The organism is Coleofasciculaceae cyanobacterium (assembly GCA_036703275.1).
GTDB lineage: Bacteria > Cyanobacteriota > Cyanobacteriia > Cyanobacteriales > Xenococcaceae > Waterburya.
The window spans coordinates 115,343-160,858 of sequence record DATNPK010000108.1; the positions used below are offsets into that span (position 1 = coordinate 115,343).

Sequence of the window (45,516 nt, forward strand, 5' to 3'; positions counted from 1 at the left end):
TAGTTATTATTAAATAGGCATTCGCCCTGGCTCGATAATCATAAATAAACTACATTCGGTTTAATTACCTAACTGTGAATCTGTAATTAAAATATGTCTGGGTTGAGATTTAACTTTTTTAAACCAAGAATTAATAGCCAAAAAGTCACTTAAATCAAATCCGCCTTCTTCTGCAACATGGGTATAAGCATAAAGACCAATATCGGCAATAGTGTATTTATTTGCTACAAAAAAATCATGTTTTTTTAAATGCTGTTCCATAACATTTAAAGCTTTGTAACCCAATTTTCGCTTTTGTTCGATCTGTTCTCGATATTTATCGGCGTGCTTGAGTTCGGTAATCCAAAAACGAGGAGTAGCAATATTTGGTTCGTGACTATATTGCTCGAAAAATAGCCACTGCATTATTTGAGTTTGTTGATATTTATCTTTGGGGAAGTACTTCGTTCCTTGACTAAGATGATATAAAATTGCGTTCGATTCAGAAATAAATGTATCCGAGGCAATTTCTAGCAAGGGAATTTTACCATTAGGATTTTTAGCCAAAAATTCAGGGGTACGAGTTTCTTGCTTGAGAATATTGAGTTGAATTAACTCAAAAGGAATTTGTAATTGTGTTAATAACAAGCGAACTTTATAGCCATTGCCAGAAGGGAGAAAGTCATATAGTTTATACATAATTAGTACTTATAGTTATTAAGCGCGAATTAAAATAAACTAAACTTTGCCCATCGCGGTATTTATCGTATAGTTTGTATAGTTGACCGATAAATTGCTCCTTTGGTTTTCTTTTGGGTATGTATGATGTACTCATGGCACGCCCGACTAAACCAAGACGATCTAAGACTTGTCGAGCGGGAAAAGTTAGCAAAGTAACGGTTGAAAATAGAAAAGTTTCGCGGAGAAATCTTTTCGCGTAACGCAACTCGGACTGATTATTAGAAACTGTTTTGGTAAAATGACTATACTCGGCGGTAAATTCATCTTGACGAGCGCGATTATTGCAGACTGCTGCTAGTCTTCCCTTTGGCTTCAAAATACGAGCAAATTCTTTAAGTGTCGGTTCGCGATTAAACCAATGAAAAGCTTGAAAGCAGGTGACTAGGTCGACTGAATTATTTTCTAGTTTAGTATTCTCAGCATTACCATCTTGAAATTTTACTAATGAATCAGGTTTTGCTGCTTGTCTCATAGCTGCATTTGGCTCGATCGCAATTACTTTAATTCCCCTATCTGCTAATAAACGGGAAGAAATACCAGTTCTTGCCCCGATATCAGCAACTATTAACTGCGATGGTGCGCTTAATCCCTTTAAAATCGCGTCAATAGCTTCTGATGGATAACTAGGTCGATATAAAGCGTAATCTATTGCGCGATCGCTAAATCGCTCTTGGGGATTCATATGATATAGATTGTCAGTCATTTGTCTTATGCTTTATTAATCAAACTGCCTCTATTAGCTTCCTCTGCTTGATTAACTCCAAGGTTCATCTACTACCTGGGCTTCATCGTGAATATAGGCGGGCTTTTCGGTGCGGGGTAACTGTCCCGATAAAACTAAATGTGCCATCGTGTCGCAAATGACGCGGGTTGCCATTAGTGCTGTCATATCACTTACGTCATAGGGTGGAGAAACTTCAACCACTTCTATACCGCAAACCGTAGTGTTCTGCACTATTTTTTTGAGCAAATATAAAACTTCGCGGGGTAATAAACCACCAGGTTCGGGCCAACCAGTACCAGGAACGAATCCTGCATCAATGCAGTCAATATCAAAGCTAATCCAAACGCAATCTGTACCGTCTGTAGCTTTCTCGATCGCAAAGTCGGCTGCTGCATCTAGACCCATTTCCATAATGTCGGTAACGGTTAAAATGTTAGTCGCTCTTTCCCGACAGACTTTTACTCCAGGACGGGGTACTTGCCAGCCACCAATGCCCATCTGAACTAAGTTTTTGGCTGGGGCATTTGCCATATTGGTAGCATGAAACCAAGGACAGGTGTGCATCCTTTCATCTAAGTCTGTTTCTTGAGTATCCGCATGGCGATCGAAGTGAATAATTCCCACTTTTTTATCTCCCAAATGACGACAAACAGCCCTTACTGTGGGAAATCCAATGGAGTGATCGCCACCTAAGATAATTGGAAATGCACCAGAACTAAAAACATGAGCTACGCCTTTAGAAATCTGGTCGAAAGACTTTTCATTGTTGGCAGGAATAGTAAAAATATCTCCCACATCACAAAGCGTAATCTGTTCCCGCAAATCTACCCCAAACTCAAAGTTATATGGCGTATATAGAGCAGAAATTTTACGAATACCTTGAGGCCCAAAACGAGTACCAGGGCGATAGGTAGTGCCAGAATCGTGGGGAACGCCGATAATTGCTACATCATAATTGCCTACTTGGTTAACATTCTCTAAATAAGGAGCTTTTAAGAAAGTATTAATCCCCGCATAGTGGGGCAATTCTCCCCGCGAAAACGTAGAAATAGTTCGATCTTTAATACTTCCTGCTGCTTCTAAACCATATTCGAGACCCTGTTCTACTTCTTGTTGCCAACCTGTCAAAGGTAGCTGGCGTTCTTTGTCTAACGCTTTTTGTGCTTCGCTTTTGGATTCGTTCTCATTATTACTCGGTGGTTGGAATGGGGATTGCTCGCTCATAAAATTATTCCTCTGCAATTTATCTTAAAAGGTAAAACTCAGTCCGCTATTATATTCGTTTCTGTTATCATTTGCTGACTAAAAAGGTAAGATGTTCGCTCATAAAATTATTCTTTGGCAATTTATCTCAAACGCAAAAAACCCAGGAAGAACGACACTATATTTCAAGCATCGAATCCTCCCGGGCTTTTTTCCCGCCGTGGAGCTACCTAGTAATTAGCAATTGCTTTCTTAAGTAGCCTGCTTCTCTCGGACCAGTCATTAATTAGCACTGCTATAAATCGGAACCCTAGAAGCCTTCTAAAATTTTTTTCTACTTTCAACTTATCTGCTTATTACGAGGAAAAATGTATCTATTGTTACTTAATCTTGTAGAGAAATGTTATTTGATATTATTGTTTATTAACAAAAAATAAGCTGGAAAAAATGGCGATCGCCATTCTGGTTAAAAAAAGTGAAAATAAACTTCAACTTTTGAGCGGTAAATTATTTACTGCTGACGGTTAATTCGCTACTAGATTCTTTAGCCCGAGTTAAGCCGAAGAACTGGCTCATACTTTTAATCAAGCTATCGATATAGGTAAACAGAACTGGGACAATCACTAAAGTCAAAAGAGTAGAGGTAGTAAAACCGCCAATAACGGCGATCGCCATCGGACTGCGCACTTCGCCATCCGCACCAAACTCTAGCGCAATGGGCAACATCCCCGCAATAGTTGAGATCGAGGTCATCAAAATCGGACGCAAGCGAGATACTCCCGCAGCAATTACGGCATTACGCCGAGTTTTTCCTTCTTTTAACCCTGCCAGAGCAAAATCTACCAGCAAAATTGCATTTTTAGTTACCAATCCCATCAGTAAGACAATACCGATCAGAGCAAATAGCCCGAGTTCTTTTTGAGTAATTAATAAACCTAATAATGCGCCACCGACAGATAAAGGCAAAGCGGCTAAGATTGCCACAGGATAGAAAAAGTTGTTATAGAGCAGCACCAAAATAGCGTAGATGCAAAGAATCGCTAAACCCAACGCCCCCGCAAAACGAGAAAAGACATCTCGCATAATTTCCGCATCCCCTGATGGCTCTTCTTTTACTTCTGGCGGTAAAGACTGCATCGCAGGCAAAGCCCTGATTTTGGCGATCGCATCTCCTAAAGCCAACCCCTGCAAGTTACCTTCAACCGTTACCTGACGGTTGCGGTTGAATCTTTCAATCGTGGCTGGGCTACTGCCTAAACGAATTGTCGCCACGGCTTCGATCGGCACTAATGAGCCATTACGCGCGGGAATACGCAGGTTTTTAAGAGTTTCGAGATCTAGGCGTTTTTTGGGGTCAATTTGGATGCGGATCGGGATCTGACGATCTGGCAGATTAAACTTAGCCAGGTTGAATTCGCTATTACCAATAGATGCTAAAGAAGCGGTATTGGCGATCGCCTGGACGGAAACTCCCAAATCCGCTGCCCTTTGGGGGTCTGGTTCAATGATCACTTCTGGCTTGATTAAGCTGGCACTGGTGTTTACATCAACTAATCCAGGGATTTCGCGGATTTGTTTTTCGAGGTTATTTGCCGTCTGGGCTAATATTTGCGGATTATTGCTGCGCAGAATCAAAGAAACATCTTTATCGCTACCCCCTGCGCCACGGCTTTGAAAGCTAATTCTGGCTCCAGGAATTTCATTAAATACCTGACGCATCCGATCTTGAAACTCTTGCTGAGATATGTCCCGTTCGTTTTTAGGCAATAGATTTATAGATAGCGAGCCAGTGTTAATGTTTTCTTCTGCCCCTACCTGAGCAAGTATGCTGGCAACTGCGGGCTGTTGGCGGATTGTTTTGTCTAACTGTTTGATTACCGCCTCAGTCTCATCAAGCTGTGAACCAGGGGGCAACTCGACCTGAACTATGCTTAATCCAGTATCTCCAGCGTCAAATAAGCCTTTGGGAATGTAGGGAATTAGCTGTAAACTACCAAAGAAAAAACTTGCTGCCAGAATTAAAACGGCAACACGATTTTTTAAAGCAAAAGTTAGTAAGAAACGGTAGGGTTGGCGTTTTGCCCCAGCATTAGGATCGAAGTTTTGAGAAGAAAAGGAATCGGCAGAATAGGTTCGGATCTCGCTTGCTTCTTTTCTCTGTGGGGTAAGATCATAATTTACAGCATTGAAGGCGCGAAAGCGAGGATACTGAAAAGCCTGCTTTTTGGGCTTGAGTAAATAGGCACTCAGCATTGGCGTAACGGTACAGGCTACTAGAGTAGAGAACATAGTTGATACTGCCACTGTTACCCCGAAAGGCTGAAAGTACTGACCAGGAATACCTCCCATAAACGCTACAGGAATAAATACCGCCACAATCGTTGCCGTGGTTGCCACAACCGCTAAGCCAATTTCTCGCGCTGCATCTAAAGCTGCCTGAAACGGCTTTTTTTTCATTTGCAAATGGCGATCGATGTTTTCGATCATACAAATCGCATCATCTACCAAGTTACCTACTGCCAAGGCTAGGGCTAACAGGCTCATGCTGTTGAGGGTATAGTCTAAAGTTTTCATTACCCAAAAGGTAGGAATAATAGACAGGGGCAGGGCAGTAGCGGTAATGAAGGTAACGCGCCAGTCACGCAGAAACAGGCCCACAGTCAGCACAGTCAGTAAACAACCTAAAATTAAAGAATCGATTGTTCCCTGATAGGAATCGCGAATTTCATCAGCCAGGGTAAAGATCAGCTCGACATTGACATCTTCAGGAAGAATAGTTTTTAATTGGGCAATCGCCTCGGTTACAGCTTCTTCAACAGATACCGAACTACTGCCCAAGCTACGTTTTATGGCAAAGCTAACTACTGGCTGCCCATCTAAAAAGGCTTTTTGTCGTGATTCTTCAAAGTCATCGGCTACTTCGCCAAAGTTCGATAGGGGAACAGTCGTCCCGTTTTCTAGTCCAATCGGATAAGCCTGTAAATCCCTAACGGTTTTAGCACTACCCAAGGTACGTACGCTTTGTTCTCTGCCTCCAACTTCGGAACGTCCTCCTGACAAATTAAGATTAAACTGAGCAATTTGATTGTCAATTTCGCTGGCGGTAATGCCGTAAGCCTGTAGACGTTCTGGATCTAAATTTACCCTCACCTCGCGGTCTAATCCCCCTAGCCGCTCAACCTGACCCACTCCCTTGATATTCAACAGTTCGGGGATAATCGTGCGATCTACTAAGTCACTCAATTCTTCTACAGATCGTCGCTCGGAAACAACTGCATAAGTAACCACCGTCCCACCGGTAAACTCTAGCTTGGTTACGCTGGGTTCATCGATATCTTGAGGCAGTTCGGGGCGAATTTGAGCAATAGCGTTGCGGACTTCATTGAGCGCGCGATCGCTGTCTACTCCTAAGTCAAAGTTAATTACTGTATTAGAATTACCATCAGTAACTGTAGAACTGAGTTCATCGATTCCATCTAAATTAGCTACCGCATCCTCAATCTTCTTGGTTACTTGGGTTTCTAATTCCGTCGGACTAACCCCTCTTTGAGTCGCACGCACAATCACAATCGGCACGTCGATATTAGGCGACTCATCGATTCCTAAGCTTAAAAATGAGCCAATACCAATAATTCCCAAAATAAGAAAAGTGACAATGGTGGGAACGGGATTTTTAATCGACCAGGAGGAAAAATGGAAAGACATACTTGGAGAGGAATTAGGGATAAAAGATGAGGTATCGAGAAAAATAGTTCACTCTATTTTAATCTCGCAAAAGTTTTAGTGTTCTGGCCGTATTTGCTTCGGCCTCTATTGACAAAGGCTCTGCAAGTTTTGGTGAAATAAACTACAATGTATTTATAGTAAAAACTACTATAATTGCCGCTCAAACTAAATTTTTAAACTAAAGGCTATTTATTACCATGTTTACCGCAGTTAAACCCAAAGCTAATCTTGACGAAATTCCCAGCGATCTGTTTGGAGCAATAAACAAGCTAAAAAAAGAGCTTAACGCCGTAGTTTTGGCTCATTACTACCAAGAGGCGGATATTCAAGATATTGCTGATTATTTAGGCGATTCATTGGGTTTATCTCAACAGGCTGCCAGCACTGATGCGGAAGTTATTGTCTTTGCAGGAGTGCATTTTATGGCAGAGACGGCGAAGATTCTTAATCCTAAAAAGCTAGTCCTCTTACCAGATTTGGAGGCTGGCTGTTCCCTAGCCGATAGTTGTCCTCCTGAAGATTTTCGGGCTTTCAAGGCTGCTCATCCCGATCACCTAGTTATTTCTTACATCAACTGTACAGCCGAAATCAAGGCACTCAGCGATATTATTTGTACAAGTTCTAATGCAGTTAAAATAGTTAATCAGATTCCTGCCGAACAGCCGATTATTTTTGCTCCAGATCGCAATTTAGGTCGTTATGTTAGTGAGCAAACAGGTAGAGATTTGGTTTTATGGCAAGGGAGCTGTATTGTTCACGAAACTTTCTCAGAAAAAAGCCTGATCGAACTCAAAGTTGAAAATCCATCTGCCGAAATTATTGCTCACCCTGAATGTGAGCCTCCTGTGTTGCGTCATGCAGACTATATTGGTTCAACCACCGCTTTGTTGAACTATTGCCAGCAAAGCCAGAGTGATAAATTTATTGTTGCTACCGAACCTGGTATCATTCATCAGATGGAAAAAGCTGCACCCAACAAACAGTTTATTCCCGCACCAGCCACGAACAATTGTGCCTGTAATGAATGCCCTTATATGCGCTTAAATACTCTCGAAAAGTTGTATCTGGCAATGAAAAACAAAACTCCAGAAATTACCTTACCTGAAGATATTCGCCTGAATGCGTTAAAACCAATTCAAAGAATGTTAGCAATGTCATAAACAACAGCGCAGTTTTCATGCTTGATAGACTGCGCTGTTGATTAATTAGCTATTAGCTATTAGCTATTAGCTATTAGATTAAACTGGTGTGTTCTACTCAACCAAAAAGCGCAGCAACTTGCCTATTTAGCAAAATTAGCCGCAGGACAACCTACTGCACCCTGTTTAGTAAGTTCCTGAAGATAAAATTTAGTTTCTTTCCCCCAGCCAGCCGAGCTGTACCAACGTTCCAGCCAAATTTGAGCATCAATATACATTTCAGAATCAGCAGGTATTTTACAAAGATGTCTGATTGCTTCGAGAACTCTGCTTTGTTTACCCAATTGCGGAGTCGCTAAAACTCTTAGCTGATTCAAAGCAGCTTCGCAATTATCGGGAAAGTATATTGGTAGCTCTTGCTTATTTTTTTCTAATTGAGATATGAGATTTAATGAAGAACCCGCGTTGGCAACACTTAGTTCATCACAAAACTGTCTGAGTTCACCTGTTTCTACTAAAGAGCCAGAAGATGACTGTTGTTCTTGTTTTGATAGCGATGAATAATAATTATTAATCGTTAAAAATAGAGGTATTAATAAAGCGATCGCAGCTAAAGTTATTATTGAACTTATCTTAGTTAATGGTTCAGGAGTATTGGTATTTTGTTCGCTCTTAAAGTCATTGGTGCTATTACTGGGGTTAAATTCTATCTTCAAACTATCAGGACTTAAAGCTAATTTTTGAGCTGAAGTACCAGACTCATACTCAGTGATTGTAGATATTTTATACTCAGGATTTACATTAGTTATGATAGTGTTGTTTGTCTCAAGTTTACTTATTTCTTGAGAGATAAATTTATGATTGAAAATTTGCTGATAAATTAAATTAGCAACTTTTAGATGGTTATTTTTTTTGACGACTAAACCCAAACTCAACAGTTCGTTTTGCTCTTTAGTTTGTTGATATTGTTTATTACCTGCAAGTAATATTTTGCGATATTCTTTTAATAACCAAATAGAGTCGCATCTTGAATTTTTGAGAAAATTCCCTTTGACTACTCTAATATATGCTGCTGCTTTGCTAATTTGCCAGTTCTTAATCAACGATTCTTTAATAAAGCGATCGACTGTATTAATTTCTAATCCAGTAGGAATATTAAAATTAGAGTTGGCAAATACATAAGAAATAGTTTTAGTCAGCCCAAAATTTCCCCCAGTCCAGGCTAAAATTCTACTTAAAATTAAAGAATAATTAGCGTATTTTTCTTCCAAATGTAGAGTATCTTGATTATATTGCTCCAGGGACATGAAGGACATTAGCTGAGGTGCTTGAGAGAAACTAGCTAAAAAAAAATTAATTGTATTTTGCTGAATCCAGCCTTTTTTTACGGCTAAAACTCCAAATTTTTGTTGATTATTTTTCTGCTCTTCAAGTATGGTTTTAATTTGCTGTTCATTTAGCAAACAGGCTTGGTTTAAATAATATCCTATGGGAAACTGTTGACCTTGAGCAAGAAATATATGCCATTTATTGACAAAAAACTCAATAGTTTTAGCTGTTATTCCCTCTTGTAAAACCAGAATTTCTCCTAGCTTCATTTGAGAGTATTTTACTTGAATATCTAAGGCATTTTGCAACTGTTCTTGAGAAATTAAACCAGCATTTTGTAACAATATTCCCAAAAGCGGTTTGTGATTCTGATTCGACATTTTGGATAATACTTTGAAAAAACAAATAATTTTATCGATTAATTAATCGTTAACTGTTAACTGCCTAAATCTTGTTAACATATTGAGTTATTTAACAGCTACTCCTTGATACATATAGCCGATAACCTTAGGCAATTTAGGAGCATAAAACTGTTCAGTAATTACATTAGGAAATTTTTTTTGCACTATGTCATTGATTTTGCGATTAAGATGACAACCATCAGCAAGAACCTTTTGAATTGGCGTTAGCCGATTTTGCCAAACTTGAATCTGAGTTTCACTACTCAAGCCATGTTCAATAAAGTAAAACTTACCTCCTGGCTTTAATACACGATGAATTTCAACGATCGCCCGATCGACTAGAGGAATACTACATAGCGTCCAGGTACAGACCACTGAATCAAATGTACTATCTGTCATTGGTAAGCTTTCGCTATTTAAAACTTTGTAGTCTACGGTAATCTGGGACTGGTTAATGCGCGATCGCGCCAGCTTCTGCATCCCAGGATTAGGATCGATGGTAGTAATTTTGTTTACCTCCTCGGGATAATGAGGTAAATTTAAGCCTGTACCAAAGCCAATCTCTAAGATCTCTCCCGATACATTTGCCAGCAGTTTTTGACGATATTCCCGCAGATTTGCGCCAGACATGGAAAAATCGATGCAGTAAGGAACAATTAAATTAGAATAAAAACCCATTGTTAAAACTTGTTAATAAATTGATTTAATTAGAATGCTGTAAATTTTTACCTGCAACTGACAACTGTTTTTAACTTAAAATAAATCTTGCCTGTGTTAGTAAATTACCTTCGGCTATGCAGTTTCAAGAAATCATTACCCAGCTCGGCAAGACAGCTAAATTAAATAGTCTGAGCCAAAATCAAAGTTTAAATCCTCAAATTGAGGGAGTTGCAGCCATAGACAAAGCAGACCGTAACTCATTAAGCTATGTAGAAGGAGGAAAGTTTGCCGCTGCGATCGCCACAACCCAAGCTGGTGCTTTAATATTACCTCCAGATGAAACTTTGCAAGCACAGGCTTTAGCTAGAGATATTGCTTGGATTGCTACCTCCAACCCCAGGCTGTTGTTTGCCAGTGTAATTAGCTTATTTTATCAACCCTTTAAACCCTCACCAAGTATCCATGCCAGCGCAATTATTCATTCTAATACTAGTTTAGGAAAAGATATTTATCTTGGTGCAAATGTAGTAATTCAGCAGGGTGTAACTATTGGCGATCGCGTGCAGATTCATCCTAATGTGGTAATTTATCCTGATGTTACTATCGGTAGCGATACTGTTCTTCATGCTAACTGTACGATCCACGAACGAACCCAAATTGGCTCTGAGTGCGTAATTCATAGTGGTGCTGCTATTGGCTCAGAAGGCTTTGGCTTTGTGCCGACGGCAACAGGCTGGTACAAAATGGAACAGTCTGGCTATACCGTCTTGGAAGATGGGGTAGAAGTTGGCTGTAATAGTGCCGTAGATCGCCCTGCGGTAGGAGAAACTAGAATTGGACGCAACACCAAACTAGATAACTTAGTCCAAATCGGCCATGGCTGTCAGATTGGACGCAACTGCGCTATGGCAGCTCAAGTAGGCTTAGCTGGAGGCGCAATAATTGGTAATGGGGTAATGTTGGGGGGACAAGTCGGGGTGGCGAATCAGGTAACGGTTGGCGATCGCGTAATTGCTACAGGACAAACTGGCATTACTGGCAACGTGGCATCAGGAGAGATGGTTTCGGGAATGCCTCATATCCCCAGCCAGCTATATCGTAAATTATTTGTGATCTATAAGCGATTACCCGAAATATATCAGATGTATAAAGAATTGAAGAAACAAAAATAGCACCATAATATGCTAAGTATTGCTAATTATTTTGTTCATAACGTAGGTGAGTGCGATACTCTTGAAAAATGCTATGAAGGTAAACGGGTTGTGTTGCAAAAACTTTGTTAAAACAGAGCTTTCCCATCCAACCAGCTCTCGTTAAGCCACCACTCCAAAAATTTAGATACACGAATCCTACTTGAGCCTGGATATCTACTTTGGCTACTCCCTGAATTTGACCTTTGCGGATCATGTTCATCACTTCATAACCTTTCAAAGTTCGTCGGACTGTATTGAATGAGCCAAACGCCATCCCTGGGTTGACCAGTCGTTTGATGAACCGGTGATCCTGTTCCACGATATTATTGAGGTACTTAACTCTTCGTAGTTCAGTAGTTTTAGCAAAAGTTTTGTTTTCCGTAAGTTCGTCAATCGCTAAGGGATAAGCCGCATTCTTATCCACATTTATCACCCGCGGCTCCTGGTTATGATCTGCCTTCAGAGCTTTAAAAAAGAAGCGTTTTGCTGCCGGCGCATCTCTTTTGGCGCTCAACATAAAGTCCAGAGTGTTACCCTCTGAATCCACTGCCCGATACAGATACTTCCATTCACCCTTAACTTTTATATAGGTTTCATCCACTCGCCATGAGTCATTGGTTGGTTTCAAGTGTGATCTGCATCGCTTATCCAGTTCTGAAGCATAAACCTGCACCCAGCGGTACACCGTCGAATGATCCATTGTGAGTCCCCTCTCGATCATCATCTCTTCTAGATTGCGGTACGAAAGCGGATATCGTAAGTACAACCGAACACACAGCAAGATGATTTGTGATTGAAAGTGACGCCACTTAAAGGGGTAGTTAGGGTTCATGAACGAGGTGGATTGGGCAAGCAACAGTAAGTACAATTGCTCTTTTACCAGACTTTCACTAGTTTTTGCAACACAACCCGATTAAACGTTTCATATTGGCTACGCCTATAAATTATTTTGTTAAGGGAGAAAAGGAGGAGGCTAAACAAAACTTCTCCCAGTCTCCCAGTGATGCGAAGCCCTAAAAGATTCGCTTCGCATCACGGTATCCTTTAGGACTCCTAGTCTTCTAGTTATTTCCTGGTAGCTGCTGTGGTTGTGCGGGCGGAATGCGATTACCCTCTGGGCGAAGGGGGACGCCTTCGCGAACCATAGTTGCTGTCATAGGTGTAAAACGACTGGGTTGAACGCAGGGGGCATTATCTAGTTCGTCTCTTAGCTTGCCTGCAAAAGTTTCAAACATATCCGATAAAGTTTGGCGATCGCTCAAGCATCCCTGTAACGCAGTCAGTTGTTCTAGCGTCCAGTTGTAAAGCTGAGTGTCTCCCTGTTCGATGCGTAAATATAGCTGAGTTTCAAACTGTCCCAAGCGAGAGTAGAAGTTGTTTACCTCTGCCTTAATAGTCTGCATATCCATAAAGAACTGTTGTTTCTTGATATCGGATAGGACAGTGGTTTTAATCGAGTCGGTGTAGTTTTGGTTTAACTCATTTTTAACGATAGAAGTGACATCATCGCGGAAGTTGAGGATTTTGTTTTCCAGTTTGACATCAATGCGATCGTCTACGTTATTTATGACGTTATTGACGACTACTTGGACGCTATTGTCAGTTTTGTTTTCTACTGCTGTATTAATACGTCTGTCGATGTCAGTTTGTAATTGATTGACCACCAGGTTTTTGATGTTCTGGGTTTGAACTTCTAGCTTGGAGTCAACCGTAGAATTAACCCGCTTCTCTAGATCTCCCTGTAACTTTTTAGTTACGGAGTTATCGATTTCTAAAGTTTGATCTGTTAGTTTGAGATTGACTACAGAATCGATCCGTTTGTCTACATCCGCCTGTAGCTGTTGAATTACCAGATTTTTAATATTCGGCGTTTGGTCGGCAACCTTAAGATTGACTACAGAATCGATCCGCTTATCCATATCTGCCTGTAGCTGTTTGATTACCTGGCTATTAATCTCTTGTGCCTGGTTTTCTACTTTGACATTAACGACTGTATTAATACGTTGATCGATGTCACTCTGTAACCGTTGGACGACGAGGTTATTGATTTCTTCGGCTTGGTTATCGACCTTGAGGTTAACTACTGTATTGATACGATTATCGATATCGCCCTGTATTTGTTCGACAACCTGGTTTTTGATTTGAGTAGAGCGATCGCTGATCTTTAAATTAACTACTGACTCTACACGCTTATCAATATCACTCTGTAGCTGTTGAATAACTTGGTTTTTAATTTCCGTAGAGCGATCTCTCAGTTTTAGATTTACTTGTTCTTCAACCATCGAAGTCATTCTGGTATCGATTAGTTCGTTCAACCGACTATCAAAATAACTAGACCAACCCTGAAAGTTTTGGTTAAAGCTGACTTCCATCTGTTGTGTGATGGACTTCATCATAAACTCTAACCGCGCTACTTGAATGGCTAAGTCTTTAGCCTGGGTTTGATAGCCTTTGAGAATCCACTTCTCTAAATTGTCCCAGTAATAAGCTTCTTTCTTCTCATCTTGTTCGTCAGTTACCGTAACCGAAGTCTCGATTTTGGCTGCCATTTGCTGCCACATCCGTTCCATTTCGGCTTCATCAAAGCGGAAGCTAAAGCTATTCCCGCTACCAACTTTTATCTGCTGAGATGTTTTACCACCGTTTCCACCATTGCCACCACTTGCGCTGGTAACTGTGGTTTGAGTGGTACTGCTTTTAGAAGTAGCAACGCCAACTTTCTCTGTACTTTGTCCACTACTGGATGCGCTGACACTCTCTCTCTCGGTACTTTTATTAGTTCCACCACTGGATGCAGTAACGTTAACCTTATCAGTACTGTTAGTTGTTCCAGCAGTAACCGTAACCTGCTGTTGATATTGCTTGGCTATCTCTTCTGCACTCACAGATTCAACTGCAACAATAATTTGTCCTTCGTTATCTTCTTTGTAGGTATCGAAGAACAAGCCCGATAAAGTAGTTTTAGTTTTTACTTCTAAAACAAACTCGTCTTTTAGACCGTTTAAAGAACACCAGGTTTCACTAGTTTCCACTCCTGAAAGCTGAGTGACAAACTTACCCGCCTTAATCTGGATTAATGCCCAAGGTTCTAGCTTGAATTTTTTCTCATCCGACCAATAGCTAGCATTGCCTTCTCGGATCTTGACCCGATAGTTACCAGGGGCGAGTTCGATAAAGTTTTGTGACCACTGTTTGAGAGTGGATAAATATTGTTCGTTGAGGATATAAGTATTGCTTTTACTGTTAACAGTTAGTTCTTGAGTTTGAGAATTATCGTTGTTTTTAACCGTCAATTTAACCGAACCGCTATGTTGGCGGTTATTTAGATTAAAAAATAAAGCACACAAAACAGCCTGTCCTTTTATTTCTAGCTGTAGCTTCTGATTGTATCCATTTAAAGTCGTCCAGGTAGCACCCGTTTCTACTCCCGTATTTTGGTTAACAAAGGTACTGCCTTCAGTGCCATAGATCCACAGTAAGACAAAAGGTTCTCCCTCTGATTCATTACTATAGCTGTAGCGTCCATCGGTAATCTGAATCTCAAAATTACCTCGATCTAACGTTAGCTTACTGGCAATATTTTCTTGCAGGGTATTCATCCCTTCAGGATCGATTACGTAACAGTTGTCTTTAGTATCGATAGTTAATAGCTGCATATTTTCCTCCACTGTTTGCTGAGATTGATTAGAATTAGTTTCTGAAACGGTTGCTGTCTTGGCTAGTACTGGTTGATATACGGTCATACCCGCCCAACGATTAGCAGGATTGGTTTTGGTGACTACCTTGCCTTTACCCGTCTTGATATCGATGCGAATTAGCTGCCCGTCTTTACCTAAATTAAAGAAGTTACCCGTTACGCCATAAAGAACATCATCGATAAATTCCATGCTGGCAAGATCGGGGAAATCAATATCACCAATAACTTGAACTTTGCCACTATCTAGATCGCAGGTAGCTAATTGTTTCTTATTGTCAGTACCGATTAAAGTAATATAGGCTTTACCAGAACTATTAAACGCAACTTCTCCACAACCCCGCTTGTCTTTACTTACCGTTACCGCAGGCTTACCTTTACCCGTTTTGAGATCGATCGCAATTAATTGTTTGGCAGCAGAAGCATATAAAGTATCGCGCTGGCTATTATACGCCAACCCTACCACATCAAAGCTAATATTCCCTACTGCGACTGCTTTTCCAGCGCGATCGATCTGTACCAACTCAGTTGTTTTGTTACCCCGACGTAATCCATATAGTTGCGAACCGACAAACGCTAGATCGTAAACCTCTGTAGTAATTGAACCTATTAAATCTGCTTTTCCTGTCTGAAGATCTAGGGTATAAAGCTGACTAGCTTTTCCAGCCACACAATCCTGAATATATACCGTACCAGATTCAAAATTCATGCTATCTGTTTTCATAGTACGACTGCCACAGATAACCTTTTCTAAAACAGCACCAAATCCTTCAAGGCAATCGCGATTTGTAAAAGCTTGTCCTCCCGTTTTGGTAGCTAGTCTGGCGTATTCTGAAGCAATACCCTGTCGATGTTTGCTCTTGGATGTTCCGAAATAAGTATGAACGATAACTCCTGCTGCTTGAGCTTTCGTAATAGCAGCATTTGCCGATTCAATATCCGTCCGTTCGGTTTTAGAACCTCCACCATCGAAGGCTTCGTCACCCAGATAGAATATGACTTTGCTGGCATTTTCTCGCCAGTTGAAGTGTTCGATTAAATCCTCGATCGCTCGCGCGCCATCTTCTTGCGCCCCTGCTGATTTTAACTCCCCCCGCTTTCTGCTTCTTAGGGAAGATTCACTAACCTTACATTCATTAGTTAAATAGTTCCTGACCGTTCGAGCAAACTGTGTTTCTTTCCACGTTCCTTCGATTCCCAGCCAAATGACTCTTAAGTTCGACGGACAGCTAACTTTAGCTGCATCAATTGCTGTTTGAGCTGCTTTATTTAAAGCTTGAGCTTCGTCTTTCATTGAAGGACTAGTATCGATAACGATTACTAAATCCGTATTGGGGATGTTGTTTAAAGATCGATCGTTCATTTTATTGGGCTTTCTTGGTTTAAGCAAAGAAAAAATACTTCTAAGCATAGAAAACATACCTATCCTCAGATAAGCTAGCTTGACATTTAGCTGACAATTAAAAACTACTTCAGGTATTTGGTAGTAATATCGTTAGTTAATTTCATCAGTAGAATTTATGATTTATGGCATTGAAAAGCATACCAAATATCTAAAATCTAGAAAATTTCGAATATTTTGTAGATTTGTATAGCTACTTGAAATTAAACCAATTATAAGTACAATCTAAGCCAGAAAAACTAAAATTTTAAATTGTACTTAGCAAATTGCGAAAAATAATTTTAATTACTTAAATTTGTAATCTTATAGATTAGTTAGTTTCAATCTACAGTTAATATAGCCTATTTTGAATGCTATTTTATATTTATTAATAAACTAGAACCAGGCGTAACTTTTGCCAAGTTGCACTACGACGAGACTGTTCGTGGAAAGAACGTAAAAACGGTAGAAAGTCTACAGCAGTCTGGGGATACTCGAAGATACGATTGACCAACGGTCACAGATTACTCCGTCGTTTTACGGCGGAGTAATCTGTGACTTCATTAATAGTCAAAACTAAAAGACGATCTGTATACTAGAGAACATAACTTTCAAAAAAGATTTTGCAACTCAACCGGTCAACGCGAATACATGTATCATAATCTTGCTTTTCCAAGCCATTTTCTTGACTCCAATTCTGGATCATAAACAAAGATAAGGAAGCATTAAGCACTCGATTTAAATCCCAATATTGTTATCTTCAATAGCTGAAATTTAAAAATTATAAGTTATGCAATTAATTCTTTACAGCAAGCCAGGCTGCCATTTGTGCGAAGGGCTGCAAGAAAAATTAGAGCGGGTGAGCAATATTGATTTTGAGCTAGAAATACGCGATATCAACGCTCGCGAAGATTGGTTTTCTGCTTATCAATATGAAATCCCCGTATTATGTCAAAAATTGCCAAATACCGAAAAACCCTTGCCCCGTATATCTCCTAGAGCTACAGTAGCTAAATTAGAGCAAATGTTACAGAAAAACTTAAGGACATTAGAGTAAAAAAATGTGCAAAATATAGTACCGTTAACCGCATTTGCCCAAAATAAATATGATGAAGCTGCGCGAATTATTAGCTAAGGTAAATCTCCAGCAACCAGAACATAGTGCTTTGGATTTAGAAGTGAATCGAGTTTGCACCAATTCCCATGCCTGCAAACAAGGAGATTTATTTATTGGAATGCCTGGAACTAGGGTAGACGGAGGAGAATTTTGGCGCAGTGCTATGGGACAAGGAGCGATCGCTGCCGTAGTAACTCCCCAGGCTGCAAATAAACAACCCCCCAGTCAAGATGTCTGTGTAATTCAAACCCAAGATATGATCGCTACCTGTAGTGCGATCGCAGCAGCCTTTTATGACTATCCAACAAATAAGCTGGGTATGGTTGGAGTTACGGGAACAAATGGCAAAACTACTACCAGCCATCTAATTGAATATTTCTTGCTTCAGGCACAACATCCCACGGCAATGCTAGGTACTCTTTATACTCGCTGGCCGGGGTATAGTCAAATTGCTACCCATACTACTCCTTTTGCTCTAGAATTGCAGTCTCAGTTAGCTGAAGCAGTAAAAGCTGGTAATAAGTATGCGGTTATGGAAGTTAGTTCTCATGCACTAGCTCAAGGAAGAGTTAAGGGCTGTGGTTTTGAGGTGGGAGTATTTACCAACCTGACTCAAGATCATTTGGATTACCATCAGGATATGGAAGACTATTTTCAGGCCAAATCTCAGTTATTTAGTCCAGAATATTTGCAGGGTAAAGCAATTATCAATCTCGACGATTCTTATGGTCAGCGTTTGATCGAACAACTCGATCGCAGCCAGGTTTGGACTTACAGCGTCGATAACCAGGATGCTGACTTGCATACCAGCAATTTAGACTATCAGTCGACAAAAGTTAGCGGTATCTTGCATACTCCCGCAGGAGAAGTGGCATTTAATTCTCCTTTAGTTGGTCAGTTTAATTTAGCGAATCTTTTGGCAGCAGTTGGTGCAGCACTGCATTTAGGAGTAGATTTAAAACTATTAGCAAATAGCTTACCTCAATTTGCTGGTGTTCCTGGCAGAATGGAACGAGTGCAGGTAAGTCCAGAGCAAGATCTCAACGTAATTGTCGACTATGCTCATACTCCTGATAGCTTAGAAAACTTGCTCAAAGCTGCGCGTCCTTTTATCAGTGGCAAAATGATCTGTGTCTTTGGCTGTGGTGGCGATCGCGATCGCACTAAGCGCCCTTTAATGGGCAAAATTGCCGCAGAACTTGCAGACATTGCCGTGGTAACTTCTGATAACCCCCGTACCGAAAACCCCGAACAGATCCTTAAAGATGTGGTGGCAGGAATTCCCGATTCGGTTGAACCGCTGGTAATTAGCGATCGCGCCAAGGCGATCGCCACTGCGATTAAAAATGCCCAACCTGGAGACGGAGTATTAATTGCGGGGAAAGGACACGAAGATTATCAAATCTTGGGTACAGAAAAAATTCACTTTGACGATCGCGAACAGGCCAGAATTGCTTTGAGCGATCGCAATTAATCAGTTTTTAGTTTAAAGCTAGTAGCTAATAGCTATTAGCTACTAGCTTTTGAAGTTTCCTCTTCCCGCAGGATATCCGAAGGTGTATGCTTTAGCACAATGTGACTTGTGTGTTCTACTCAACCAAAAAGCTCAGTAACACAAGCTTACTTAGCTAATTTTCACATTTTTTAACAAATAATGATAAACTCTAAAACATAAACTTGCTTAAATAATCAGAGTAGATGAGTATTAGATAGGTTTTTGTTTGCACAGCTCTAAGGTTAACTTCAATTACCTACAAACAAATTTCTTACTTATGACTATTTATAGATACTCATAAGTAAGAATTGTGTTAAACATATTATGTGGGTAGGATCGGGTAAGTTAGTTTATAGCTATCCAAAAAAAAACTTACCAATTAAAACGTTGGTTTAGAGTTTAACCTTGCCATCTTATCTATTACTTAAAAAAATTAAACTTACTGAATTTGAACTGCAAGCAATAAATATAAAGGTACACTTAACAATAAAGCTAAGCTACTGTCCTCAGTAACTGGAACTAATTTAGAGCGGCCAATATATTTGCTAGCTAGAGCTAAAAATTAGCTCTGGATGTTTGTGTTGTTCAGAAATAAATAGGCAGTTCATTAATTAATATGCGAATCATTTTTCGTAGATATTTTAATTGTATTTAGGCAAATCAAAGAATGAGCCAAATTGAAGCAAAATTCGTAGCTACCGACACCACATTTAGAGTAAAGGGTTACGAAAAGATTGAATACGAGCTTTTATTTAAAGAAGGTGTATTTAATCCCCAAACTAGAGATGAGCTGCTGAAAGCAGCAGTATATAAGCTAATGGGGACTTGCTACTTGGTCAACGATTCAGACCAAGAAGCAAGTGCCAAGGCATTGGCAAAACATAGGCGGATTTGTGCCGAGTATCCCGATGCAGAATTAAGAACGCAAGTATGCATAATAAATAATGACAAGTAAATCAGAACCAGAATTATTAGTAGGGAGCATTTAATTTATCGTGGTAAGCACAGCAAATACGTCCGACATCAACGCTAGGAACAATTCCCAGCAACACGAACCAAAAAAAACCGCCAGACCAGTAACTCCATTGGGTATTCTCGTCCAGCAGCTAGAACATATTTCCAACGCAGCTAAAACCGAATCAGTTTCGCCTGAATTTAAATTATCTTTGGACAAAGCATATCACTTAGCTGCGGGTCTTGACCCCTATCTCGAAGCCTGCACTACTTCTGAATCAGAGGCTCTAGCTAACTTGACGGCTAAAACACAAAAAGAAGACTGGGGTAAGCATTTCGACGACGGAGCAACAGTACGCGCCTTAGAACAAGAAATGCTCTCAGGGCATATTGAAGGACAACTGCTAAAAATGCTGGTGTCGATTAGTAAATCTAAGCGTGTTTTAGAAGTGGGAATGTTTACAGGCTATTCGGCTTTGGCGATCGCTGAAGCTTTGCCCGATGACGGTTATCTGATCGCTTGTGAGGTAGATGAATATGTCTCTCAATTTGCGCTCGACTGCTTTGCTGCTTCTGCTCACGGTAAAAAAATTGAGGTCAAAGTTGCTCCTGCGATCAAAACCATGCAGCAATTACTAGAAGCTGGCGAATCTTTTGATTTAGCGTTTATTGATGCCGATAAAGGAGGGTATATCGATTATCTTAATCTCTTGTTAGATACCGATTTATTAGCTCCCGATGGCTTTATCTGTGTAGATAACACGCTGATGCAGGGACAACCTTATCTACCAGAAAATCAGCGTCAGGAAAATGGTCAGGCGATCGCCCGTTTTAACCGTTTTGTAGCCGACGATCCTCGTGTCGAACAGGTTTTAATTCCGATCCGCGACGGTTTAACCATCATTAAACGCAAGTAATTTTCACAGGGACGTTTGCGAGAACGTTCATCCTAATATTTAAAACATGGCACAAAGATTATTTATTTCCCGTAGTGGTTCGGCAATTGCTAAAAATTTAGGTACTCTAATTTTGTTATTGCTACTGCTTCCATTTAACCTGGGAATGATCGTAGCGTCTTTAATTGGCAGCGTCATTTCTGGTAAAGGTATTTCGCGATCGCCTTTAGAGACGCCAGGCGATCGCGCCCTCAATCCAGTAGAACCCAAGAAAATTCTAATTACTGGAGCGAAGATGACCAAAGCTTTGCAGCTAGCCAGATCTTTTCATCGAGATGGGCATGACGTATATTTAGTTGAAACACATAAGTATTGGCTATCGGGTCATCGTTTTTCCCGTGCTGTAAAAGGCTTTTATACCGTACCCGTACCCGAAAAAGAACCAGAAGCTTACTGTCAAGCTTTGATTGATATAGCCAAGCAACAAAACATCGATCTCTTTATTCCCGTATCTAGCCCCATTGCTAGTTATTATGATTCCTTAGCGAAAAAGGCTTTAGAACCCTATTGTGAATCAATTCATTTAGATCCAGGAGAAACGGCAATTCTCGACGATAAACACGCCTTTTGCTCTAAAGCAAGAGAATTAGGCTTGTCTGCACCTAAAGTATTTCGCATTAGCGATCCGCAACAAATATTAGATTTTGATTTTGAGCGTGACGGCAGCAAATATATAGTTAAAAGTATTCCCTACGATTCGGTATTGCGGTTAGATTTAACCAGATTACCCTTTCTGGGGATGGAAGAATATGTGCGTAACTTACCTATCAGCCCCGAAAAACCTTGGGTAATGCAGGAATTTATTCGCGGACAAGAATATTGCTTCCATGCCACAGCACGTAACGGCAAAATTAGACTACACTGTTGTTCCAAGTCTTCGCCTTTCCAGGTTAACTATGAACAGGTTAATAATCCCGCCATTTATCAGTGGGTAGAAACCTTGGTGCAGAAAATGAATCTAACAGGACAAATTTGTTTTGACATGATTCAAGTCGAAGACGGAACGGTATACCCCATTGAATGTAATCCCCGTCTCCATTCGGCTATTACTATGTTTCACGATCATCCAGGAGTAGCAAATGCCTATCTAACCGATGGTGAACCAGGAGAAGCACCTATTACTCCTTTGCCCGATAGCAAACCAACTTACTGGACGTATCACGAACTTTGGAGATTACTAAGTATTCGCTCTTTAAAAGAACTGAATGCCTGGTGGCAAAAGATGAGTCAAGGAACTGACGCTATTTTAAGCCCAGATGATCCTTTACCCTTTTTGATGCTCCATAATTGGCAAATTCCTTTGCTGCTACTCGATAATCTACGTCGTCTCAAAGGCTGGGTCAAAATAGATTTTAATATCGGCAAATTAGTCGAAATCGGCGGTGACTAGTAGCGGAAAAGCATTACCTTTTTCCTACTACTACAATACAAAATTAATTATTCAATCAAACAATGGTCTCAACTAGCGCAAATCCGAATACAGAAGCTAAAAAAAGAGCTTTCAATTTAATGTTGACCTTTGTTAAAAGTCAATGTGTTTATGTGGCAACCCGCTTGGGCATCTTCGATCTATTGAACGATCGCGGAGAACAAACGGTAGAAAGTTTAGCTCAAGCAACTAATACTGATACCGAACGACTCTATTTTATTCTGCGTGCATTGGCTCATGTGGAAGTATTAGCCGAAAAAGCAGGACGAGTATTTGCCCCAACCGAAACCTCTACTTTACTAGTCACCAATCAAGAACCATCCGCAGGACATTTGTTAATGCACCTGATCGAACCCGCGCAATGGGATGCCTGGAAAGTATTACCAGAAGCTTTGGCTAAAGGAGTAGTTCCTTTTGAACTAGCCAACAATCAAGGTGTTTATCAATATTGCTACGATAACAAGTGGAGTAAAAACACTTTTGTCAAAGCGATGAGTTTTTTGACCAACTCTCAGGTAGAAGGATTACTCGATGCCTATGATTTTGGTCAGTATGAAACCGTAATGGATGTCGGCGGTGGACAAGGTGGTTTAATTGCCAATATTGTTAAGCGTTATGGCTGCAAGGGAATTTTGTTTGATGTGCCAGATGTGGCAGAAACCGCCAGAGAATATATCAGTAGTTTGGGTGTCGATCCAAATGCTATAGAGATTAAAACGGGAGATGTTTTTCAGTCAGTGCCAACAGGGGCGAAGGCGATCGTCATGAAGCACTTTATCTCCGCCTGGAGTGATGAAGATGCGATGAAAATTCTCGCCAATTGCAAAGCAGCACTTCCTGATGATGGCAAACTGATTTTATTACAGTCTTTTGTCCCCGATCTCGACGAACCAAAAACCGCAGCCGATGGTATTATGCCTGGTATCTTTGCGGTACAAATTAATGTAGCAACTGCTGGTGGTGGCTGGCGGACCAAAAAACAGTTTCAGGAATTGTTTGAAAAAAGCGGCTTTAAACTAGAACGAATTATCAAAACCGATAATAGCCTATCGGGAATGGAATTCAGCATATTAACTTGAAATAATAATCATGTCGATCGCTCTGTCTTTCATTTTCTTTTTGATCTTATTTACCGTAGTCGGGATTTATGCTGCAACGCAACAACAGGATACGACTACCGATTATTTGTTAGCAGGAAGAAAGGTTAACCCTTGGGCGATCGCTTTATCTGCTTTGTCTACTGGGCAAAGCGGATTTTTATTTACTGGGCAAGTGGGATATTCCTATACGCAAGGTTTATCATCGATTTGGTTGGCAATTGGCTGGGCGATCGGTGATTATTTGGCTTGGCTATTAGTATTTAAAAAATTACGTCTAGTTTCAGAAGCTTCAGATTCGGAAACTGTACCTGCATTTTTGGCACAAAAACAACCAGGTTATCGTTGGATTACGGTTATTGCCGCACTGATTACGATTTTATTTCTGGGTGCTTATGCTGCTGCACAACTGCTAGCAGGAAGCAAAGCACTCAACAGCCTGTTTGGTTGGGATTATGCCTGGGGCAATGTTATTGGGGCAGTTGTTGTCGTAATTTACTGCTTTTCCGGGGGAATTAGGGCATCAATTTGGACAGATTCAGTCCAAACCATCGTGATGATTGGTGCATTGTTGATGTTGCTGGGAGTAACGCTCTCGGTTGGTGGTGGAGTTGGTGACATATATAATAATTTAAGCGAGATAGATACCAACTTAGTAAGCTTGTTTCCCTCAAATTTAGCCTGGGGATTCTTCCCGTTTTTGCTCGGCTGGTTAGCGGCGGGATTTGGTGCTGTAGGGCAGCCTCATATTGTAGTGCGGGCAATGGCAATTGATTCGGCAGATAATATGGGAAAAGCGCGAGATATTAGAACTATTGGCGGTTTTATTACAGCTTTTAGCGCGATATTTATCGGGTTAGCAGCTAGAGTATTATTACCCGACTTAAACGATCCAGAATTAGCACTATTGAACTTATCACAAAATCTCTTACCAGGAATTTTGGTTGGAGTAATCTTGGCTGGCTTGTTCGCAGCGACGATTTCTACGGCGGATTCTCAGATTTTATCTTGCTCTGCGGCTCTGACTCAAGACTTATTTCCTGGGTTAGCTAAGTCGTATCGATTCGCCAAAATCGGTACTTTAATCGTCACCGCAATTGTCTTGGTAATTGCTTTAGCTAATAACGATAGTGTGTTTAGCTTGATTACCTTTGCCTGGTCAATTTTAGCTTCTGGTTTGGGAGTTTTACTAATTTTGCGGTGCTTTGAAAAACCTGTCTCTACTCCTGTTGCGATCGCCATTATGCTATCGGGAATTGCCGTTTCTCTGTTTTGGAAATTAAGTTTACAGTTATCAGATGCGGTATATGAAGTTTTTCCAGGTATGGCTGCGGGATTGATAGTTTACTTAATCGCTTGTTTGTTGATAAGACCAAAAAAAGTTTAGGTTTTCTTAGCGATTCGCTTCTATTTTGGCGATCGCTTATTCAAACGCAATAGTACCGCGATCGAATACTTTCCCATTCTGACCAATGCCTTGAATTTCTAGCCGTTTTGGATAAACATCAATGGTAGCAAAGCTCAATTTTGCTGCTGAATGAGCAGTCCAATCAGAACTTCCTACTGGACGGGTTTTTGCTCCCGCACCACAGGTTAAGTAAGTCGTTCCTTCAATTGATTCGGTACGTTCGTAATTATGATCGTGACCATTAAGATAAAACTGAACTCCATAACGAGCAAACAGCGGTGAAAGCTTGGCAATTAGTTCGGGACTACTGCCGTGAACTCCTGAAGAATATAGCGGGTGATGTCCAAAAACGATTTTCCAAGTGGCGGTGGATTTGGCTAGGTTTTTTTCTAGCCAGTCAAGCTGTGCTGACCAGTCAGCATTAAAATTAGTATCGAGAGCAAAAAACTGCACGATACTTTGAGTAAAAGTATAGTAGCGTCCCTGCATATTAAATGCTGAATAGTTAATCTGATCGATACCATTGTTGGTTTGCACGTCATGATTGCCCAAAACCGCATAGAAAGGTACTTCTTGTTTTCTCAGGAAACGATAGGGTCGTCCGAATGTCGCTCCAACCCTTTCAATCTCGCCATTCTCATAAATATTATCCCCAGTCATGAGAACTAGCTTATAGGAATGCTGTAGATAATAGTCGTTCATCACATCAGCGATCGCTAATTGTCCTTCATTTCCTGTCCCCACATCTCCCAAAGCAACAAAGCCAAACAAGGGCAAATCATTAGAAGTAGCTGCCTGAATTGACCAATAGTGATTACCTAAAGCTAATCCGAGTCCGCTTATTCCTCCCCAATACAACAATTTACGACGTTTCAATAGTTTAATTTCTCCTCTTTGACAATTTGAAAATCAATTGATATACTTCGGTTTCTTTGGCTGTTATGCTATATCTACTAAAAATCACTATAGATATTTAAATTGATTAGAATTAGTCAAACATAAAGTAAGTAATATAGCGATAATGTTTGACAATGTTTTATTATGCAAACTTTTTTACAAAAACTAGTTAAATTTTGGCGCAGCCATATTCATCTTAGAATTACTTCTCTAATCGCTACGGTAGGGACAGTAGGAATAGTTAGCTGCTTATTAATCATCTATGTGGTTGCTCAAATTTCTGATGAAGTTTTAGAGCAAGAAGCTTTTGCTTTCGATCGCGTAATTCTGCTGTGGGTTCACTCCTTTGCTAATCCAACTCTTGATCGCATAATGCAGCTCATCACTCGCCTCAACGATCCAGATGTGGTTAGTATAATTGCTGGCTTTGCCCTAATACTGTTGCTTTGGAAACGTTGTTATCCAGAAGCCAAAATATTTGTTATTAACTGTGCCGGAGGTGTAATTCTAAGTTATGGACTGAAGTCTATATTTGGTAAAACCCGTCCCGATCTGTGGCAATCAGCCATTAAAGAAGTTTCTTTTAGCTATCCCAGTGGTCATGCTTTAGGTTCAATAGTGTTATACGGATTTTTAGCTTATCTTTTTGCAACTCGATTTCCTCAATTCTCCTGGCTTATTTATTTGCTGGCAGTTACTTTTATAGGTGCAATTGGTCTAAGTCGTTTATATTTAGGAGTACATTGGCCGACTGATATCGTTGGTGGTTATGGCATTGGCTTTTTGTGGCTGACATTCTGTATCACGATGTTGAAGTTACAGAAGCTAGAGTAGACGGCTACACAGTTTGCTACCATATTCTTTTAAGCTCGACGCCTTATTTAGCTTTATTTAAACGATGTCTTGATTTTTTTGCCAATATTTAGCAGATTACCACCAAAAAGATGGCGATCGAGACGTTTGATTTGCCCCGAGAAATCTTGTTCGTGATATCTTCTAGAAATCTTAATAATACCATCAACTAAATCATCACGACCAAGCTGAGATAAAGGTTGAATTAGCTCAAGATAGCAGTTTTCTCCATAAGCATCGCTGAGATAACAATTTTCAACTAATAATTCGTAAGAAACATCTTTTTCAACAAAGGTATCTACTCGATCTAACAATCCTAATGCCAGTAATGCAGTCTTGGTTTTGAGGCACTTATAACACTTTCCGCAGTTATAGTTACCTTGACTGTAGCTGCTTTTTTCGTTGCATACCCTAAGATTTTTTAAAGCTACATCCCATTTGGCTATCAATTTAATTTTTTCTAGCCTAGACAAAGCAGCATTTTCATGACGAATTTGCAGCCCAAAATTGCTATATAAACCGTCTAATAGAGGATGAGAACCCCAAGGCTCTAAACTGGCATAATCATAAGTAGAGGCAATTGAAGCGATAGTTAATCTGGGTGCAAAAGCATGAGCAATCGCCGCTAAAAACGAGCCAAGATACTCAAGTCGCCAAAAACTAAAGTTGGGATCTAAATCTCTAAAATGAGCATAAGCGTTTGTAGAAACCTGAATCAAATTTATACCTGCATCATCAGCGATCGCCGAAACAGCATTGATTACATTTTTAAAATTAGGATCGGATTCGTTTTCGCCTTGCAGAATTCCGTACACTAAAATTCCGTCTTTAATATGACGCGGATGTTCGGCAGAGAAATTAAGCCGATTATCTTGCAGCATTGCTAAAGCATCAATGCCTCCGGAAAAGAATGCACCTGCACGCGGTTGATTTTTGGGAAATAACACCGTCGATTGGATCGCTGCTTCGATGGGAATTACTTTGCGGTCGCCTCCATGCCAATTTATCAGACATTTCATCGCGCTATATAAGCCATCTTTAATTTCGGGACAGATTGGCGCATCTATGGCGATTCGTTCTTCTCCGTAGCGCATGGCAGGAAGTGCGCTGGCCAGTAAAAAAGAGTTGGGATTTGGGAAAAGATCATCTTGAAATTTAGCAGTAGTTTCAAAATAAACATCTTGGCACTTGCGATCGCAATTTTCCCAAATAAGCCTTGCAGTTATCCTGGCTCGATCTGCTACAATCTCTTTTCTGAAATTTTCTATTTTCACAAATTGTATGTTTTTCAGCGAATACTTATGTTTAACCTTGTGTCATCTTCCAAAGCCAGCTTTTCTATTTCAGATCGCATCGTTTGAAGAATATAAAAATAGTAGTCCTATATAGTTTAAAACTTAATAAGAACCGTGTGACCAGAAAGTGTCAATCAACTTACAAACTTTACCAAAAATTGTTGATTATGAATTATAAATGAAGTAATTTTATGTAGTTATTCAGTAATCTTAGGCTACACTATAAGTCATATAGTTAGATGCTTAATTTATATTATTAAAATTAAAAGTAAGAATCTGATCTGTTTACGGCTTACTTTTTTTCATTGCTTGCATTATCTCCAAATACTTCTGCAAGATAAAGATAAGCACAATACTGGTCGGAGGATAAAGTTGGGTGAGACAGATAAATAAAAATTTACTTAAAAGTAGAGGCGATCGCGCGATTATCATTGGTGGCAGTATTGCTGGATTACTAAGTGCCAAAGTATTGTCAGATTATTTCGAGCAGGTAATTATAATCGATCGCGATAAGCTACCCGAAACTCCTCAGGCGCGTCGTGGTGTGCCTCAATCAGTGCAGCCTCATGTTTTGTTTACCAAAGGCTATCGGATCTTAGCCGAGTTTTTTCCTGGTATTGAAGAACAGTTAGACAATAACGGAGCTTTAAGTATCGATTGGGCAAGGGAGTTTAAGCATTTTGTTGAGGAACAATGGGGAATAGAGGCAAAAGAAGCTTCCGATATTGTTTCTGTTACCTGTAGTCGCTATCTTTTGGAGTGGACAATTCGCCAAGAGTTACTCAAGCTGTCTGGAATTAAAATTTTGGAGCAAAGCAAGGTAGCAGGTTTGATTTACGATGCCCAAACAAATCAGGTAAGAGGAGTCAAGCTAGATTCAACCCAAAAAACCGAGCTAATAGCCGATCTAATAATAGATGCTAGCGGTAGAAGCTCTCAAGCTGCTCAATGGTTAGAACAAATTGGTCAAACTGCTGCACCTGAAACCGTAGTGAATCCTTTTTTGGGTTATGCTACTCGCCGTTACAAATTACCAGATAATCGCTCGCCAGACTGGAAGGTATTATTAATCTCTCAGTCTCCGCCCAAAAATACTCGTTTGGGATATTTAGCCAGAATCGAAAACAGTGAGTTGATTGCCACGCTGGGCGGTTATGGCAAGGACTTTCCCCCTTTAGACGATCGCGGATTTCGAGAATTCGCTCAAAGCCTAGCACAGCCTGATTTTTATCAGGCGATCGCCGATGCCATCCCCACATCACCTATTTATGCTCATCGGGCAACAGCAAACCGAATGAGAAACTACCACAAAGTTAAACTACCAACTGGCTTTATTGCTTTGGGAGATGCAGTATGTGCCTTGTGTCCCGTATATGGACAAGGAATGACCGTAAGTGCTTTAGGGGCAAAAACTCTACAGGTTTGGTTAGATAAATCTTCCAGAGGCAAACTAGATAATAATCGCTTCCAGAAACAACTAGCCAAAAACAACTCTTTTCACTGGATGTTAGCTACTAGCCAAGATTCCCGCTTTCCTACTACAGTAGGCAGTAAAAGCAAAAGCGGAACAGTAGATAAATTGATGACGGGCTACATGAATAAGCTGGTTAGTAAATCTGCGTCTGAACCTAATTTACAGCTGATGTTTTTAGAAGTTGCTCATTTATTGCGATCGCCTTTATATCTCTATCATCCTGCTGTTATCTGGCAAGTTTTGACTTAAAAAAAACTAGCAAATTGATGCTTGCAGCGTTTGTGTAAGGGCAAATCGCCCTTACATTAAACTACAGATTCAACTATGCAAATTTAAGTCTGTTACTGCACCCAAACTACTAGAAGAAACTAGTTTGGCATATTTACCCAAAACACCTCTGGGATATTTAGTCTGGCGTTGCTTCCATTGGCTATAGCGTTGAGCTAATTCTGCTTCATCAACATTGAGCTGCAACAATTTTTGGCGAGCATCAATAGTAATACTATCTCCTTCATGAACTAAAGCAATTGTTCCGCCTACGGCAGCTTCGGGGGCAACATGACCGACAACCATGCCGTAAGTCCCGCCAGAGAAACGACCATCGGTAATCAAGCCTACAGAATCCCCTAGTCCAGCACCAATAATAGCGGAGGTGGGAGCTAGCATTTCTCGCATTCCTGGGCCACCTTTAGGACCTTCGTAACGGATTACAATTACATCACCAGCTTTGATTGTGCCGTCTAAGATTGCCGATAGACATTGTTCCTCTGATTCAAATACTCTAGCAGGACCGGTAATTACAGGGTTTTTTACGCCACTGATTTTAGCTACCGAGCCTTCACTAGCCAAATTACCTTTAAGAATTGCCAAGTGTCCTTCTTGGTATACAGGATTATCCCACTGACGAATCACATCCTGATCTGTAGGAGGATTTTCAGGAATATCTGCCAAAACTTCGGCAATGGTTTTACCAGTGACGGTTAAAGCATCTCCATGCAATAAGTCATGTGCCAGCAGCATCTTCATTACTTGAGGAATACCACCCGCATTATGCAAATCTACAGTCACATATCGCCCAGATGGCTTGAGGTTGCAGATTACAGGGACTCGCTTACGAATAGTTTCAAAATCGTCTAAAGTCAGTTCAACCCCGATAGTATTAGCGATCGCCAACAGATGCAAAACAGAGTTGGTCGATCCGCCTACGGCCATAATCACCGCAATGGCATTCTCAAAGGCTTTACGAGTTAGAATTTGACTGGGTAATATTTGTTGTTTAATCGCTTCTACCAGAGCAAAAGCAGACTTTTCAGTACTTTCGGCTTTCTCTTCGTCTTCTGCCGCCATCGTGGAAGAATAAGGTAAGCTGATTCCCATGACTTCAAATGCCGAGGACATGGTATTAGCGGTAAACATTCCGCCACATGAACCCGCACCAGGACAAGCTTTATGCTCGATCGCGTCTAACTCAGCTAGATCGATTTTACCCGCGCTAAATTTTCCTACCGCTTCAAAGGCACTGACGACGGTTAAATCTTCGCCGTTGTGTTTCCCTGGCTTAATTGTGCCACCGTAGACAAAAATAGCGGGAATATTCATTCTGGCGATCGCCAGGACTGCCCCAGGCATATTTTTGTCGCAACCACCAATAGCCAGCACCGCATCCATACTTTGTCCGTTGCAGGCGGTTTCAATCGAGTCGGCAATTACATCACGGGATACCAGGGAGTACTTCATTCCTTCTGTACCCATCGAGATCCCATCACTAATGGTAATTGTGCCGAACATTTGAGGCATCGCCCCTGCGTCTTTTAATGCCGTTTCTGCTCGTAAGGCTAAAGTATTGATTCCCATGTTGCAGGGAGTAATGGTACTATATCCGTTAGCCAAACCGACAATAGGCTTATTAAAATCATTGTCGCCAAAACCCACTGCCCGTAACATAGCACGATTGGGCGATCGCTGGTGACCTTGGGTTACTTCTTTGCTTCTTCGATTGTCAGACATTAAATTACATCTCCTATGGAATGGCAATCACCTTTAAGCAGCTATAAGCTTTAAGCTGTAAGCTATAAGCTAAGTAAGACCGAATTTTAAGTCATTTAACCTAAAGCCTCAACCCAAAGACTATCAGCCTCGGTTGAAAATCTATCTAAACGTACCTTACCTAAATTTTTGCTTTGCTGGCGATCGAATTTACCAATTCTTGTTATAGATAGAAGCTATTGACATCAAGATTGCACTAGGTTGAGAGTCAGCCGGTTTTAAGATAACTGTTTGGAGTACTGGGATTAGAAATTAAAGAGCAGTTTATATTTGATTATTGAAATTTGATGCTTTCTTTTGAGAAAACTGAAAAAACTTGGATTTTCTAATTTAGAACCAGCGTCAAGCAAGCTTTTGTGGGAAAATTCAACCAAAAAAATGGACATCCGCAGCTAAAACGAACATCCACTGAATTAGTAGTTATCAAAAATAAACCTATATGTCTGCGCCAGATTTTGGTTCTGCACCAGCTTCAACTACTGCATCTCTAAGAAAAGTAATTTGCTGGTTAAATTCCATTGACTCAACTTGCGATAGCAACTCAGTCACACCACCACTTGGTTGATAGTTGTCAGGCATAGGAATAATTGTTCCAGCTTCCATTCCCTGCGCCAAACGATACCAGAAATATAGCTTACTGTTTTCGCTGAAAGAACCATACTCACGAGAAATTAAACTATCTTGCGATTCAACAATTTTGCGTTGCACATCTAATTGCTCTTCGTGAGATAATTCTTTTACCTGGTTAAACAATCCTTCTACGATTTCATCTGCTGCTGCTCCTGGTGCTGCGGGAGTTACAGATGTTCCCATTTTGGTATAAACATACCAAAGCAAAGCTAGTTTTTCATCTGTTGATAGGTTACCGTAAGCAGTAAGCGCGCTCGATACATTTTGCTCTGAAGTGCCTGTAGCCATATTATTTTTCAATCTCCAATTTGTTTTTTTAAGCTTTCTATTGTCAAAGCCGTTAGTTACCAAACTATTGATTTTTGGAATGACAGGAAACTATAACAAGATAGATAACCATCCGAGTGAGCCTTGGACTAAAGATAGATATTTAAGATCTTTATGGCTAATTTTGCTAAGCATTGATTACTCGCTCATATTTTTTATGAATCCATAATTTCCCTTTTTGGGTAATAATTTTACTTTGCTGAAACCACTTTAGTTCTTCTATAACAATGCCGATCTCTATGTTTAGTTTTTGAGCAATTTCTCGGTCGGACAAGCCTTCTACATGGGATTTAATTAAGTCCATTATCGAATTTACTTGATTGACAAAATTTCTAATTGCCGAAATTCTAATTGTAGTGTCATCTAATTCGCAACTTTTGGCCGCTATTTCTACCACGCTCCAGCCACTACGATAATATTCAAGTATACTTACACCACTTTTGATAATATTTTCTCGATCTTTTTTGGCTAAAAGTGCTGCTTTTTTAGCCCGATTACTTTCTGAGGTTATTTCCATAACGAAACAACTAGTAATAATTAGTATTAGACGATATAAATAACTCCAGTTATAACCTTGTCTTGGTTATTTTGGTATAAGTTTTTAATTTACAATGAGCATTTGCTCTCAAACAATTATTGATTATTTCTGAAACTAAATCCATGCTCAATAAGTTAATTTCTTAAAATGTTTGTATCATATACAACTTATCGAGCAAATATGTTTTAACTGTGACAAACGTTTAACGATTTAGCGATCGCTATGTATCATTGAATTAGCTCTACAGATAAAAATTTAGAAGTCGCAGAGTATAGTTGTCTACTGATGTCCATACCCAATACAAAAGCTAAGCCACTAACAATGCCAATTGCAACTGTTTGAGATTCCGAATCTATCTTGGTACTTTTGGGTCTTTATCTTTGCACCTCTGCGCTTCTGCTCAAAATCCTACCTTAAATCAGCAACAGTTTACTTTGCTGCACTTGGAATAGCCGAGGGATAAACTCGATCGACAACCAAAACAGGTCTGTTGCTATATTCGGCTTCTATTTCTTGCTGCACATCCAAATCCCAAGTGAGATCGTAGTCTCGTTCTAAATCGGCGACTACAAAAGAGCGTAATTCACCAGTTACCGCCACAGCTTCATCTTCGCTTACCGTTTCGCTGGGATTGGTTACTAATACCAAAAGATCGTTTGCTCCGAATAATTCGTCTTCATCGAGAGTAAAAGTGTTTGCACCATAAATTTCTTCTACTTCTCCTGTAACAGCAAGAGTCTGTCCATAATACTGAGTGGGATTTTTGGTAATTTCCCCAGGATCGGGTGCGGGAGCTAATGTTTCTGCGATGATAGCGGGCCGGTCCGTATAATCTACATAGAGGTCAGGATCTAAATCTAAGTCGTAAGCTGATTCTATATCAGCCGAGACAAATCTAGTTACTTCTCCAGTTACCTGTACTTCGGTACCACCTTCAGGAAGTACAAAAGGTTCACCACTAGCATTAACTACTACAATATCTTCTCCCCCAAAGAATTCCTCGTCACTTACGGTGAAGGTAGATGGTTCAATTGTTTTTAAAGCATCGCTTCTGATAGTTACGGTTTGACCGATCAGATCTTCTGGATTTTCGCTTAGCTCCTCTGTCGTAACATTTTCTTCTGCCTCAGTTTGAGCGAGTGTATCATCTTCTACCGCACCATTAGAATCTGTTCGATCGCTAGCATCAACTCCTGTGTTAGCGTTTGCTTTAGTATCGCCAACAGCTAAAGATACTGTTAACAAAAGTAAAAATGCTGATTTGGTAAATAGTTTATTGAAATTCATGTTCTTACCTATTTTATTTTGGATAATTACCAATAACGTTTTTAACTTAAATCTTTGGTTAACCTTGGTAATTAATAATTTAAGTTAGTTCAAGACTAGATAATTTGCTGTTTTAAATACATCTATCTGTAGAAATAAATTAAAAATTGATTAAAAATTTTTTCGATTTATATACATATAAACAAAGTTAAATAAAGTGGCAAATCATCCCTGAAATTAGTTTTGTTCAGAAACATTCTGAGGAGTAAATAGCTGTGATTCGTAGTCTTCTTCTATCTCTATTTCAGGCGGTGCAATTACTCTAAAAAACATTCGGCTCAAGGCATAAGCTACAAAAACACTAGCGATCGCTAAAATAAATGCAATGATTAGATTACTAGGGCGTTTCATGATTGTTGTTCATAAAATTTGAGAGTCAAAAATATTAATCAAACGATCAAAGGGGATTAGCAATTAGTAGTAAAAGCGATCTCCTATATAGTAAACCTAAAACCTACTGCTATTTAGTCGGCATAAACACTACCGCCTGATTCGATGTCCTGAACATATCGTCTTTGGACATAGATTACTTTTGCATATTATCCATCTCCATTTCTGAGTCCATGTTTTCCATTTGTTGGGTAGACATAGAGTCATCTTCTTCAATTCTAACCACACCGATATTACGCTCTCCAGCTTCGTCGAGGGCTACTTCCAAAACTCCATCTTCGTTCACCATTGGCTCAGTCGTCACAAAACCATCATCCTGACGTGCGGCTCTAATGACTACAGGTACAGGTAATCCTTGCAGTGTATGCTCCTCACCCCCCCCAAGAGTTTGGTTTTCGGTAAAGCCAATCGCTTGATAATCGATAGCTGCATTAGTATTGTTTTTAACAATGACATTGATAGTTCCTTCAGCTTCAGGAATAGTAGTTACTGGTTCGCCATCGTAACCTTCATCAATACTGTCATAAGCACCTGATTCTGGTTCTACATTATCATTACCTTGTTCCATTTCCAGATCGCCTTGAGACGTATCTTCGTGCATATCTGCCTTTGCTTCCACAGTTGTCAAAACTGGTAGTCCGAGCGACAAAGTAACTAGGAAAAGTTTGATTAACTTAGATTTTAAAGGATGTAGCTTGGCAAATTTATTGCTTATTATTTTTACTCTTATTTTATATTCATTTCTGAACCTATACTAATAACCGTCTACCAATAACTTATCTATCATAAGTTATTCTTTTTAGATGATTAACTTCAGAAAATATTGCTCTTTATCTCTTTATCTAAACATATATAAAGAGACAACATTCTTCATTTAAAACTTTTGGTAGAGTCGAAAAAAAGTCAATATCCAATAACCTAAGATCAAACAGCTAATCCAAAAACATTTAAGGTGTATTCGTCATATAATCGTTCGCGAGCTGATGACACCTAAATATTAGTATTTAAAACTTAAGAAATAGTTACAATGCAAAATCAATTAAACAATCCTTCCATACCTCCAAAAAATAAGTTTGCCAATGTTTTTCGCCTTTTTGCGCGAATTAGCTATTGGATTCATTTAATTTTGGGTGCTACTTCGGGAATAATTTTGGGACTAATTGTTTTTAGCCGTAGATTAGGCGAGTCTACTAATAATTCGGCGATCCAACTTAGTATTATTTTTACAGTTGCTAGCTTAATTGTCCTAGCTTTTAGAATCTTTTGGGCTTGGCGCTATAGTCGGATAGCGAGGCAATTGCAGACCACTAATTCTGCTATGGAACTAAATAGAGCAGAAATAATTAAAGTTTTGCGTGTTGGTCTATCGGTCAGCTTATTAGGCTTAATCTTAGCCTTTATCGCTTCTGAGACGACGGTAGTGACGATAATAGCAGAGGCAATATCTCAACCACAAGGATCGAGGTTATATGAACCAGAACAGGCGATTCAAACAGCTGATTTATTTTTGGATTTTGTCAATGTAACTATCTTGGGCGCACACGCTCTAGGAGCGATTAATTCATTGGGGTTACTCAACTGGATCACTAGAGAATAGATGTTTGTTGGTAAATATTAAATAAAGCTTAAATATGTCAAGTTTAGTTAATATTTAGTTACATACTTTGCTAACATAGTTTACATAAGTTAACAAAAAAGTAAAAATTTATGACTACTATCTCTGACGAAAACGGCATTATCAACAACTTCGCCAAAGAACCAACGATGTATTATGCAGAAGCTCCTTCTTCTCAAGACCAACGTAGCTATTTGCTTTGGGGTGCGCTCGCCTCAGTATTAGTTGTAGTCTCAGTATTCACTGCTGTTGTAGTCAGCTAGATTTTAGTTTTCAGCACAACTTCATTTTGTTTAATACCTCGGTTAGTTCCGAGGTTTTTTTATAGACATTTTGAGATCGACACAGAAAATCTTACTGAGGCTTTTTTCTTAGATAAGATAAAAAATAATTAAGCGATTTTGCAGCTCTTGTATAGCCTGCTTGTCTTAGCAGTGAAGCTAATTATGCAAAGATTTAGCTTAGGTGATCCAATTGAATAAATTAAGATTTTTTACTTAAAAATGCTTCCTGCACCAGATCAATACCTATCTTCCGAAGAATCAGCAGATGTCGAGGCTGCTTTACTTTCCTCAAGCGAAAAATTTCTGACTCGCTTAACTATATCGTCCCAAAGACTGCTGCAAGTGATTGCTAGGGACAATCAAGTGGCGATTGAAGAACTAACCCATCGACAAATCATTGAGTGGTTTGAAAATGATAGTAAGGTCAAACGGGAACAGGGAAACGACGCAGGTACTCTAAAGTGGTAGTGGGGAGAGATTTTATATTTAAACTAAATAAGTCATTAAACCAGTCATAACCCCTAAGCTTTACAATAAAACGTAAATTAAATACAAAATTTTTGTTCTGAGCAATAGAGCAGTCGTTATGCAAACTCTGGATAATCCTAACCTTACTAATTCAACAGCCTTTGATACCACCATCCATAGACGGAAAACACGGGCGGTAAAAGTTGGCAATATCACTATTGGCGGTGGAAATCCAGTGGTGGTGCAGTCGATGATCAACGAAGATACATTAGATATTGATGGCTCGGTGGCAGCAATCCGCCGATTACACGAGATTGGCTGCGAAATTGTGCGGGTAACAGTTCCTAGTATGGCTCATGCCAAAGCTTTAGCTGAAATCAAGCAAAAGCTGGCGCAAACATACCAAACAGTTCCTTTGGTCGCCGATGTTCACCATAACGGCATGAAAATTGCCTTAGAGGTTGCCAAGCACGTCGATAAGGTGCGAGTTAATCCAGGGTTATATGTGTTTGAAAAACCCAAAGGCGATCGCACTGAATATACTCCCGCCGAATTTGCCGAAATTGGCAATAAAATCCGTGAAACTTTAGAACCACTGATTGTTTCATTACGCGATCGCGGTAAGGCGATCCGGATTGGGGTTAATCATGGGTCTCTTTCGGAAAGGATGCTGTTTACTTACGGTGATACACCCGAAGGAATGGTAGAGTCGGCATTGGAGTTTATCAAAATTTGTGAATCTCTAGACTTTTACAACATAGTGCTTTCTCTCAAGGCTTCTCGCGTCCCCGTAATGTTGGCAGCCTATCGCTTAATGGTGCAGAGAATGAACGAGTTAGGCATGGAATACCCTTTACATCTGGGTGTTACCGAAGCTGGAGACGGAGAATATGGAAGAATTAAATCTACTGCGGGTATTGGTACTCTTTTAGCCCAAGGTATCGGCGATACAATTCGTGTTTCTTTAACCGAGTCTCCTGAAAAAGAAATTCCTGTTTGTTATAGTATTCTGCAAGCATTGGGACTGCGGAAGACTATGGTGGAGTATGTTGCCTGTCCTTCTTGTGGACGTACTTTGTTCAACCTTGAAGAAGTGCTGCATAAGGTTCGTGAAGCAACAAAACATCTAACGGGTTTAGACATTGCCGTGATGGGCTGTATTGTTAATGGCCCTGGAGAAATGGCAGATGCCGACTATGGTTATGTGGGCAAACAACCAGGCTATATATCTCTGTATCGTGGTCGAGAAGAAATTAAGAAAGTACCTGAAGAACAAGGTGTTGAAGAATTAATCAATCTAATTAAGGCTGATGATCGCTGGGTAGAACCAGAATAGAAAAGTCACAAGTCAAAGTCACAAGTCAGGAGTTTTAAATCACCGACATTACTGATTTATTTTTCCATACTAGAACTAGAGAATTTAACCAGGGTCAATTTACAAGCCTTTTAGTTATTTATGATCAGTTTAGTTTTAGTATGTACCTTAACTTTTACGGCGGGCTGTATCTTTGGTAAAAAGCTGGCTGCAAAGGGAATTACCTCTGACAATGCGTTAAATAATTATCAAAAACCTTTGGTGTGGTTGTTAATAGCGATCGCACCTTTTTTGAGTATTTTAATTATCTTAGATAAGTTTCATCTTGCCCCCCTGCTACCAAAAATCTTGCCGCCGCTATTTTTAATTTACTTAGCGGGTTACTTTAATGAAATTATTGTCTGGTTGGGCTGTTTCTTTCTGGGCTTATTAATATTTTTAGAGCTATCGGGTAAGCGTTATCGACAGCGGATCGTCCAGCTACTAGTGGCTATAGGGGCAATTTCATGCGCCCTTAGCATCCTGCTTTGTTTTCTCCAGCCAGTACAGGCTTTAGTTGCCCAACCAAAAATCAGCAATGGGATTGTTATGCAAACCACTCCCTATACCTGCGCCCCCGCTAGTATTGCTACTCTCGCTCACTATACTAAAAAACATCCTCACTTAACTGAACAAGAGGTAGTAAGACTAACTAAAACCAATCACTTCGGCACAACTACCCTATCAGAAATTAGAGCGATGAAACAGCTAGATCTTAACCCCCAATATCGCCACAACTTAACTATTGATGATTTAATTGCCGCAAATAAACCCGCTTTGATGCACGTCAAAGAAAAAAGAAAAAAAGGCAAGGGAGTAAGGTTTTCTCATGCAGTTGCCTATTTAGCGATCGCTCCTGCCAAAGAGTTAATTTTAATTGGCAATCCACTGTATGGGATGCAGATTAAAACTTTTAATGACCTTGAAGAGTATTGGTTTGGTGAAGCAATATTGATTGGAGAAGTTAAGCAGTAAATTTTAGACTATCTAAATAACTTTTGCCCCTACCGTATCTATAGCAAGCGATCGCACCATCGCATTTATACCGATACCTGCCCAGGTTTGGGCCATTGACTTTACCACTCGATCTACGTGATCGGGATTAGTTAATGCCAATAAAGTAGGCCCTGCACCACTAATCACCATGCCATAAGCACCTGCTTCCATTGCAGCTTGCCGAATTTGTTGATAGCCAGTAATTAGCTTTTGACGGTAAGGTTGGTGTAGGCGATCGTTCAAAGCTGTTTTGAGCCATTCACCATTGTTAGTTTCTAAGGCTCTCAATAATAAACCCAGACGAGAAATATTAAAAATAGCATCACTACGGCTATATTCGGTGGGCAATACTGAACGTGCTTCTCGAGTAGATAGTTCAAAATTAGGAATTGCCACTACGGGAATGATATCCTGATGCCAGGGAATAGAGCAAATCTGCCACTTACCCGCATCTTCTACCGACAGCAGGCAGTTACCCAATAAAGCAGGAACAACATTATCGGGATGACCTTCAATGGCGATCGCCATGGCGATAATTTCCGATTGACTCAGAGGATTTCCCGCCAGATTATTTGCTCCTAATAAACCACCAATAATAGCTGTTGCTGAACTACCCAACCCACGCGACAAAGGAACACCCAGCTCGATCGTAATCTCTAGATTTGGCGGAGTTTGTCCAATCCGCTGATATAACTGAAGTAAAGAGCGATAGATTAAATTATTTTCCCCTATACTTACCTTGCCAGCCTCTTCCCCTAAAACGGTAATTTTTAACTTAGTATCACTATTAACTACGGCAAATTGGAACTCATTCGCCAGCGTCAAGGCTGCGCCAAGACAATCGAAACCAACACCTAAATTAGCTGTGGTGGCGGGAACACTAACGGTAACCTTGTTCATCATAAATGTTCAATATAATTTACTGATTATAAATTAGAATTATTCCCTGGCTAAATTCCAGCTAAATGAAATTTAATTACACGAGAATCAAACGTAATTGCCAAATATCATTAATGGATCGCTACATAGTTCGGCAATTAAGCCTATTATTCCTATTTAGCACCAGCTTGCTATCCTCATTAGGAGTAGCCATTGGCACAGTCTCCGATTTAGCCTATAAAATTACTGAATACCAGCTACCTATCCCCGTCGCCGTACTTATTTTCTGCTATAAGATACCAGAGTATGCTGCTTATGCCTTACCTATTTCCATCTTGTTAACTGGTTTAATTATTTATGGTCGTTTAAATAGCGATCGCGAATTAACCGCATTATTTAGTTTTGGCATTAGCTTCTATCGAATTGTCTTACCGGCTTTGATATTTAGTTTAGTAGTAACGGGAATCACTTTTCTACTCAATGAATTAATTGTTCCTGCTGCCAATTATCAGGCAAATTTGCTGCAAAATCCTTTTATTGCCGAAACTGAACTGAACCTGCAAAAGCAAGACATTTTCTATGCTGAATATGAATTAATGGGTAATAATACAGCTAAAAAGCTCAAGCATATTTATTTTGCCGAACAATACGATCGGCAAAGATTACTCAAAGTAACGATTATTGATTTTCGTAGCGATCGCGTCTGGCAAATTATTACAGCGCGATCGGCACAATGGAATCAGCAGCAGCAAGTCTGGGATTTAGTAGCAGGAGAAATTAAGCGATTTAATCGTCGTGCAAAAGAAAACATCTCAGAAGAATTTACGACTAAACAATTACCATTCCCCAAAACTATCTTCGAGATTGTTAATAAAGAACGTAGCCCTGAAGATATGAACATCCATCAGGCTAAAGAATATCTCAATTTAATTAAAGATAGCGGCAACCCAACAGATATAGGTAAATTTGCGGTACGGATTCAACAAAAATACGCCTTTCCCTTTATTTGCGTGGTGTTTGCCTTAGTTGGTTCGGCTTTAGGTGCGAAGTATTCACAAATTAACCGTTCCAAAAGCTTTGGTCTATGTGTAGGAATTGTCTTTACTTATTATTGCTTAGGTTTTGCGATCGGCTCACTAGGAATTACAGGTGTAATCTCACCTTTTTGGGCAGCATGGTTGCCTAATCTTATTGGTCTGATTGTGGGTGTTTACTTACTGGCGACAGCAAATAATTGAATAGGTATAAGTTAAATTGGCGTTGGTGAATCGGGGTATGATTTTTGAGATTTGAAAATCTTAATTGAATTTAAGAAGCTAATAGCCCTTCGGGTTCAGCACTTCTTGAAACAGTTTCTCTAACGGGGGTTCCCCCCGCAACGAAAGTGCTTCACTACGAGCCGAAACATTTGGTACGTCATACGTTAAATCACCAACGCCGTTAAATTGATGATGATTTATTTTGCAAGCAGAGTTTAACAAGATGATAAAAGTTCAAACTGCGATCGCCTATTAGTACTGTTAAAGGTAAGAGAATTTTTGCATAATTAATTAAATCAGCAATTTATAAGACCAGCGATGGAAGAACTAATTAAGCTGCGACAAAGCATAACAGTAGGAAATTACAACGAAGCTTTGAAAATTATTGATGAATTAGAAGAAATGTCTGTTGAAGACAAGCTGAATAAAATTTACAGCTACATGGTTATCTTGTTGCTGCATTTAATTAAACAACAAGCAGAAAAAAAAACTACTAGATCGTGGAAAAATTCTATTCTCAACTCAGTAGAGCAAATTAATCGGGTTAATCTGAGACGAAAATCTGGTGGATGTTATGCCCCAGATGAAGTTCTGCAAGAAATAATTGATGATGCTTTCCCTCGCGCTTTAAGAGACGCTGCCATGGAAGCTTTTGGAGGGGCGTACGAGGAAGCCGATTTACAAAACATGATTGACATAACCAGCATTAAAGAGAAAGCAATGAATTTGTTGAAAGGAAGATAATTTACCGAAAATAATGGGTCTGGGTAGAGTCGAGGGAGAGTATTACCTCTCGCCCCTCTCTATGAAATCTGGACGTACCCGTTTCCGTGTATCCAGCTTCCGAAAATCTCAGCGTTAGCTTTTGCTCATGTGGATGTAGTGGTGACAACTTCTGTGGATTGCCAAGAGGTTCTTGTATTCCCAGTTGTTGTGGTTACAGTCAATATGATGTAGTTCTACTTTTTCTTCATTAAGAAGTTTTAGTCCACAATGTCCACATGAATGATTTTGTTTCCTGAGTGTTGTCGCTACAATCCCGTCGTACAGTACGCTGTTTCTTTTTGACCAATAGACTAAATCACCGTCAAAGGGAGATTTATCACCTTTGACACTGACGAATTTGTTCTCCGAGAAACTAACTTTGGGGAAGGCTGTTCTAACCATTTTTACTGCTTGATGTCTCCCGATGGTTTTCTGTTTCAAGAACACTTTGCGGGTTCTGTCTTCTAACCCGAATAAGTTAAACCGAGAGCCGTCCATCTTGCAATATCTGTGGTAGTATCTCCATCCTCTGATGATGGGTGCTAGCTTATACACCTTTGTTTCTGCACCATAGTTAGAGTTATTGACGATGTTTTTAACTTTGGAACGAAAAGCTTTGAAGTTTTCCGTTGAAGGGATACTTCTAAATTTTTCGTTATTCTTCTGGACATGAAAGTGCCATCCGAGAAAGTTGAATCCATCTGTCGAGGCTGTCACTTTTGTTTTCTTCTGGCTCACGTTCATTCCTCTGACTGTAAGAAATTCTTCAACTTGGGCAAGTAGTTCTTCAGCACTGTCTTCTGGTTTTAAGACAAAAACCATATCATCCGCATATCTTATACATTTAGAAATTATCTTTCCGTTCTTGATTTTGACTTCCCCTATCTTTTCGATACCATTCAGCGCAATATTAGCGAGTAGTGGTGAAACGACCCCACCTTGAGGTGTTCCTTGTTCGGGAAATTCTGGGTTAATACCTGATTTTAGGCATATTATTAAACCCGTTTTGACAAATTCAGGAGAGATAATTTTGTCTAAGATTGCCTTATGGCTTATACGGTCGAAGCATTTTTCGATGTCTATTTCTAAGACTCGTTTATTAATTCCGTTGACTGAGCTTCTGAGATTGTTGAACAAGACTTTTTGAGCATCATGTGTGCTTCGTCCTGGTCGAAATCCGTAGCTTTTGGCGTGGAAAGTTGCTTCGTGTGCTGGTTCTAGAGCGTATTTGACAAGACACTGCCATGCTCTATCCGCAATAGTTGGGACTTTTAATAGTCTTTTAGAGCCGTCCTTTTTAGGTATGGGTATTTCTCTTAGACCTTGATGTTGCCATGTTTTGTAACTTTTCTTGAGCGTGGTTTCTAAGTCGAAACGTTGCTTGAAGGTTAGTGATTTGACCCCATCAACCCCTGCGGTTTTCTTGCCAGTGTTCAACTGGCTTACTTGCCTGATTGCTAGCATTCTTGCTGCATAAGACGAAAGAACGAGTTTTTGAAGTCTTCTAGCTTTTGCCTTGTCTCCTTCTCTGACTGCTTTGAATATTCTCTTTTGTAGTCGGAATAATACTTTCTGGAGTTTCTTCCAGTCGGTAAATTCCCAATCATCGCTATAACTTGCGCTATGCGTCATAATTCCTATCCTACTTAATTGAACATTTTCTGATTTCCTTTTGGCGCGGAAAGCAAAGCTTTCCCAGTCGTCGCAGACGACGATCAGAGTGCTTCGCACTCTGCACGCCTCATCCTACCCGTAGCTAGGGTTTCCGATACTCGTCTATCCTACTGAGGTTTCGACCCCTCAGACCTAGTGCTACGTTTTTATTCGTTCCAATGGTTAGATTGGCTGATGTTTTAGGGCGGTTCATTTTGCCTGTTACCTTCTCACAGATGCAGCTATTAGGTTTAAGACGCTGCGAGAATGGGCGGTAACGAAGTCCACATTTTGTTATTCAGATTGTGGCTTACGGCTGAGACACTTTCCTAGAACCTATTTACCCTTGACATCTCCCTGTTAACGCCAGTGTGGTTAATCTGTTTTACCTCTGGTTGCGTCCTGCTGCACGCTTTACCCTGTAAGATTCCGAGCCTACTCAGTAGTGCCAGGTAAGGAGTCATCTATCTCTTAGATGGTGGGACTTTAACCCACATCTATCCATTAGTTCAAGCTACATACGGTTTTCTCTCCGTCATCACTTGGAAGCCTCTACCTCTCTAATCTCTAGAGCTTCGCAGCTTCAACGAATCGCACAAGCCTCGCCGTTTAGGGCGACTTTTGATGTAGTATTTATGTTACAATTGCTCTATGAAAACGTATAAATTCAAGTTGTATCAATCTAAGCAAAATAAGCGTATTCCCTGCCAAATCAATGCTAGCGCAAATGTTTATAATCATTGTATTGCTTTGCATCTACCATACTACAAGATGTTTAGAAAGCACTTGAATATGTACAAATTAATGAAGCATATCGCCAAACTGCGTAAGCGGATAAAATACTGGCAACAAGTTGGTAGTCAAGCGGTACAAGAGATTTGTCAGCGAATAGACAAAGCCTACAAGCTTTTTTTCAAGCAGTTTAACAGAGGTACTAGACCGCCTGGTTTTAAAAAGACTAGAAAATACAAATCTTTCACTCTTAAACAATCTGGATATAAGTTTTTATCTGGCAATAAAGTACGCATTGGCAACAGGGTTTATAAGTTTTCAAAAAGCACAGAGATACTTGGGAAGGTTAAGACACTAACTGTTAAAAGAAACAATCTAGGTAAACTATTCATTTTGGTTGTGACGGACTATGTTGGAGAATTAATCGCACCAGTGACGGGTAAAATCGCCGGGTGGGATTTTGGCTTAAAAACATTTTTAACAGGCAGTGACAATACATCTATTAAATCTCCTTTGTTTTTCAATCAGTCTAGGAATAGGCTAAAAGCAGCTAGCAGGAATTTATCTAGTAAAAAGAAAGGCTCTAATGCAGCGCGTACGCGGACGTGCCTCCAGGCACTAATCCTTTAGGGCAGATCGTCGTCTTCGACGACTGCACAGCTTTGCTGTGTGCGGTATAAAGCTAAAGACAATCTCAATCGAGTTTATCAAGACATATCTAACCAGAGAAAAGATTGGTTTTGGAACTTAGCACATAAGTTAACCAATGAATATGATGTGCTGATATTTGAAGACTTAAACCTAGACGGCCTGAAAAAGTTGTGGGGCAAGAAAATTAGCGATTTAAGCTTCGCTAGTTTTCTTGAAATACTTAAAACTGTTGCGCTCAATAAGGGTAAATTGATTCATTTCGTAGATCGTTTTTATCCAAGCTCTAAAACCTGTTCCAATTGTGGATATATCAATCAGGAATTAGTGCGACCCGTTTCAGCCTAACTACAATTGTAGGAACGCTGAGGGTATTCTCTAGAACCTAGAAAATACAATAACTCTAAACTCATGTAGGTTTAATTCCTACCGATGAATGAGACGTTTGAATCCATATCCTAT

Annotated in this window: 38 protein-coding genes, 1 pseudogene and 1 riboswitch; of the genes and pseudogenes, 20 read left to right on the forward strand and 19 right to left on the reverse strand. The window is 40.0% G+C overall.

The window, feature by feature from the left end; genetic code table 11:
* Positions 1–60 precede the first annotated feature (60 nt).
* From V6C71_24250 to V6C71_24265, 4 genes are all read right to left on the reverse strand, one after another.
* Positions 61–678 carry a glutathione S-transferase family protein gene (locus tag V6C71_24250; protein HEY9771568.1) on the reverse strand — a complete coding sequence of 206 codons (618 nt, stop codon included), beginning with the start codon at positions 676–678 and terminating at the stop codon, positions 61–63.
* A complete protein-coding gene (locus V6C71_24255; GenBank protein HEY9771569.1) occupies positions 671–1,423 on the reverse strand; it encodes a class I SAM-dependent methyltransferase in 753 nt (250 codons plus the stop codon). Before V6C71_24255 ends, V6C71_24250 begins: the two co-directional genes overlap by 8 nt.
* A 51-nt stretch (positions 1,424–1,474) precedes the next feature.
* A complete protein-coding gene (gene speB, locus V6C71_24260) occupies positions 1,475–2,668 on the reverse strand; it encodes an agmatinase (GenBank protein ID HEY9771570.1) in 1,194 nt (397 codons plus the stop codon).
* 176 nt (positions 2,669–2,844) lie between these two features.
* Positions 2,845–2,972: riboswitch (guanidine-I (ykkC/yxkD leader) on the reverse strand.
* A 182-nt stretch (positions 2,973–3,154) separates the two neighbouring features.
* Complete coding sequence (locus V6C71_24265) at positions 3,155–6,352, reverse strand: efflux RND transporter permease subunit (protein HEY9771571.1); 3,198 nt, start codon at positions 6,350–6,352, stop codon at positions 3,155–3,157.
* Between the two features lie 218 nt (positions 6,353–6,570).
* On the opposite strand from V6C71_24265, the gene nadA reads away from it, so the two are divergent.
* Positions 6,571–7,533 carry a quinolinate synthase NadA gene (gene nadA / locus V6C71_24270; protein HEY9771572.1) on the forward strand — a complete coding sequence of 321 codons (963 nt, stop codon included), beginning with the start codon at positions 6,571–6,573 and terminating at the stop codon, positions 7,531–7,533.
* Between the two features lie 122 nt (positions 7,534–7,655).
* Here nadA and V6C71_24275 read toward each other — a convergent pair whose 3' ends face one another.
* Both V6C71_24275 and V6C71_24280 read right to left on the reverse strand, forming a co-directional pair.
* Complete coding sequence (locus V6C71_24275; protein HEY9771573.1) at positions 7,656–9,221, reverse strand: hypothetical protein; 1,566 nt, start codon at positions 9,219–9,221, stop codon at positions 7,656–7,658.
* Positions 9,222–9,308: 87 nt separating this feature from the next.
* On the reverse strand, positions 9,309–9,920 hold the full coding sequence (locus tag V6C71_24280) for a class I SAM-dependent methyltransferase (GenBank protein ID HEY9771574.1): 612 nt from the start codon (positions 9,918–9,920) through the stop codon (positions 9,309–9,311).
* 116 nt (positions 9,921–10,036) lie between these two features.
* On the opposite strand from V6C71_24280, the gene lpxD reads away from it, so the two are divergent.
* Positions 10,037–11,074 (forward strand): UDP-3-O-(3-hydroxymyristoyl)glucosamine N-acyltransferase, encoded by a 1,038-nt coding sequence (lpxD, locus tag V6C71_24285; protein ID HEY9771575.1) that lies wholly within the window; start codon positions 10,037–10,039, stop codon positions 11,072–11,074.
* Between the two features lie 214 nt (positions 11,075–11,288).
* Here the strand turns inward: lpxD and V6C71_24290 are convergent.
* From V6C71_24290 to V6C71_24300, 3 genes and pseudogenes are all read right to left on the reverse strand, one after another.
* A pseudogene (locus tag V6C71_24290) lies at positions 11,289–11,927 on the reverse strand (IS6 family transposase).
* Positions 11,928–12,156: 229 nt separating this feature from the next.
* Positions 12,157–16,152: a hypothetical protein gene (locus V6C71_24295; protein HEY9771576.1), complete on the reverse strand. Its 3,996-nt coding sequence runs from the start codon at positions 16,150–16,152 to the stop codon at positions 12,157–12,159.
* A gap of 406 nt (positions 16,153–16,558) precedes the next feature.
* Positions 16,559–16,684: an AAA-like domain-containing protein gene (locus V6C71_24300; GenBank protein ID HEY9771577.1), complete on the reverse strand. Its 126-nt coding sequence runs from the start codon at positions 16,682–16,684 to the stop codon at positions 16,559–16,561.
* A gap of 276 nt (positions 16,685–16,960) precedes the next feature.
* On the opposite strand from V6C71_24300, the gene V6C71_24305 reads away from it, so the two are divergent.
* From V6C71_24305 to V6C71_24335, 7 genes are all read left to right on the forward strand, one after another.
* Complete coding sequence (locus V6C71_24305) at positions 16,961–17,227, forward strand: glutaredoxin family protein (GenBank protein HEY9771578.1); 267 nt, start codon at positions 16,961–16,963, stop codon at positions 17,225–17,227.
* A gap of 49 nt (positions 17,228–17,276) precedes the next feature.
* Positions 17,277–18,761, forward strand: a complete 1,485-nt coding sequence (locus V6C71_24310) for a UDP-N-acetylmuramoyl-L-alanyl-D-glutamate--2,6-diaminopimelate ligase (protein ID HEY9771579.1) — start codon at positions 17,277–17,279, stop codon at positions 18,759–18,761.
* Positions 18,762–19,449: 688 nt separating this feature from the next.
* Positions 19,450–19,737 (forward strand): hypothetical protein, encoded by a 288-nt coding sequence (locus V6C71_24315; protein HEY9771580.1) that lies wholly within the window; start codon positions 19,450–19,452, stop codon positions 19,735–19,737.
* 40 nt (positions 19,738–19,777) lie between these two features.
* On the forward strand, positions 19,778–20,653 hold the full coding sequence (locus V6C71_24320; GenBank protein HEY9771581.1) for a class I SAM-dependent methyltransferase: 876 nt from the start codon (positions 19,778–19,780) through the stop codon (positions 20,651–20,653).
* 46 nt (positions 20,654–20,699) lie between these two features.
* Positions 20,700–22,082: an ATP-grasp enzyme gene (locus V6C71_24325; GenBank protein ID HEY9771582.1), complete on the forward strand. Its 1,383-nt coding sequence runs from the start codon at positions 20,700–20,702 to the stop codon at positions 22,080–22,082.
* A 62-nt stretch (positions 22,083–22,144) separates the two neighbouring features.
* On the forward strand, positions 22,145–23,200 hold the full coding sequence (locus V6C71_24330; protein ID HEY9771583.1) for a methyltransferase: 1,056 nt from the start codon (positions 22,145–22,147) through the stop codon (positions 23,198–23,200).
* Positions 23,201–23,210: 10 nt separating this feature from the next.
* Positions 23,211–24,605 (forward strand): sodium/proline symporter, encoded by a 1,395-nt coding sequence (locus V6C71_24335; protein ID HEY9771584.1) that lies wholly within the window; start codon positions 23,211–23,213, stop codon positions 24,603–24,605.
* 36 nt (positions 24,606–24,641) lie between these two features.
* Here the strand turns inward: V6C71_24335 and V6C71_24340 are convergent, their stop codons facing one another.
* Positions 24,642–25,502: a metallophosphoesterase gene (locus V6C71_24340; GenBank protein HEY9771585.1), complete on the reverse strand. Its 861-nt coding sequence runs from the start codon at positions 25,500–25,502 to the stop codon at positions 24,642–24,644.
* 165 nt (positions 25,503–25,667) lie between these two features.
* On the opposite strand from V6C71_24340, the gene V6C71_24345 reads away from it, so the two are divergent.
* Positions 25,668–26,357, forward strand: coding sequence for a phosphatase PAP2 family protein (locus V6C71_24345; protein ID HEY9771586.1), 690 nt, complete (start codon positions 25,668–25,670; stop codon positions 26,355–26,357).
* 53 nt (positions 26,358–26,410) lie between these two features.
* On the opposite strand, the gene V6C71_24350 is transcribed toward V6C71_24345, so the two are convergent.
* On the reverse strand, positions 26,411–27,649 hold the full coding sequence (locus tag V6C71_24350) for a hypothetical protein (protein HEY9771587.1): 1,239 nt from the start codon (positions 27,647–27,649) through the stop codon (positions 26,411–26,413).
* Positions 27,650–28,046: 397 nt separating this feature from the next.
* Between V6C71_24350 and V6C71_24355 the strand changes: the two genes are divergently transcribed.
* Positions 28,047–29,393, forward strand: coding sequence for an FAD-dependent monooxygenase (locus V6C71_24355; protein ID HEY9771588.1), 1,347 nt, complete (start codon positions 28,047–28,049; stop codon positions 29,391–29,393).
* 69 nt (positions 29,394–29,462) lie between these two features.
* On the opposite strand, the gene ilvD is transcribed toward V6C71_24355, so the two are convergent.
* The 6 genes from ilvD to V6C71_24385 form a co-directional block, all read right to left on the reverse strand.
* On the reverse strand, positions 29,463–31,151 hold the full coding sequence (gene ilvD / locus V6C71_24360) for a dihydroxy-acid dehydratase (protein HEY9771589.1): 1,689 nt from the start codon (positions 31,149–31,151) through the stop codon (positions 29,463–29,465).
* 474 nt (positions 31,152–31,625) lie between these two features.
* A complete protein-coding gene (locus V6C71_24365; GenBank protein HEY9771590.1) occupies positions 31,626–32,108 on the reverse strand; it encodes an orange carotenoid protein N-terminal domain-containing protein in 483 nt (160 codons plus the stop codon).
* A 166-nt stretch (positions 32,109–32,274) separates the two neighbouring features.
* Positions 32,275–32,664: a hypothetical protein gene (locus tag V6C71_24370; protein HEY9771591.1), complete on the reverse strand. Its 390-nt coding sequence runs from the start codon at positions 32,662–32,664 to the stop codon at positions 32,275–32,277.
* Positions 32,665–33,114: 450 nt separating this feature from the next.
* Positions 33,115–33,972, reverse strand: a complete 858-nt coding sequence (locus tag V6C71_24375; GenBank protein ID HEY9771592.1) for a hypothetical protein — start codon at positions 33,970–33,972, stop codon at positions 33,115–33,117.
* Between the two features lie 216 nt (positions 33,973–34,188).
* Entirely contained in the window at positions 34,189–34,362 is a 174-nt protein-coding gene (locus V6C71_24380; protein HEY9771593.1) for a hypothetical protein, read from the reverse strand.
* Between the two features lie 175 nt (positions 34,363–34,537).
* On the reverse strand, positions 34,538–35,029 hold the full coding sequence (locus V6C71_24385; protein HEY9771594.1) for a hypothetical protein: 492 nt from the start codon (positions 35,027–35,029) through the stop codon (positions 34,538–34,540).
* A 399-nt stretch (positions 35,030–35,428) separates the two neighbouring features.
* On the opposite strand from V6C71_24385, the gene V6C71_24390 reads away from it, so the two are divergent.
* From V6C71_24390 to V6C71_24410, 5 genes are all read left to right on the forward strand, one after another.
* Positions 35,429–35,998 (forward strand): DUF3611 family protein, encoded by a 570-nt coding sequence (locus V6C71_24390; protein ID HEY9771595.1) that lies wholly within the window; start codon positions 35,429–35,431, stop codon positions 35,996–35,998.
* Between the two features lie 110 nt (positions 35,999–36,108).
* On the forward strand, positions 36,109–36,279 hold the full coding sequence (locus V6C71_24395) for a ssl1498 family light-harvesting-like protein (GenBank protein ID HEY9771596.1): 171 nt from the start codon (positions 36,109–36,111) through the stop codon (positions 36,277–36,279).
* 240 nt (positions 36,280–36,519) lie between these two features.
* Positions 36,520–36,768, forward strand: coding sequence for a hypothetical protein (locus tag V6C71_24400; protein HEY9771597.1), 249 nt, complete (start codon positions 36,520–36,522; stop codon positions 36,766–36,768).
* A gap of 118 nt (positions 36,769–36,886) precedes the next feature.
* Positions 36,887–38,104, forward strand: a complete 1,218-nt coding sequence (gene ispG, locus V6C71_24405) for a (E)-4-hydroxy-3-methylbut-2-enyl-diphosphate synthase (protein ID HEY9771598.1) — start codon at positions 36,887–36,889, stop codon at positions 38,102–38,104.
* A 120-nt stretch (positions 38,105–38,224) separates the two neighbouring features.
* Positions 38,225–39,097 (forward strand): cysteine peptidase family C39 domain-containing protein, encoded by an 873-nt coding sequence (locus V6C71_24410; protein HEY9771599.1) that lies wholly within the window; start codon positions 38,225–38,227, stop codon positions 39,095–39,097.
* 12 nt (positions 39,098–39,109) lie between these two features.
* Here V6C71_24410 and thrB read toward each other — a convergent pair whose 3' ends face one another.
* Positions 39,110–40,021 carry a homoserine kinase gene (gene thrB, locus V6C71_24415; GenBank protein HEY9771600.1) on the reverse strand — a complete coding sequence of 304 codons (912 nt, stop codon included), beginning with the start codon at positions 40,019–40,021 and terminating at the stop codon, positions 39,110–39,112.
* Positions 40,022–40,131: 110 nt separating this feature from the next.
* On the opposite strand from thrB, the gene V6C71_24420 reads away from it, so the two are divergent.
* Entirely contained in the window at positions 40,132–41,235 is a 1,104-nt protein-coding gene (locus V6C71_24420) for an LptF/LptG family permease (GenBank protein ID HEY9771601.1), read from the forward strand.
* Between the two features lie 339 nt (positions 41,236–41,574).
* Positions 41,575–42,000 carry a DUF29 family protein gene (locus V6C71_24425; GenBank protein ID HEY9771602.1) on the forward strand — a complete coding sequence of 142 codons (426 nt, stop codon included), beginning with the start codon at positions 41,575–41,577 and terminating at the stop codon, positions 41,998–42,000.
* Between the two features lie 114 nt (positions 42,001–42,114).
* On the opposite strand, the gene V6C71_24430 is transcribed toward V6C71_24425, so the two are convergent.
* On the reverse strand, positions 42,115–43,653 hold the full coding sequence (locus V6C71_24430) for a reverse transcriptase domain-containing protein (protein ID HEY9771603.1): 1,539 nt from the start codon (positions 43,651–43,653) through the stop codon (positions 42,115–42,117).
* A 672-nt stretch (positions 43,654–44,325) separates the two neighbouring features.
* On the opposite strand from V6C71_24430, the gene V6C71_24435 reads away from it, so the two are divergent.
* Entirely contained in the window at positions 44,326–45,036 is a 711-nt protein-coding gene (locus tag V6C71_24435) for a transposase (protein ID HEY9771604.1), read from the forward strand.
* A 39-nt stretch (positions 45,037–45,075) separates the two neighbouring features.
* Positions 45,076–45,402, forward strand: a complete 327-nt coding sequence (locus tag V6C71_24440; protein ID HEY9771605.1) for a transposase — start codon at positions 45,076–45,078, stop codon at positions 45,400–45,402.
* Positions 45,403–45,516: the final 114 nt, after the last annotated feature.

Excerpts from the sequence above, each read along its gene's own strand:
- V6C71_24250 (HEY9771568.1), bottom strand. The coding sequence starts at position 678 with ATGTATAAACTATATGACTTTCTCCCTTCTGGCAATGGCTATAAAGTT.
- V6C71_24255 (HEY9771569.1), bottom strand. The coding sequence starts at position 1,423 with ATGACTGACAATCTATATCATATGAATCCCCAAGAGCGATTTAGCGAT.
- speB (HEY9771570.1), bottom strand. The coding sequence starts at position 2,668 with ATGAGCGAGCAATCCCCATTCCAACCACCGAGTAATAATGAGAACGAA.
- V6C71_24265 (HEY9771571.1), bottom strand. The coding sequence starts at position 6,352 with ATGTCTTTCCATTTTTCCTCCTGGTCGATTAAAAATCCCGTTCCCACC.
- nadA (HEY9771572.1), top strand. The coding sequence starts at position 6,571 with ATGTTTACCGCAGTTAAACCCAAAGCTAATCTTGACGAAATTCCCAGC.
- V6C71_24275 (HEY9771573.1), bottom strand. The coding sequence starts at position 9,221 with ATGTCGAATCAGAATCACAAACCGCTTTTGGGAATATTGTTACAAAAT.
- V6C71_24280 (HEY9771574.1), bottom strand. The coding sequence starts at position 9,920 with ATGGGTTTTTATTCTAATTTAATTGTTCCTTACTGCATCGATTTTTCC.
- lpxD (HEY9771575.1), top strand. The coding sequence starts at position 10,037 with ATGCAGTTTCAAGAAATCATTACCCAGCTCGGCAAGACAGCTAAATTA.
- V6C71_24295 (HEY9771576.1), bottom strand. The coding sequence starts at position 16,152 with ATGAACGATCGATCTTTAAACAACATCCCCAATACGGATTTAGTAATC.
- V6C71_24305 (HEY9771578.1), top strand. The coding sequence starts at position 16,961 with ATGCAATTAATTCTTTACAGCAAGCCAGGCTGCCATTTGTGCGAAGGG.
- V6C71_24310 (HEY9771579.1), top strand. The coding sequence starts at position 17,277 with ATGATGAAGCTGCGCGAATTATTAGCTAAGGTAAATCTCCAGCAACCA.
- V6C71_24315 (HEY9771580.1), top strand. The coding sequence starts at position 19,450 with ATGAGCCAAATTGAAGCAAAATTCGTAGCTACCGACACCACATTTAGA.
- V6C71_24325 (HEY9771582.1), top strand. The coding sequence starts at position 20,700 with ATGGCACAAAGATTATTTATTTCCCGTAGTGGTTCGGCAATTGCTAAA.
- V6C71_24330 (HEY9771583.1), top strand. The coding sequence starts at position 22,145 with ATGGTCTCAACTAGCGCAAATCCGAATACAGAAGCTAAAAAAAGAGCT.
- V6C71_24335 (HEY9771584.1), top strand. The coding sequence starts at position 23,211 with ATGTCGATCGCTCTGTCTTTCATTTTCTTTTTGATCTTATTTACCGTA.
- V6C71_24345 (HEY9771586.1), top strand. The coding sequence starts at position 25,668 with ATGCAAACTTTTTTACAAAAACTAGTTAAATTTTGGCGCAGCCATATT.
- ilvD (HEY9771589.1), bottom strand. The coding sequence starts at position 31,151 with ATGTCTGACAATCGAAGAAGCAAAGAAGTAACCCAAGGTCACCAGCGA.
- V6C71_24365 (HEY9771590.1), bottom strand. The coding sequence starts at position 32,108 with ATGGCTACAGGCACTTCAGAGCAAAATGTATCGAGCGCGCTTACTGCT.
- V6C71_24370 (HEY9771591.1), bottom strand. The coding sequence starts at position 32,664 with ATGGAAATAACCTCAGAAAGTAATCGGGCTAAAAAAGCAGCACTTTTA.
- V6C71_24375 (HEY9771592.1), bottom strand. The coding sequence starts at position 33,972 with ATGAATTTCAATAAACTATTTACCAAATCAGCATTTTTACTTTTGTTA.
- V6C71_24380 (HEY9771593.1), bottom strand. The coding sequence starts at position 34,362 with ATGAAACGCCCTAGTAATCTAATCATTGCATTTATTTTAGCGATCGCT.
- V6C71_24390 (HEY9771595.1), top strand. The coding sequence starts at position 35,429 with ATGCAAAATCAATTAAACAATCCTTCCATACCTCCAAAAAATAAGTTT.
- V6C71_24395 (HEY9771596.1), top strand. The coding sequence starts at position 36,109 with ATGACTACTATCTCTGACGAAAACGGCATTATCAACAACTTCGCCAAA.
- V6C71_24400 (HEY9771597.1), top strand. The coding sequence starts at position 36,520 with ATGCTTCCTGCACCAGATCAATACCTATCTTCCGAAGAATCAGCAGAT.
- ispG (HEY9771598.1), top strand. The coding sequence starts at position 36,887 with ATGCAAACTCTGGATAATCCTAACCTTACTAATTCAACAGCCTTTGAT.
- V6C71_24410 (HEY9771599.1), top strand. The coding sequence starts at position 38,225 with ATGATCAGTTTAGTTTTAGTATGTACCTTAACTTTTACGGCGGGCTGT.
- thrB (HEY9771600.1), bottom strand. The coding sequence starts at position 40,021 with ATGATGAACAAGGTTACCGTTAGTGTTCCCGCCACCACAGCTAATTTA.
- V6C71_24420 (HEY9771601.1), top strand. The coding sequence starts at position 40,132 with ATGGATCGCTACATAGTTCGGCAATTAAGCCTATTATTCCTATTTAGC.
- V6C71_24425 (HEY9771602.1), top strand. The coding sequence starts at position 41,575 with ATGGAAGAACTAATTAAGCTGCGACAAAGCATAACAGTAGGAAATTAC.
- V6C71_24430 (HEY9771603.1), bottom strand. The coding sequence starts at position 43,653 with ATGACGCATAGCGCAAGTTATAGCGATGATTGGGAATTTACCGACTGG.
- V6C71_24435 (HEY9771604.1), top strand. The coding sequence starts at position 44,326 with ATGAAAACGTATAAATTCAAGTTGTATCAATCTAAGCAAAATAAGCGT.